Source organism: Flavobacterium sp. 120, assembly GCF_003633605.1.
Classification (GTDB): Bacteria; Bacteroidota; Bacteroidia; order Flavobacteriales; family Flavobacteriaceae; genus Flavobacterium; species Flavobacterium algoritolerans.
Map to the genome: position 1 here is coordinate 2998920 of NZ_RBKZ01000001.1, position 57671 is coordinate 3056590.

General features: G+C 34.2%; 35 protein-coding genes (2 of these 35 cut by a window edge). 7 read left to right on the forward strand and 28 right to left on the reverse strand.

The window, feature by feature from the left end:
• The 16 genes from sprA to C8C87_RS12960 all read right to left on the reverse strand — a co-directional run.
• On the reverse strand, window positions 1–4753 hold the 5' portion of the coding sequence (sprA, locus tag C8C87_RS12885) for a cell surface protein SprA (RefSeq protein WP_121342864.1). It extends 2396 nt beyond the left edge of the window; 4753 of the gene's 7149 nt are visible here — the first part of the coding sequence; it begins with the start codon at window positions 4751–4753; the stop codon falls past the left edge of the window.
• Window positions 4754–4777: 24 nt separating this feature from the next.
• Window positions 4778–5359, reverse strand: a complete 582-nt coding sequence (gene ruvA / locus C8C87_RS12890) for a Holliday junction branch migration protein RuvA (RefSeq protein ID WP_099714314.1) — start codon at window positions 5357–5359, stop codon at window positions 4778–4780.
• 95 nt (window positions 5360–5454) lie between these two features.
• Window positions 5455–7743: an NADP-dependent malic enzyme gene (locus tag C8C87_RS12895; RefSeq protein WP_099714313.1), complete on the reverse strand. Its 2289-nt coding sequence runs from the start codon at window positions 7741–7743 to the stop codon at window positions 5455–5457.
• Window positions 7744–7902: 159 nt separating this feature from the next.
• Window positions 7903–8328 (reverse strand): CBS domain-containing protein, encoded by a 426-nt coding sequence (locus C8C87_RS12900; protein ID WP_099714312.1) that lies wholly within the window; start codon window positions 8326–8328, stop codon window positions 7903–7905.
• Window positions 8329–8398: 70 nt separating this feature from the next.
• Window positions 8399–10264: a trehalase family glycosidase gene (locus C8C87_RS12905; protein WP_121342865.1), complete on the reverse strand. Its 1866-nt coding sequence runs from the start codon at window positions 10262–10264 to the stop codon at window positions 8399–8401.
• Entirely contained in the window at window positions 10261–11487 is a 1227-nt protein-coding gene (locus C8C87_RS12910; protein ID WP_121342866.1) for a sugar MFS transporter, read from the reverse strand. Before C8C87_RS12910 ends, C8C87_RS12905 begins: the two co-directional genes overlap by 4 nt.
• A gap of 42 nt (window positions 11488–11529) precedes the next feature.
• On the reverse strand, window positions 11530–12468 hold the full coding sequence (locus tag C8C87_RS12915; protein WP_121342867.1) for a carbohydrate kinase family protein: 939 nt from the start codon (window positions 12466–12468) through the stop codon (window positions 11530–11532).
• Window positions 12469–13647, reverse strand: a complete 1179-nt coding sequence (locus tag C8C87_RS12920) for a glycoside hydrolase 100 family protein (protein ID WP_121342868.1) — start codon at window positions 13645–13647, stop codon at window positions 12469–12471.
• A 1-nt stretch (window position 13648) separates the two neighbouring features.
• Window positions 13649–14950 (reverse strand): MFS transporter, encoded by a 1302-nt coding sequence (locus C8C87_RS12925; RefSeq protein ID WP_121342869.1) that lies wholly within the window; start codon window positions 14948–14950, stop codon window positions 13649–13651.
• 134 nt (window positions 14951–15084) lie between these two features.
• Window positions 15085–16002 carry a hypothetical protein gene (locus C8C87_RS12930; RefSeq protein ID WP_121342870.1) on the reverse strand — a complete coding sequence of 306 codons (918 nt, stop codon included), beginning with the start codon at window positions 16000–16002 and terminating at the stop codon, window positions 15085–15087.
• Window positions 16002–17357, reverse strand: coding sequence for a vanadium-dependent haloperoxidase (locus tag C8C87_RS12935; RefSeq protein WP_121343374.1), 1356 nt, complete (start codon window positions 17355–17357; stop codon window positions 16002–16004). The genes C8C87_RS12930 and C8C87_RS12935 overlap by 1 nt, the downstream gene beginning before the upstream one ends.
• A 34-nt stretch (window positions 17358–17391) precedes the next feature.
• Entirely contained in the window at window positions 17392–20652 is a 3261-nt protein-coding gene (locus tag C8C87_RS12940; RefSeq protein ID WP_121342871.1) for a VCBS repeat-containing protein, read from the reverse strand.
• Complete coding sequence (locus C8C87_RS12945; protein ID WP_121342872.1) at window positions 20645–23962, reverse strand: VCBS repeat-containing protein; 3318 nt, start codon at window positions 23960–23962, stop codon at window positions 20645–20647. Before C8C87_RS12945 ends, C8C87_RS12940 begins: the two co-directional genes overlap by 8 nt.
• Before the next feature lie 159 nt (window positions 23963–24121).
• Window positions 24122–25705 carry a RagB/SusD family nutrient uptake outer membrane protein gene (locus tag C8C87_RS12950; RefSeq protein ID WP_121342873.1) on the reverse strand — a complete coding sequence of 528 codons (1584 nt, stop codon included), beginning with the start codon at window positions 25703–25705 and terminating at the stop codon, window positions 24122–24124.
• An 11-nt stretch (window positions 25706–25716) separates the two neighbouring features.
• Window positions 25717–28686, reverse strand: coding sequence for a SusC/RagA family TonB-linked outer membrane protein (locus tag C8C87_RS12955; protein ID WP_233206861.1), 2970 nt, complete (start codon window positions 28684–28686; stop codon window positions 25717–25719).
• Between the two features lie 664 nt (window positions 28687–29350).
• Window positions 29351–31357: a glycoside hydrolase family 65 protein gene (locus C8C87_RS12960; protein WP_121342874.1), complete on the reverse strand. Its 2007-nt coding sequence runs from the start codon at window positions 31355–31357 to the stop codon at window positions 29351–29353.
• Between the two features lie 196 nt (window positions 31358–31553).
• Here C8C87_RS12960 and C8C87_RS12965 point away from each other — a divergent pair, with 196 nt between their 5' ends.
• The 6 genes from C8C87_RS12965 (at window position 31554) to C8C87_RS12990 (ending at window position 39664) form a co-directional block, all read left to right on the forward strand.
• Window positions 31554–33143: a glycoside hydrolase family 32 protein gene (locus C8C87_RS12965; protein ID WP_121342875.1), complete on the forward strand. Its 1590-nt coding sequence runs from the start codon at window positions 31554–31556 to the stop codon at window positions 33141–33143.
• Window positions 33144–33193: 50 nt separating this feature from the next.
• On the forward strand, window positions 33194–34525 hold the full coding sequence (locus C8C87_RS12970) for a sugar porter family MFS transporter (RefSeq protein WP_121342876.1): 1332 nt from the start codon (window positions 33194–33196) through the stop codon (window positions 34523–34525).
• On the forward strand, window positions 34518–35420 hold the full coding sequence (locus C8C87_RS12975) for a carbohydrate kinase (protein ID WP_121342877.1): 903 nt from the start codon (window positions 34518–34520) through the stop codon (window positions 35418–35420). The genes C8C87_RS12970 and C8C87_RS12975 overlap by 8 nt, the downstream gene beginning before the upstream one ends.
• Before the next feature lie 77 nt (window positions 35421–35497).
• Window positions 35498–37243, forward strand: coding sequence for an alpha-glucosidase (locus C8C87_RS12980; protein ID WP_121343375.1), 1746 nt, complete (start codon window positions 35498–35500; stop codon window positions 37241–37243).
• A gap of 127 nt (window positions 37244–37370) precedes the next feature.
• Window positions 37371–38390 carry a LacI family DNA-binding transcriptional regulator gene (locus C8C87_RS12985; protein ID WP_121342878.1) on the forward strand — a complete coding sequence of 340 codons (1020 nt, stop codon included), beginning with the start codon at window positions 37371–37373 and terminating at the stop codon, window positions 38388–38390.
• A gap of 233 nt (window positions 38391–38623) precedes the next feature.
• Window positions 38624–39664 (forward strand): LacI family DNA-binding transcriptional regulator, encoded by a 1041-nt coding sequence (locus C8C87_RS12990; protein ID WP_121342879.1) that lies wholly within the window; start codon window positions 38624–38626, stop codon window positions 39662–39664.
• 7 nt (window positions 39665–39671) lie between these two features.
• Here the strand turns inward: C8C87_RS12990 and queG are convergent, their stop codons facing one another.
• The 10 genes from queG to C8C87_RS13040 all read right to left on the reverse strand — a co-directional run bounded on the left by queG (window position 39672) and on the right by C8C87_RS13040 (window position 53346).
• Entirely contained in the window at window positions 39672–40592 is a 921-nt protein-coding gene (queG, locus tag C8C87_RS12995; RefSeq protein WP_121342880.1) for a tRNA epoxyqueuosine(34) reductase QueG, read from the reverse strand.
• Between the two features lie 142 nt (window positions 40593–40734).
• Window positions 40735–41757 (reverse strand): Holliday junction branch migration DNA helicase RuvB, encoded by a 1023-nt coding sequence (ruvB, locus tag C8C87_RS13000; RefSeq protein WP_099714294.1) that lies wholly within the window; start codon window positions 41755–41757, stop codon window positions 40735–40737.
• A gap of 155 nt (window positions 41758–41912) precedes the next feature.
• The gene (locus C8C87_RS13005) at window positions 41913–43709 is read right to left on the reverse strand and encodes a cbb3-type cytochrome c oxidase subunit I (protein ID WP_099714293.1); all 1797 of its coding nucleotides are present in this window, start codon (window positions 43707–43709) and stop codon (window positions 41913–41915) included.
• A 29-nt stretch (window positions 43710–43738) separates the two neighbouring features.
• Entirely contained in the window at window positions 43739–44893 is a 1155-nt protein-coding gene (locus C8C87_RS13010) for a cytochrome c oxidase subunit II (RefSeq protein WP_121342881.1), read from the reverse strand.
• A 19-nt stretch (window positions 44894–44912) separates the two neighbouring features.
• Window positions 44913–46388 carry a quinol:cytochrome C oxidoreductase gene (locus C8C87_RS13015; protein ID WP_121342882.1) on the reverse strand — a complete coding sequence of 492 codons (1476 nt, stop codon included), beginning with the start codon at window positions 46386–46388 and terminating at the stop codon, window positions 44913–44915.
• Window positions 46389–46415: 27 nt separating this feature from the next.
• Window positions 46416–46961 carry a cytochrome c gene (locus C8C87_RS13020; RefSeq protein ID WP_121342883.1) on the reverse strand — a complete coding sequence of 182 codons (546 nt, stop codon included), beginning with the start codon at window positions 46959–46961 and terminating at the stop codon, window positions 46416–46418.
• Between the two features lie 8 nt (window positions 46962–46969).
• The gene (locus C8C87_RS13025) at window positions 46970–47494 is read right to left on the reverse strand and encodes a DUF3341 domain-containing protein (RefSeq protein ID WP_099714289.1); all 525 of its coding nucleotides are present in this window, start codon (window positions 47492–47494) and stop codon (window positions 46970–46972) included.
• A complete protein-coding gene (gene nrfD / locus C8C87_RS13030) occupies window positions 47487–48890 on the reverse strand; it encodes an NrfD/PsrC family molybdoenzyme membrane anchor subunit (protein WP_099714288.1) in 1404 nt (467 codons plus the stop codon). The genes C8C87_RS13025 and nrfD overlap by 8 nt, the downstream gene beginning before the upstream one ends.
• A gap of 38 nt (window positions 48891–48928) precedes the next feature.
• Entirely contained in the window at window positions 48929–51985 is a 3057-nt protein-coding gene (locus C8C87_RS13035; protein WP_099714287.1) for a TAT-variant-translocated molybdopterin oxidoreductase, read from the reverse strand.
• Between the two features lie 29 nt (window positions 51986–52014).
• On the reverse strand, window positions 52015–53346 hold the full coding sequence (locus C8C87_RS13040; protein ID WP_121342884.1) for a c-type cytochrome: 1332 nt from the start codon (window positions 53344–53346) through the stop codon (window positions 52015–52017).
• Window positions 53347–53561: 215 nt separating this feature from the next.
• On the opposite strand from C8C87_RS13040, the gene C8C87_RS13045 reads away from it, so the two are divergent.
• On the forward strand, window positions 53562–53951 hold the full coding sequence (locus C8C87_RS13045; RefSeq protein ID WP_121342885.1) for an SPOR domain-containing protein: 390 nt from the start codon (window positions 53562–53564) through the stop codon (window positions 53949–53951).
• A 29-nt stretch (window positions 53952–53980) separates the two neighbouring features.
• Here C8C87_RS13045 and C8C87_RS13050 read toward each other — a convergent pair whose 3' ends face one another.
• Both C8C87_RS13050 and infB read right to left on the reverse strand, forming a co-directional pair.
• Window positions 53981–55081 (reverse strand): DUF6563 family protein, encoded by a 1101-nt coding sequence (locus tag C8C87_RS13050; RefSeq protein WP_121342886.1) that lies wholly within the window; start codon window positions 55079–55081, stop codon window positions 53981–53983.
• 77 nt (window positions 55082–55158) lie between these two features.
• Window positions 55159–57671, reverse strand: the 3' portion of a protein-coding gene (infB, locus tag C8C87_RS13055; RefSeq protein WP_121342887.1) for a translation initiation factor IF-2. 385 nt of this gene lie beyond the right edge of the window; only the last 2513 of its 2898 coding nucleotides appear in the window; its start codon lies off the right edge, out of view; its stop codon occupies window positions 55159–55161.

Sequence of the window (57671 nt, forward strand, 5' to 3'; positions counted from 1 at the left end):
GCAGATTAATTTGCCATTTTGGAGGTAATAATTTACCCAGATTCACATTAGTCACAATACTATATTGTTCTGTATCCTCACGGTTTCTTTCGTTTGGTCCTTGTTCTAAAGTTCCAAAACCAATAGTACTCTTTTTACCTGAAGCAGAAACTGTAGCAAAATCAGCTAAATTTGTATCAACATTCAATACAGCAGCCATCCCGCCTTGATTATCCATATCCGCTAAGCGCAGTTCATTAAACCAAACTTCTCCTTTGATATCATTTCGGGATTCGTTGTTTTTTAGACCAACCATCAGCGTTCGCACTAATCCAAAATTAGGATTACCTTTTATACCCAATCGCAATCTATCGCTTCCGTCACCCTCAGTATTTGCCGGATCATTATCCGGATAATAAATACCATCCAGTGGCAATGTACTAGGATTAATACTCATTGCGAGAATTTTCAATTTTGTCAATAAAGCCAGTGACAAATCAATCTCATTTTCTTCTGGCCAAACTTCCTCAGCGCTCAAAGGGGAACAATCTGTATTTGAAGCAGAAGTTGGGCTCGTCACTTTTAAAGGAATTTCAATTTGATAGAAATTTTGAGTAAAGTCATTTCCAAAACGGATGAATCCAACCATTTGATTGTCTTGCAGCACAACTTCATTTGGCAATGATTCTGCGTGTAAAAACATTTTCAGTTTCTTGAATTGACGCATGTCTATACTTACATTTTTAAAAACTGCTCTGGAATCTTCCGGTTCTAATCCGTTTCCGGATACTCTCAATGCTAACGACTGCTCATTTTGATTGATAACTGTATTGTTGTTGTATAATTGCTCCCTTTGCACTCCTGGAGGAACAATATAATTTATTGGACATCTCTCATTATTTTCTTGAACATTAACCGCTAAAACATCTAGATTAGTATCATCATCAGCAACATTAGTGTCATTAAAATCAAGCGTATTGGTATAGCGTCTCCATTCTCCTCGCACCAAATCCAACGCACCAAAACGAACGGTTACTTCTTCACTAAAACCTGTCATAAACATTCTCATGAAACGAATCGATCTAAAATCAGAAATATTTCCTATCGTGTTTTCGGGTTGTGAAACCGGTATTTTAAACTGCAGCCATCTTGCATCAGTAGTTGAGCCATCCGGTAAAGTCACTTGGGTATTTCTTATATCAGTAATATAATTTTCCCCTACATTCATGTTTGGCTGTACATCAATACTATATTCGTAATACGCATTAATTGTGTTCATGGTATTATCCCTGTTGATATCCTCTACATCAGGAACAGTTGTTGATCCTCTGTTTGGGTCACTAATATCAACCGCAGAGTTTCCATCAGTACCGTTATACATTTTATATCGGTCCAAAATTCCTCCGGAAGCATTCAAATAAAACGTATAATCATCTGCCGCCGGATCTAACTCTGAGGCAAAATTTGTATATACAGCTCCTTCATTGCCATTAGCCAAACCATCCAAACCAATATCTTGATTTGTTCTGTTTGCTACATTAGTGTCAAAAGCATAAATTAGTGATTGTGAAGCCGGAACATCTCCCCATAATGGCTGTGGATTTACCAATATCTGATCAGGTCCAAGTCCGTTTTCATATTGTTTTCTTCCATCTTTCAAAACATCTTCAGATATTTCACCTAAATTGAAATAAATTTTTCCAGTATTAGATTGTGGCACCTGACCGTTTCCTACATAAGGATCTAATACCCAAAACTGAATATATTCAACATTTCCTTGTTCGAAATTAGTCGAATTTAATGATCGCATAATTCCTCCAAAATTATCTCTTGGATTTGTAGACGAATTCAAACTGTTATTATACGGACCTCTATCAGAAGGATAATAACTTAAATCCAATGTATTTATAACCTGAGACTGCCCTTGTGCAATATCTGTCAAAGGATACAATTCCTCACTAAAAATTCTTCTGGTATTGTTGAAGGATAAATCTTGATTTGAAATTCCTGCTGGCTTTTGAGTATAAAAAATAGGATCAATAGAATACCAAGCTAGTTTGGCTCTTTTAAATCCATAACTCAAATCATTTGCATTCGCATTGAAATCATACGTGCTCATGGTATTTCTTTCCGGTGTTGATGACAGACTCCAAGCATACGGGGAACGCATATCTATAGTAGACTGCGACCCTTCGAAATCATCTACATAAATGGTAGACTCTCCCTGAAACTGATCTGCTTTTGGAGTGTCAGGTTTCAAAAAAGCAATTTCTCCTCTTACAGAAAGATTAGATGGCACATCAGTATCTACATTTGGTAATTTATTAACCAATCGAGTCAAGAAAGGAACTTCGGTTGAAAAATTAGTATTGAAACCAAAAATAGTATTGTTAACTGATTCCTGACCAAAGCTTGATTTTTGAGTAAATGGTCTTTCGGTCATCTTAAGGAAAGTTCCCCCAATCAAGAAATTATCCGAAATTTTATGTTCTACATTCACTCCCATAAACCTTCTGGTTTGTAAACCAAAAACGGAATTATTTTCCAATGACACTTCGATAGGTGTATTAGAAGCCTGAAGTGACGGATCTAAAATCTGAACTCTTCCCAATTGATAATTTACACTATAATCAATTCCTTCAACTAAAACTCTACCTGCAGCAGTAACCACAACAGAACCTTGTGGCACATTTAAAGCACCAATAGGTATTCCGTCTCCACCGGAGGATTTATATTTTCCTCTTAATAAAAATTTATTTTTATCGCTGTCCTGTAAAGCTCCAGATTGTGTGTTTCGGTACATACTACGAAACACATATTTCTTTTGGTTTTCATTATAAGAACCGGTATTGTTATAACTTTCTCCTCCAGTTGACAATTTCGAAAACAATAATTCTCCAAATGGCTCTTTCGTAGTAAAAATAATTCTTCCGTACTGGGCATCCATCGTTAAGCCAGGCATAAAATCAAAAAAACCATCACCTCCAGCTTGAGGATCATTGTTATAATTTAATTTATCCAAGTTAAATACTTTTAACAAAGGTGTTTCGGCAACTTCATTTTGAGGCAATGGATTCGGTGGAAAAGGACTTCCCGGAACTTCCGTAATATAATTTAAAGGAGATGGATCTGTGTAAAGAATATTAAATCTAAAATCTTCTTGTTTTACTTGATAAGCACCCGGAATCTGATAGATGTTTTTCATCATCAAGTTCCAAACAGGATTTTTAACATTGGTCAAATTACTTTTCAGCATTTTCAAAATCAAACTTTGAGAAATAATCGCTTGATTTGAAGGACTGTTTCCTGTAACTACTGTTGCATCAACTCCGTCATTACCAAATTCCCCCACTTGATACACTTGATCGCCAATTGTATATTGATAAGCAACTGCCAAAACCTCATCATTAGCCAATCTTTGTTGCAATGAAATATAACCTAATTGTGGGTTGTACGTATATTCATTTGGATTCAGCTTTCGAGCATTTTCTAATTTAGAATAATCCTGTCCTTCGCTTACAGTAACATTAAAACCTGAGTTTGAAGTTACAATTTCACGAATATTTGGATTCAATAAACCACCACCTGCTTGTATTAATTCAGGATTGTATGCATTGTTTTTATTATCTGTTGGAGTATCCGGTCCTGCAATAAAAAAAGGAGGACTGGAAGGAATAGGATCCAAAACAACTACTTCATTATCCGTCAGACCATTTAATTGTCCTTCCCCTAAATCCTGAAGTGCAATAATATTTCTGAGGTTATTGTTAGTAGCGACTACCCTATTTTGTTTGTTGGTTACCCAAATTTCAAGTCGGGTAATTTGAACCCTACTGTCTATAAATGGATAATTTACTAATGATTTATCGTATCTGTTTCTAAAGTATTGCGATAAGAAAAAGTGCCTGTCATTATCATAATCCAATGCAAACATGTCAAAATCTTGAATTGTCCCTCCGCCTTGAGCGATTAAACTTTTCGTTTGTGATTTTTGCTCAGAAAAGACGCCTGTAATAGTCGTTTTCCCAAATTGCAATTGTGTTTTTACACCAAATAAACTTTGCGCGCCTCGAATCAAAGAACTGTTCAAAGGCATACTCACATTTCCTACTTCAATTTTTTGGATGATATCGTCTTCTGAAGGCGCATATTCCAACTTCATTAAGTTTTGAAAAGCAAATGTTGATTGCGTATCGTAGTTAGCGTTTACATTAAGTCTTGTCCCCACTTTCCCCATCAAACTCATACTTATCCTTTGATCAAAATCAAAAGAAAGATTGGACCTATTTCTAGGTGAAAAAGAGGGATTATCTTGTTTTGTATAACGCATTCCCAAATCCATTTCTATAGATCCGGTTGGTTTTACATCAATGGTATTACTTCCAAAAATAGACTCAAAAAGCCCTGATTTCACGTAATATCTTGGCAATAAATCTTTTTTTGCTTCTTCGCTGCCTTCTTTTTTTCCTTCAATAGCATCCACCTTTTTTTTGAAGTAATCGCGCATGGATTCTTTCAAAACCAATTTTTCGTATTCCTTTGGTGTCAATATAATAGGATAATTGATAGAGAATCCATCAACAGAATTTGTGTAAATATACCTGTCTGTTATAGGGTCATAGGTATAGGCTGAGAGAATACTCTTTGGGTTTTTCATCTGGACTTTTCCAATAGAAAATCCAGTTTTAACGGTATCCTGAGCTGCTTGATTTACTTGGGCTTGCGATGCAAAACCACAGAATAATACAAGCAAAAAAGTACAAATTTTATGCATACAACTCGTGTTACTTGAATACCTCTATAGGTTTTTTAAAGCTTTCTTGATGATTGATTCCACAGAAGCCTCTGGGTCTTCTTTGACAATCTTTTCTACCACTCTTTCTGAAGATTTTCGTAAAAACCCCAAAACTTCCAAAGCTGATAACGCCTCATCTCGATTTGTATTGCTTTGCGACATAGAAACTTCATCTAAATCATACAATTTTAATACTTTGTCTTTCAAATCCAGTATTACTCTTTGCGCTGTTTTGCTCCCTATCCCTTTTATAGATTGAATGGTTACCACATCACCAGATGCAATTGCATTCGTAATTTGTTTTGGGTCTAATGAAGAAAGCATTGTTCGTGCTATACTTGCCCCTATTCCGGAGACTGATAATAACATCTTGAAAATCTCTCTTTCTGACTTTTCCACAAAACCAAAAAGTGTATGCGCATCCTCTTTTATTTGAAGATGCGTATATACTTTTATAAAATCCGTATTTGGAAGCAAAGAATATGTATGTAAAGAAATATTTACATGATAACCAACTCCTCCACAATCAATAATTATATGCGTGGGCGATTTCTCTACTAATTTTCCTTGTAAATGTGCTATCATTAATTCTTAAATATAGCACCAAATATAATAAAATTAGCACATAATTTTATCATATTCATCAATTTAACTTCGCTTATAATTTATAGCTTATTAAACTAAATTAAATTTGCTTTTTTCTTTCCTTTTTCCTGCGCATCTATCACCGCAATTGCCGCCATGTTGACCATTTCCTCAACACTTGCACCTAATTGAAATATGTGAACTGGTTTTCCCATTCCTAACATGATAGGTCCTATTGAGTCTACTTTATTCAATTCTTTCAATAATTTATAGGTGATATTAGCTGATTCTAAATTAGGAAAAATCAAAGTGTTTACTTTCTTTCCTGCCAACTTAGAAAAAGGGAATTTTTCTTTTAACATTTCAGGATTCAATGCAAAATCTGCTTGAAGTTCACCATCAATAATCATATCAGGATGATTTTTATGCAAATAAGCTACCGCTTCTCTAACTTTACCTGCACTTTCATTTGTTGATGATCCAAAATTAGAAAATGATATCATTGCAATTACTGGCTCAACACCAAACATTTTAGCTGTTTTTGCAGTCATAATAGCAATTTTAGCTAAATCATCTGCAGATGGATTAATGTTTATTGCAGTATCCGATAAAAACATTGGCCCACGAGCCGTCATCATCATATTTGTAGTAGCAACAATTGAAGCTCCATGCGCTTTTTCAATAAGCTGCAACATTGGTTTCACCACAGATGGGTAACTTCTGGAATGTCCTGTAACTAAAGCATCTGCTTCCCCTTCATTGACCATCATTGCTGCAAAATAGTTTCTTTCGCGCATTAATTTTTGTGCGTCTAAAAAGGAAATACCGCGTCTTTGTCTGGAAGACCAATAGGTATTTGCAAACTTATTTCTACGCGCTTCCTCTTCTTTAATTTTAGGATCTATAATTTGAACATCGGCATCAAAACCAATTTCTTCTTTTAATTCTAAAATAATTTCTTTGTTCCCTAATAAAATTGGAAAACCGATACCTTCTTCCAATACAATTTGAGCTGCTTTAAGAACATCTAAATGATCTGCTTCAGCAAAAACAATTTTCTTAGGATCCATCTTAGCTCTGTTTGTAATCAAACGAACCATTTTATTATCATTCCCTAAACGGTCTAATAATTCTTCTTCGTATTTTTTCCAATCCGTAATAGGATTCAACGCCACACCAGAGTCCATAGCAGCTTTTGCAACAGCAGGCGCAACAATAGTTATTAATCGCGGATCAAATGGTTTTGGGATAATATATTCTCTTCCAAAGTTTAATTTTGTAGCTCCGTAAGCAATATTTACTTGTTCAGGCACTGATTCTTTAGTCAATAAAGCCAATGCTTTAACGGCTGCCATTTTCATGGCTTCATTTATCTTGGTTGCACGAACATCTAATGCGCCTCTAAAAATATAAGGGAATCCAAGAACGTTATTCACCTGATTAGGAAAATCAGAACGTCCTGTTGCCATAATAACATCTTTACGGGTTGCAATAGCCAAATTATAATCTATTTCCGGATCTGGATTTGCCATCGCAAAAACGATAGGATTATCAGCCATTCCAAGTAACATTTGCGGAGACATAATTCCTCCTGTGGAAAGACCTAAAAAGATATCTGCACCAACTAATGCTTCTTCAAGACTCATTGGTTTAATATCTTTGGCATATTTTTGTTGTAAAAGAGACAAAGAAGGATTGTCTTTTGTCAAAACTCCTTTACTGTTAAACATTAAAATATTCTCCACTTTTACTCCTAATAAAACGTACAAATCGGCACAAGCCAAAGCAGCAGAACCTGCTCCTGAAACGACCATTTTTACATCTTCTGCATTTTTATCTGCTAATTCTAATGCGTTCAACAATGCCGCAGATGATATGATGGCAGTACCGTGCTGATCATCGTGCATTACAGGAATATTCAACTCTTCGACCAATCGTCTTTCAATTTCGAAAGATTCCGGTGCTTTAATATCTTCCAAATTAATACCACCAAAAGTTGGCGCTATATTTTTAACCGTTTGAATGAATTCTTCAATATCTTTTGTTCCAATTTCGATGTCAAATACATCAATATCAGCAAAAATCTTAAACAACAATCCTTTCCCTTCCATTACTGGTTTTGATGCTTCGGGACCAATGTCACCCAATCCTAAAACTGCAGTTCCATTTGTGATTACGGCAACTAAATTTCCTTTTGCAGTATATTTATAAACGTTGTTTACATCTTTGGCAATTTCTAAACACGGCTCAGCTACACCAGGAGAATATGCCAAAGATAAATCTCTTTGTGTTGCATATTTCTTAGTGGGAACTACTTGAATTTTACCAGGAGTAGGCTTTGCGTGGTATAATAATGCTTCTCTTCTTTTGCTATTTTTGTCCATTGTTTTTAGATTTTATTCTAGCGTACAAAGATAGGGGTCTTGATTTAAAAAAAGAGGACTTTTCCCCCATTCTTTTGTATAAAAACAAGCGTATTTTGATTCCAAAAAAAAAGCTGCACTACCGGCAGCTTTTTATAATTATAACTTTTCTGATTGTTTTTATTGTGTAATATAAGAGTTTAAATGTTGAATGGTATCTTTTTGCATCTCGATTATGGCTTTTACAACGTCACTTATAGAGATAATCCCAATTACAATTTCATTTTCCAGAACTGGCAAATGTCGAACTCTTTTTGTACTCATTAATTCCATGCAGTACTCTAAATTATCCGATGGACTTACCGTAACCACATCTGTTTCCATGATTTCATGAACAAAGGCTTTCTTTGAAGATTTTGCTTTCAAAACAATTTTTCGAGCATAATCTCTTTCAGACAAAACCCCTTTGAGAACAGTATCTTCTATAATAAGAATTGCCCCAATGTTTTTTTCGCTCATCACTGTCAATGCTTCGTATACAGTGTTAGTGGAAAGTATGGAAAAAACTTCCTTTCCTTTAGTGCTTAAAATTTGATTAACTGTCATAATTGATTCATTTAGTGAATTATAAAGTTAAAAAAAATATACATTCAAATAACAAAAATATTTTCCAGCACTAAAATATGTCATCGGGAGAAATCAGTTCTCCTAATTTCTCTTTTAATTCCGCATTCAAAATTTGCAATCCATATTGATAGGACGCATTCACCCAGCCAAAACCTTCTTTTGCGATGTAATCAAATTCAGTCCCTACGTTTCCATATTCGGCAAAAACTTTATGAGAACTTATTTCCAAATCAAATTTTTCCGGAATCGTTCCATTATAATCCACCGCATTTTTAGTAATCAACCACAACCATCGGTAGACCATTTCTTGTGCTTTATCAAGATAATTATAGTTAATCAATCCTTCCCACAACAACATTTGGTGCGGTGCCCAACCAAATGGATAATCCCATTGTCGCTGCGGCGCTTCTTCTGGAGCATTAGCAATACTCGCCTTAGTACTTCCCGTAATTCCGCCTGTTTTCACAAATTGTGGCAAGGCTACCTCGACTAATTTTTTAGCCTGATTTTCATCACACAAACCAGCCCACAAAGGAAAAAATGTTGTTGCAGCTTCAAATGGAAACTGTTCATGGTTCACAAAATCATAATCGAAATACATGCTTGCTTTTTCGTTCCAGCACAATTCATTTATTTTATCTTTGCGAAAAAGTGCTTTTTGCTCCCATTCTTCTGAAGTATGAGCTAGACCATCAACTTGAAAACTGTTCCCGAAATAGGTCGCAATTAGGTAAGCGACATCTTTTTCGTATTTATAAAGAAAACTGTTGACATCTACTGAATTCAAATTGGCGCACGTATTAATGAGTCGGTTTGTGGTGTCGTGCCCACTTTCTCTCATACTTCGGTCGTGAACAAAATAGACATCCAATTCTGCATCGACAAGTGTTCTCTGCAAATATTGTTTTTCAAATTCTCGAATAGGTAAATTATATTTTTTAGCATACAGTTCTAAAACATCATCAAAATGTCCCGGCTCCACTTCAAATGGCATTCCAATTCCATCGGCTTTGTATCGATTTAAACCCGTTGGTGTCAATCGGTTTCCTTGAACCATCCAAACCGTGTTGTATTCCAAAATAACCGTTTCCAAATGGCTTCTTAACCAGTCTAAACTTGGTATTTTCTTTTTGGCAATTTCTATTAACAATGAGGAATACAACGGAGGTTGCGTTCTTGTCAAATAATAACTCCTATTCGCATTCAGAATTTTTCCGTAATGTATAATTTGGTATTTAAAATTTTCAGCAATTGCAATTGCTTTGTTTAATTGATTGTCAATTAATAAGCCTACACCTATAAAATAACTATCCCAACCATACATTTCGTTGAATCTTCCGCCAGGAACCACAAAGGGAACGCCTTGCAGACTGTATATTTTTTGTTCCAAAGCCAAAGCCAGAATTCCTGGTTTTTCATTTAAAGTTTCCACATATTCCACCGAATAATTTTCTGGCAGAATTTCGACTTTAAAATTTGGCAATTGTTTTTCCAATTCCTGAAAATAAGTAACTCCCTGTTTGTCTTTAGCAGAAACATAGAGCGTAGCTACATCACTGGAGGTCTTTTCGTCTTCAATAATTTGTGTCAATCCTTTTTTATCAATAGTCCGAGTCAGTTCCTCCCAATAATCATCTTTGATTTTTCTTGAAATTCGTTGTACTGGATTCTCTTGAATGCGACTCAAATCAACTTCACCCATTCCTGAATTTGTGTCCTTAAGTTGGGCTAATTCCTGTAATAAATTTGACAAATGATACGTCCCGACAATCGCTTCCTGCTGATTGGTAGTTTCGTCAACCAAAACAAATTTTTTAGGGCCATTGTCATCTTTAGTAATTTTTTTGTCCTTATCTGTATCCTCTTGAAGCAATAGTTCCTGGAATACTTTGTCTATGTTCAGTAAGAATTTCATTGTTTAGCAGTAAGTTTTTTTAAAATAAAGAAAGAAACAAGCAATAACGACATTGGTATTAAAGTATAATAAAAGGCGTTTTCCGGACCTTCGTTTTTAAATAAATATCCAATAACCCTGGAGCCCAAAGTTCCGCCAAGTGCAGAGAAAACTACAATTAAACCAGTCATCGAACTGTGCAGTTTTTTAGGCAAAGCACTTAAAACCACTGAATTTAAAAGCGGATAAATAGGCGCAATAAAAAGTCCTACCAATGGAAAAGCAAATCCTATTAAAGGAATATCTCCAAGCGAATTGATTTCTTTGACATCCAATCCAACCGTTTTAGGAAGTACAAAAACCACAATAAGCATAGCTGCTAAAATACAAAAACTAAGTACCCAAATCCAATTGACTCTTTTAGTAATTACACCTGCTAAAAGACGTCCTACAGCTAATGAAATAGCCAAAATACTTGCCATCATAATGCTGATGTTCTCCGGTAGATGCAACACTTTACTATTAAAAGTAGGCAGCCAAGACATAATTCCCTGCTCAATCATTACAAATAGGAACGCACTGATTACAAAAACTATGGTTAATAGTTTTGCAAATAATTTGAACATTTGTTTGAAATCATCGGCTAAATCTACGCCCGGAATTTCGGTTTGATTTTCGAATTTGGTAAAAAATAAAAACCCAAAAGAGACTAACGAAATCGCAGCCAATAACCAATATACATTCAACCAAGCATCTGGATTCGCATCTGGATTCGCATCTGAATTAAAAGCGGGAAACAAGAAATACGCTAATGCAATTCCTATCATAAACACACCTTCAATACTACTCATCAAACTATTGTGTTCCTGCTGATTCTCTGTTATTGTTCCAATAAGGGAATACACGGATACTTTTATCAATGCAAAAGAAACACCAACGGTAGCAAAAAGTAATTTTGCCGTTCCGAAAGAATTCCCAAAATACATACTAACGCAAGCCAGAGAAACCAAAGCCAAACCAATAAGCATGGCTCTCTTGTATCCTATTCTTGGCAAAAATGAAGCGATTAAAAACGAAACTATGGCGATGGGCAAATCCTTGAAAGCTTCCAGAACGCTGGCTTGCAATTCATCTACACCATAATTTTTTTGTGCCTTTAGTATCACAATTCCTACGCTGTTCAGCAGAATCGCAAATACAAAGTAATTGAGATACATGGCAATTTTAACCGTACTTTTTTTCATCTTTTACCTATTATTTGAGTTGAATTATTATTTGAATTTGAATTATAAATCAGTATTTAAATATTCTTGAATATCTATTCCTTCTGGCAATCTGCCTACATTCTGAAGTTTCAATACTGCTAATTTTTGTGCAATGGTTATCGTTTCTTCAAAGTTTTTATCTAATAATTGTGCGTATAAAAAACCCGTCCAAAAAGCATCTCCGGCTCCAGTTGTATCTTTGATATCTTCCACAGGCAATGCCTTTTGATGAAACATTCCATAATCAACATTCGACAAAACCACGCCGTCTTTTCCTTTTGTCAAGCAAATGGTTGAAGCTCCTAAACCATGAAAATAGTCAAAAATAAAATCTTCGGTTTTTGCTTCTGCAAAAAGGCGGTAACAATCATCTTCGCTTAATTTCACTAATGGATTAGTCGACAGATACTCTTCCAAAACCTGCTTCGCCTCTTCCCGGTTTGGCCAGATTCTTTCCGAAAAATTAATATCAATACTCGTTTGTAATCCTAACACTTTCGCTCTTTTGGCACTTTCCACAATAGTTGTCCGAGCTGGATTTTTGCTTAAAGCAAAACAAGTCGTATGGAAAATTTTGGCGCTTTCCAGTAAATCATTTGGTATTTGACTTTCCTCAATTTGACAATCTGCTTCTCGATAAGGAATAAAATCAGGTGTACTGGTCGATTTTGAAACAAATATCACCGACGTCGGATGAGTTTCTGATTTTCTAATTTGCGATGTAATCACATGATTTGCCTTTAACTTCCTAACAATATATTCGCCTAAACCATCTTCCCCACAAGTGGCCACTAATACTGATTTCAGACCCAAACGCGTTGCATTTACGGCAACATTTGTTGGCGAACCTCCCAGAAAACGATGGTAATCTTTGGTTCTATTTATAGACGTATTCATTTCATGACCAATAAAATCAATCAACACTTCGCCTGCACATATTATGTCTATTGTCTTTTCCAATTAAACTAAAAATTTAAAATTTGTATGTAAACTTTGGTGTAACAGCACCGTTGCAGCACCACTCCATGCGCAAAAAGGAACGCCATTTGGGGCTTTGGTTTCACTGTTGAAATTTTCGTAGAAACTGAAATTTTCAATAGCATTAGCGTCATTTATTGCAGTTAAAAGCTCCTCTGCTTCCTTATTTTTCTCTTTCGAAAGCAAAGCCAATCCATAAAACCCATTGACCATGGACCAACTTCCTCCGTTATGAAACTCATTTGGGTAATTCCTAAACTCGTATTTGCAATTGTTTTTAAGCAAATTCCAGTCTAAATCGGTTTCTTTTATTGGTGGCCAAAAAGCAGGCAACAGCTGCAATTTCATTTCGTTTTTAAGTGCAATTGAATACTCTAAAATTGTATTTTGAAAACTTTCGGAACCAATGTTTAAATACAAAGCGAGCGAATTTGCAAAAGCATCAAACTGTGTTTTATATCCCGCCGGCGAAAATGAACACGGCATGTATTTTTGAATATTTACTTCATTATACGCTCGTTCGTGGTATTTCTCTCCAACAGAATTCGGCGTGAAATTAATTTCAAGTTGCTTTGTTATTGCAACAATTTTGGCAGCAATCAAATCGTCATGTGCAAAATGGTTGTAACTTTTTAAAGCCCAAATTCGGAGTAATTGATCATACAAAACATAACCATCAGTGATATATTCATCCGCCCAATTTCCTGATAATGGAACATATAAAAGCCCTTTATTGTTAAATTCCCAAGCTTCCAAAAGCGCAAAACACTTTTCAATTTCAGTATCATATTTTGCAACGAAAGTGATATCTTTTGTATAATAAGCATATTGGCAAATCCCTATTATAAACCAAGTCACCGCATCTACTCTTCCTGCCAATCCGCCATAACTAACCTCAACTTGATCACCATTTGTCATCACATTTGAAGGAATAGTCCCGTTTTGATGTTGATTATTAGCTAATGTTTCTAATGTTTTACGGAATGTTTCGATTAGTTTTTCATCTCCTGAAGCCAAAGCTGCCAATCCACAAATCACACCATCTCGAGCCCAAACTCTTTTATAGTTAGAAATATTTTGGGCACTGGCTAAAAACCCTTCTGACGAGGACACTTTCTCAAGCAACTCAATTGCTTTTGTATAATTTAAATCACTATTCATATTACTCTCTTGAAACTTTTTTACTTTTAATCAAAAGGGCACAAAAAGAACTGATTAGTAATAATACACCCGCAAAACTGATAGCTTGACGCGGATCGTTATCTAAGAAGTTTTTTAAAATGTAACCAAATGATAGGTTTTGGATAATCATTGGAATAACAATCATCATATTAATAATTCCCATATAAACTCCATATCTTTCTTTTGGAACTACAGCAACAACCATCAAATACGGAATGCCCATCATACTTGCCCAAGCAATTCCGTAGCCAATAATCACAGCAAAAAATACATATTGGTTTTGGACTATTGGAAAGCATAAAAAAGAAACGGCTCCTAATAATAAGCACACAAAATGAATCATTTTCGCACCATGTTTTTTAGCTAATTTCGCCAAATAAAAAGCAACAGAAAATGTAACTATAAATCCAAAAGCACCGATTAATCCGTTCCACTCAACGGCTTTTTCATAGCCCATTACATTCTTTGGAGTTACATTCCATACGGACAATGCAATACTTTTTGAATTGTTTTGCCAATAACACATCATGGCATACCACTGAAACAAATAAACCAAAAATAGTTGCCACATCACTGTTGGCATTTCTAAAACTGCTTTATAAATATCGATGAAAGGAGAAAAAATCTGTAATGGTTCAGCTTTTAAAATTGCTATTTCTTCTGCAGTTGGTGGGATTTCTTTAGTTTTACTCATACTCCACCAAATGGAAGTTACAGAAAGTACCGCTCCTAGAAAGAAGGAGGCGTAAATCCAAGTAGGTAACGATCCTGTGTAGCCAACAAAAACAATTGGAAATAGAAATAGAGAAATATAAGCTAAAAACTGTCCAAAACCAGTAAAAAAACTTTGAGCCTGAAAACCTACGGGCTGTTGTTCTTCGTCTAATGTGTCAGCAATAAATGCGCGATACGGCTCCATAGCAGTGTTATTCCCAACATCTAGAATCCAAAGCAAACCAGCAGCCATCCACAATGAACTGCTAAATGGAAATAGAAATAAAGCGATGCTACAAATTATAGCTCCAATAAAAAAGTAGGGTTTTCGTCTTCCCCATCTTGGATGCCACGTTTTATCACTCATCGCGCCAATAATAGGTTGAATCAATAAACCAGTTAAAGGTCCCGCAAGATTTAGTATGGGGATTTGATCTGGACTTGCATGTAAAAAATCATATATCGGATTTACGGCACTTTGTTGCAAGCCAAAGCTGTATTGAATACCAAAAAAACCAACATTCATATTGATTATTTGCCAAAAGCTCAATTTTACTTTTAAATTCATTCTAGGTGGTTAATTTGTTAATTTTTTCTAAAATTAATTTTAAAATTGCCAATTAAATACAGAATAAAAACAAAAACGTTTTCGGAAGACCCGAAAACGTTTTCGATAATTTAAATCACCTAAAAAAATCTTCTTTATTTTGAAGTAAAAGGAATAATTATTTTAGTTTCCCATTGTAACTCTTCTCCTCCATTAAAAGGATTCGATAAGAAATGTTCCAAAACTTTATTTTCCAATTTAAGATCGTGCTTTTTTGCATAATCCATTAAGGCAAACCAAGCTCTGTCTGAAGTCCTGAAATTGCCGTAATAAGTTGCTTTTAACCCTTTTATTACTGGTAAAGTTTTAAATTTTACAACATTATTTATAACACTATTTGTGGGCTTGTCAACTGGAAAACAATAATTAAAATCGATTGTTTCTTTATCAAGATCCCAATTTAAAATCTCTAAGTAAGGTCGCCCTTTTATTTTTATTTTATTTTCAAATAAAAAACCAGTAATGATAGCATCGTTTGCGATCATAGTTTGCCCTTTTTCCTGTAAAATACTTTTCAGATTAATGTATGCTACAAATGTCTCTTCTGAAACACCTTCACCTTCAATTTTCACTTTAAAATTTTTTAAATGTTCGCCCAATCCTTTCTTGAAATCAGTTATTTTTCTGATTTGCTCCTGTTTGAACTTCGTATTAAAAAATGGCGCCGTTAGTTTATTATACAAGCTATGCTTCAAATCCTTGATACCAACATTGATTTTTGTCACCGAATCATTTATATACGTAATGTCCCAATTATATTCCATTTGGACATCATCTTTTTTCATTTCTTGCTTGATGAAATCAAAATTTCTCTTTTCTAAAATTACATACCTTTCAGATTCCTTTAAAGCCTGAGCATTTGACCATTCCTGAATCCCTTGAAAAACAGTCCCTGTAGCTGCATTTACTTTAAACGAAATAGAATAATCTGCTTCCTTTATAAAGAGGTACCAAATTAAAAACAATGAAAATAAAACACTAAAACCAATTATAATTTTTTTTCTAACAGTCATTATTTTTTAATCATCTTTAATTTATTATTGATATAGCCTCCAATATTATTGCCTTGTGTAACACCATTTTCAATTGCGGCTCTGTAGTGAATCCCTCCGTAAAGCCTACTAATTGAAGCTTCTGCGGCAGCTTGTTTAAATGATTTAAAAGGTCTTTTAGGCAATCCAAAAGAAACTTCTGAATCATCGATATAACTAAAATTATCCCCAAAAATAGAGGTTAGAATAATTGCTGAACACGAAGAAACAACAGAATGTCCGCTTACATATTCCGGAAAAGGTGGTGTTTGTAATTGTGGTCTCCAGTTTTCATCTATATTTTGATTAATATACGTTTCAGGACGCACAACATTACTTCTGTACTTTTCTTCCCAGCAACTGATAAAACTCTCAAAAATTCCAATTGATGTTTTAGTATAAGCAAAAACCGTAGTCTCAAAATCTGATTTAGATTTTTTTAAAGCTATTTTAGTAATGTTAATCCAGTGTGCGTCTGGTGTATTTTTCTTTTTTGCAAACATCATATGACCTTGTATTACGGTAGCATACGGATTACAATCCCAAAAGGAGGCTATAGCGGATTCTTCAGGAATTGGTTTGCTTGAATTTTTCTCCACTTCAACTAATTTTTCAGAAATCAAATTTCCTACATCATAAGTTTCTTTTGCATCTTTATAAAAAGCAGAATTTTTATCCGTAGAAAAAGGATAAGGTGCAATGGGTTTAAATTGAGATGCTGAATCCATAACCAAAGTCCTTATTTCTCCCCAATGCGGTTCAACACCATCCATATAAGATGGCGGAGTTGGTTGCCATCTTCCAGCTTGATCTGCATGAACTGAAAATTTAGAAAAAGTTCGGGTTTGCTTATAATTGTCTTTTCCCATCCACATTTTGATTCTGTCCACCACTTTTAAAGCGTATTCTTTAGACAAATCAAATTCTTTTTGATTTTCGGAGCCCCATTTTTCATACAAACTATCTCTGTATTTTTCTAGAGCTTCCTCAGAAAAAATCAATTGTTTACTCACTTCAATATGGGCAATAAGTGCTGCTAAATTTTTGTTGACTCCACTTTTCGGATCAAGTTTAGGAATAGAATCTAATCCTTTTAACTGACCTTGTAAACTTTCATATTTAGTGTTGTTTTGAGCCATAATCTCATAAGCAGCAACATTTGGATAAACATAAATTCTACTGGCTACAGGAGGCGAAAATATATCATGGACCATAATTCCTGTTACCGTATCAACTGCAGCACAAAAATCATCTGTAGTCACTTTAATAGGAGTGTCTTTTTTACATGAAGTAAAAAAAAGCATTACAAGTCCTAAAAGATAAATTTTAGAGTTCATGTTATTGGGTTTAATTATTTTATTTGTCATTAAATTATTTTTTAGCTGAAGGCATTTCATACAATTCTGCTTTTTTATTATTGATAGTAATCAACATATATTTCTTTCCATTGAAATTGACAATATCCAAGTGCCTAACTGCCTTTTGCGTCAAATCAATTCCTATTTGATTGCCTAAAAAGATAGTTTTATCATTCTTAATCAAAGCTCCAGAAAATCCGTCAAACCTACTGTGATAGGGTGAAACCCCAAAGTAATTCCCTGCTGCAAAAACCTCCTCTTTCGCATCTGAATCAAAATTAGATTTCAGAAAACTTGTAATGGGTGCCACTTGCATTTTATTCGAAAAAGGAACAAAAGTAAACTTTCCTTTATCATTTCTCAAATAACCTGACTTCAGATTGTGAACTTCAAACAAAGTTCCTTTTTCCAACATTTTTGGATCAAAAATTTCAACTAATGTTTTACCCGCAAAGGATTTGTAACTGTTGAATTTCTTTTTTAGCATCCCGCTGAACTGTTCTGCAAGTTCATCCAGACCTAATGTAGTATAATATTGTCCTTTCTTTTCTATTGCCACAATCGTTTCAAAAGATCCGTTAGTATCAAAATCATCATAATACATTTTCATTGGAAAATCCTGCGAAGCTTTAAATTTAGAATTCATTCCCCAGTTTCCTACCAAGTAATCTTCATCACCATCATGATCTATATCAAAAGAAAGTACTGATTGCCATAATCCATTGCTTTTTTCTGGAAAAACTGTTGCTGTTACATCCGTGAATTTACCGTTTTTATTGGCAAAAAAAGTAGGCTTCATCCATTCGCCAACTACAATTAAATCTGTTTTTCCGTCTTTGTTAAAATCCGTAAAAACAGCATCTGTAACCATTCCGATTTTCTCAAAAGTCTTATTTTGAACAATAGTGAATGTTCCTTTATTGTTGTTCAATAAATAGCAATCCGGCATGCTTCCAAATCTATTATTGATTGAATTATTACCCACAAAAACATCTAAATCACCATCTTTATCATAATCAAAAGCCTTTACAACCGATGCATTTTGAGCCAGCTTAGGCAAAACTGCATTTAGAAACTGATTGTTTTTATTTATATACAAACGGTCTTGCAAATTAGATGCATTTTCACCTCCACCCGAAGCTACATACAAATCATTTGTTTTATCATTATTGAAATCGCCTATGACAACTGAAGCATCTTCAAAAATAGAATCTTTTTCGATTGCAGCAAATCCCTTTTTAGAAAATCCGGAAGCATTTTGAAAATAAATTGATGCTTTTTTACCTTTGGAACCACCAAAGAAAATATCCTCTTTTCCATCTCCATTTAAATCTCCAACTGCCGTTGCTGCTCCACGATCGGAACGTTGATATGGAATTAATTTTTGGGACAAAATATCAATAAAATCATTTTCCTGATGTATAAAATCAATCCCTAAACCTGTTTCCAGTTTTTTGAAAATTGGCAGAACACCCGGATGCAATTTTTTATAATCAAAAGCTTTTCTGTTCTGATTGGCTTTTATGGTAAGCGTTTGACATGTTTTAACATTCTTTACTGTTTGGTATGTTTTATCCGGCCAAATCACCACTAACGAATCTACCTTAGTTGTTTTTCCATAACCAAAATGGATAATTGGTTCTGATGAAGACTGAAATCCTCTGGTAGTCTGTAGTTCCTTAAATTGTTTTTTTCCTTTGGAATAAGAAATTACTTTGGCTCCAATCCCAAAAGTATTTTTTCCTGTAAACCGCAGTTTCAATTTTAAATAGTTTGATTTGGTATCCGTTTTATTGATATAAAGGGATGCAATTGCATTGGTATTATTGGTAATTACATCTAAATCTCCGTCATTATCAATATCTGCATAGCCACTACCATTTGAAATTATAGAATCATTTTCTATCCAATCACTTGAACGGTTTTTAAACTGTAAATCAGCTGCACCTTGAAAAACATAATTTGTCACATTTCCCTTTGGCATTCTCTTCAGCGCTTCTTTATCCAATAACTTTGTCGTACTAATTTTGTTTTTTATTTGATCATTTGAATAATATTTCACGTAATCTAAATCGTTCGGACGTTTTGGAATTCCGTTACTAACAAAAATATCTTGTTCTCCGTCTTGATCATAATCCCCAAATAAAGTACTCCAACTCCAATCAGTTGCTGCTACACCACTCAATAAAGCAGTTTCTGTAAAATGACCTCCAGCTTGATTTAATTGCAACGTATTTCTGGAGTACTGATAATGATAGCCTAGTTTTTCGGTTCTCATTTTTATCATTTGAGTATTGTCATCACCCAATGATGATTTCAACACCTTTTCGTCTTCTGGAAGCATATCTAAGCTCAGAATATCAGGAAAGCCATCATGATTAACATCGGCAACATCAACTCCCATTGAAAAACGACTTGTGTGTCCAAAATATTGTTTTAAACTTTCCGTAAAAGTTCCATCACCATTATTTATATAATAGTAATCATCTTCGTGAAAATCATTCCCCACATAAATATCTGGATAACCATCTAAGTTAAAATCAGAAACCGCCAGTCCTAAACCGTAACCATTGGCACCGCCAAAAATTCCTGCCTGCTCACTTACGTCAACAAATTTCCCACTATCATTGCGAAATAACTTATCCCCACATTCATAACTTCTTTTAGTCCTAATAGCAGCATTTCCGAAAGATAATTCAGAGTGAACGGCATGATTCAATAAATACATGTCTAAATCCCCATCCAAATCATAATCAAAAAATGCTGCTGAAGAACTGTAATTATCAAGATCTAATCCGTATTCTGCTGCACTTTCAGTAAATGTGTTGTCCTTGTTGTTGATGAATAATTCGTTTTGACCTTCAAAGCCATTAATTCCAACAACTGCACAAACATAAATATCAAGATATCCATCTCCATTTACATCAGCCATAACAGTCCCGGCATTCCAGTCACTTTGACTTTCTACACCAGCTTTTACTGAAATATCTTCAAATTTATTTTTCCCTTTATTCAAATACAATTTATTTTTTCCTTGATTGGAAGTGAAATAAATATCTACCAAACCGTCATTATTGATATCGCCGAGGGAAACGCCTCCACCATTATAATAATAGAGGTAATCTAAAATGGAAATGTTTTTGGATTCTAATAATTGGTTATTGAATGTAATATTGCTTTCCTCTGAAGACAATTTCTCAAATAATTGCCCCTCTTTTTTGGAACAACCAATAAATAGCAATGAAGCCAGTCCTAGTCTGAAAAAATTATTCATGGCGTCTAAATATTTTAGGGGTATTATCATTTACAACAGCTATAATTGAAACCGTTTTATTTTTATCTTTTATTATTTTAACCTGTTTTACTTCCCCTTTTATGAAGAAACCTGATTTATTATAAGGCAACCATGAAAAAGTTCCGTTTTTGCTTCCTAAAAGTATGCTGCCATAATTAGCATCCAATCTGGAGAATTGTGGTTTGAACTCGTATTGATTTCCACCCAAGATTAAATCCAAAATTCCATCATTATTCACATCTATAGTACTAATGGTGTTTACACAAGAAAACTGAACTTCTTTTGGAAGCGCTTTTATCTCAAACTTACCATTTCCTTTGTTGATTGCAATTACACTTTCTTGAATATTTACTGTCTTCTGAATCGAATTATCGACTACTTCTTTAGCAAATAATTCCTGAAATGTTTTCTTAGAATAATCCGCATAGCTTAAATTTTTCTTCTTAATCGAAGGAATCTGTTTGGCCAATTCCTGTTTTAGATTTATTGGTAAATCTCTACCTTCAATTGATCTGGTTGCTATTTGTTCAATGGTTCCATTATTATCAAAATCATTGGTAAACAATTTCATCGGATTTGTATTGGTTGCTTTGTAGTTTGTATTTGTTCCTTTATTACCTAAAATCAAATCTTTTTTACCGTCATTGTTCAAGTCAACACAGCTAACAGCATTCCAGAAACCAAGATACCCAGTAAGATTAGATTTATATTCCACCAATCGGCGTCCATTATTTTTGAAAATCATTGGCGCTGTCCAATCCCCGACTAAAATTAAATCTTTTTTGGAATCGTTATCAATATCTTCCCAAATTGCATCGGTTATCATTCCAACCGAGTTAATTTTGAATGCTTTTTTATCTGTTACGTTTGTAAAGTTTCCTTTTCCGTCGTTTTCCAATAACAAATGCTTAGGATCAATTCCATAAACACCTGGAACGCTTCGACTTCCTATAAATACGTCGGTATCGCCATCATTATCAAAATCATTTGAAGCGATTACCGAAACATTATTGTTAGTTGTTGGCATGTTGGTTTTGCTTTTCACAAAAACTCCTTTTCCGTTATTCAAATACAGACGGTTTTTATAATTCGCCTGATCCGCTTTTTCATTTCCACCGGAACCCACTAATAAATCGATGTCTCCATCATTATCAGCATCAAAAAAACTGGCAGCAGTATCTTCAAAAATAGCATCTGTCTCTAAGTCTTTTTGGTCTGTAACTGAATAATTACCATTCCCTTTATTTAAATATATTTTACCGGCTTGCCCTTTGGCTCCGCCAATAAAAACATCCTCATTCCCATCACCGTTAATATCAGCAACTGCTAATGACGGTCCTTCTTGAGAAAGCATTTTAGAAATTAAACCTTCATGATCAAAATCGACATAATTATTTTCTTTGTGTGTTAAAAATTGATTTTTCTTTTCAGCAAACAATGGTTTTGGCTTGTCATTTTTAGTAACATAATCTACTTTGGCATTTGTAATATTCAAATTTAAAGTACAATTATTGGCAATTTTTTTAATCGTCTCAGATTTACCATTTGGCCAAATCACTTTCAATGAATCAATTTTTTTGGTTCCAATTCCAAAAGTCATTACATAATCAATAGACGATTGAAAACCTCTGGAAGGAATTAATTCTTGTCTAAGAATTTCTTTACCAGAGAATAACTCAACAACACTCCCAACACCAAATTTGTTTTGATTATCTCCTTTTAGTTTTACTTTAACGTAATGATTTTTCTTGTTTTTCTCTGAATTATTTCGATATACGAAAGATTCCATATTGACATTATTGACAATCAAATCTAAATCTCCATCATTATCTAAATCTCCATAAGCGGCACCGTTAGAAAAACTTGGAGTATCTAATCCCCATTTCATAGCTTCATTGCTAAAGGTCAGGTTTTTATTATTCTTGAAGGCGTAATTTGGTATCGGCGTGCTTGGCATTTTACTGATAATAGTCTGAATTTCTTCTTTTTTACCTGTAACCACCATTTTTTGCATGAACTCATTGGCAAAAAAATCAACAAAATCTTGATTGGTTAAATCGTTATAAATTCCGTTACAAACATAAATATCTTTGTAACCATCATTATCCATATCAAATAATAAAGCTCCCCAACTCCAATCGGTTTTGGCAACGCCTGCATGATTTGCTATTTCAAGAAATTGATTGTCGCCATTGTTTATTTGCAACGTATTTTGCATGTATTGATAGTAGAAATCCAGATTTACTTTCCTTGTAAATAAATCATAGTTTTCAAAATTTGTAGTCGTTTTTAAGCGTTCGTCCGGTTCCGGTAACATATCCGTTACAAAAATATCGGCTTTCCCGTCATTGTTTACATCGGCCATGTCAGCTCCCATTGAAGATTGACTAATGTGTGATGTCCATCCCTGAATTTGTTCGGTAAAGGTTCCGTTTTTATTATTTATGTATAAATAATCTCTTTCATAAAAATCATTCGAAATATAAATATCCGGATACAAATCTCCATTTACATCTCCTACCGTAACTCCAAGGCCAAAGCCTATCAAACTACCATAGATTCCTGATTTCTCACTTACATCAACGAATTTTCCGTTGTCATTGCGCAACAACTTGTCACCACCTCCTTTTAAAATTTCAGCGACATCCCAATCTTTATCCCTTAAGTCTCTTTTGTTAGAATAATTAAGACTGCTTACCGGTATAAAACTGTTATTTAGAATATAAACATCTAAATCACCATCTTTATCATAATCAAAAAAAGCAGCATGCGTAGTAATTCCTGTGTCAGCTAGATTGTATTCGGCTGCTTTTTCAGTAAAAGTATTATTGCCGTTATTAATAAAAAGTTCGTTTTTTTGTTTATCACCCAAACTATTTCCTGCGTTACACACATAAATATCGAGTAAACCATCGGCATTCAAATCAACCATTACAACACCCGTAGACCAGGTTTTGGTTCCTTCAACACCCGCTTTTTTAGAAATATCCTCGAATTTAAAATTTGCTTTATTTAAGTACAGTTTGTTCGTTCCTAGATTTGAAGTAAAATATACATCGGAAAGACCATCGTTATTGATGTCTCCAATAGCTACACCGCCACCATTGTAAAAATTTCTGTATTTGAATATGTTCATGTCTGCGCCATTTTTAACTTCATTTAGAAAATTAATTCCGGTTTGTGAAGCATCTAACTTGGAGAATAAGGCGTCTTTATTTTCTGAATTTTCTTTGGAACAATTGGAAAAAAAGAGAATAATAAGTGGTAATAAGACAAAACGATTTGACATATTATATTGTAGAATTTAGTTAGGTAATTTCAGTTGATTAGAATTGCCTAATTTATATAATATTGATAATAAAAAAGAATAAAATAGATATAAAATAAAGAGGGTAATAAATACCCTCTTTATAGCTAACTCAAAAAATAATTAATTGTAAACATTTTTTTAGTAACCTGGATTTTGTTTCAAATTTGCATTGAATAAAGCATCCGCTGGAATTGGGAATAACACATATCTATTATCAGACACATAAGGTTTCAACTCTCTAGCTTCCAAGAATTTTCCAAAACGAATCATATCATTTCTTCTCCATCCTTCATACCATAATTCTTTACCTCTTTCTGTGTATATAGCATCTAAAGTAGTTGGAACTGTACCTGCTACATTAGTTCTAGATACTAATTGAGCAAATTTTGTTAAGTCATTAACTCCAGTACCACCTCTTAGAATTGCTTCTGCTTTCATCAATAACGCATCTGAATAACGCATCAACGCATAATCATTTTCAGGAGTACCAACATTAGCTTCATCCGGAATGTATTTTTGACTTCTGATCCCTGCAGTTTCAAGTGTAGCACCTCCAGTAATCAATGTCAAGGCTGCAGTAAACACTAAAGGATTACCTTTTCTATCCTTTAAATTTACAGTACCAGCTGGTATGTTAGTGTATAATGCTCCACTCGCATCTTTATCTCTACCAAATTCATCACGGTTTTTACCATTTTTCATTTGACCTACTTGAAATCCAACATTATTACCAAAAGCGTCAATAATATATTGATCTGAATTTTTAATACGTCTATCATTAGGATTAAACTTATTGTAGTATTCAGCTACAGTTGCAAAACCATTCCAACCATCAGGTGTCTGTTGGTAATGCATACCCATTCTCCATCTTGATTGAATACCTCCACCTTGACCACCTCTAATATTTTTAGAAGAGAAAAGAATTTCTGGAGATGTATTATTTGTTGGTTTGAAATTATCCCAATAATCAGTTGCTAAAGAACTATTAATTGCATCTACATGAGTAACAACTTTAGTCATATCAGCAGCTTCAAAAGTATAAGGTCCCGCAGCATCAGCAGCATTAAAAACCCCTTTGTTCAAGTATAATTTAGCCAATAAAAAGTGAGCTGCATCTACATTAACAATACTGGCATCGCCAGCAACACGAGCAGGCAAGCTTCCTATAATTGCTTCAAGTTCGCTAATAACAAAAGCTGTAGCTTCTTGTCTTGTCCAAACTTTAGGATCTGCTTCCAGAGAGCTACCAGCTTCTCTGTAAGGTGCCTGACCATATAAATCAATTACATTATAATAGTAAAACGCTCTCAAAAAACGAGCTTGAGATATTTGCGTAGCAGTACCATTTTCTATAACCAAGTTACAATTGTAAACTTGTGACAATAATGAGTTCCAAGCATTTCTAATCTCAATATTATCTGGCGCCCAAGTATGCGTATGTAATTGTCTCCATTTAGCATTATCATCCCAGTCACCACCTCTTGTAGGTCCAACTAATGCATCCGTAGACATTTCATCTAAGGCAAACATTTTATCTTGATCTTGAAAACCTCTTAATCCTTCATAAGCACTAACCAATAATGAAGCAGAATTAACTGTTGAACCTCCAGTACTGCTAATGACTACACCATCTAATACTTCCTCATCTAGATTAGTACAACTTACTCCTAGAATAATAGTACTAGTAAACAAGATGCTTTTTATAATATTTATTCTTTTCATTGTTTTTTTAATTAAAATGTTACGTTAAGTCCAACTGATACACTTTTATCTCTAGGATAAGATAAATACTCCATCCCCGCCGAAGGCACTCCGTTTAATGATTTATCAGTATCAACCTCTGGGTCAGATCCTGAATAACTAGTAATAATAAATAAATTAGATGCATTTACAAAGAAACGAGCCGATTTAATTCTAAATCTTTCTAAAGAATTTACAGTATAACCAAACGTTAGATTACCCATTCTCAAGAAATCTCCTTTTTCTAAATACTTAGTAGATGGAGAGTTCGGATCTCCTTGTGCTTGAGGAGAAGTTGCAGCTTCTAAAGTTGTATTTCTACCTCCTAGGAAAGCTCCTTTAAAGAAATAAGCATTTGTTGTGTTATTATAAATGTAGTGACCAAAAGCACCATAGAAAGAAGCACTTGCGTCAAATCCTTTGTAAGCTACATTAGTAGTAAAACCAACATTTATTTTTGGCAAAGGTTGTTTGTCCAATAATTTTTTAGCTGCAGTTCCTAAACCTGTATCATTACCTGCTGCATCAGCATAAATTGAATTACCTGTTGCATCATATCCTCTCCACTCATACAAATAATAAGTATATGCTGGTTGATTGTTTGTAATTACCTGAGCATAAGCATCTGTTAACCCTTGACCATTCAATCCACCTGTAGAGATAAAACCAGCGAAGTTTTTAACTTCATTACTTAAGAATGATGCATTCCCTGAAACATCCCAAGTTAAATCTTCAGTGTCAATTACTTTATAGTTCAAAGATACCTCAACACCTTTATTGATTAAGTTTCCAGGTAAGTTTTTAAAACGTGGAGATGGTGGTCCAGGCTGAGTTGCAGCTGCCGGTACCGGGAAAATTAAATCCTTAGTATCTCTTTGGAAATAATCTAACGAACCTGTTAATCTATTATTGATCAATTCAAAATCAGCTCCTACACCATATGATTTAGTAGTTTCCCATTTCAAATCAGCGTTAGAGTTTGTATCAACATTTAAATTACCATTGTTACCATAAGAAGCTCTAGCAATTGCAGAGTTTGGCGCAAATTCCTGGTTTCCTGTGATACCATAATTCCCTCTAATTTTGAAGCTATTCAATAAACCTTCTTTATCTTCTATAACTTTGTAAGCTATACCTGCAGAAGGAAAATAATCGTATTTGTTATTAATACCTAATTTTGTTGATCCATCAGATCTCAATGTAGCAGTAAGAATCAATTTTTTAAATAAAGTAGCATTTACTCTACCAAAATAAGATTGTAATTCCACTCTGTTTCTATAAGAAGATACTCTGTACTCATTTTGAAGACCTCCTTCAATGTTATCAATCAAATTAGTTTGGTTAACATCATATCCTTTACCACTTGCAAAATTTCCATCGGCAGTATAATCATAATAAGAATAACCAACTAACGCGTCTAAATTAAAGTTATCACCAAAATCATTATTATAATTCAACGTATGTTCAAACGTTTTATTAAACTTATTTTGATTATTGATAAAAGCTGTACCAAATTTAACTTCGCTTGAACCAGGAACTGTTGCTTGAAATGCCGCTCCAGAAATTTCCATAGTTGGCAACAACTGGCTTTTTCTGCTAGAAGTAGAACTCTCAACACCAAATAAGAATTGATATTTCAATTTACTATTGATTTTCCATGTAGTATTGATACTTCCTAATAATTTATTAGTATTCGTATAATCTGTATATGAATTTAATAATTGTACTGGATTTAAATAATCATCTCCTACTACATTGTATGAACCATTAGCATTATAAATTGGCAAAGTTGGGTTCCAATATAAAGCAGTACCAATTACGTTACCAATAAAACCTGCATTATTAGACAAAAGAGTCGCTTGATCTTTCAAAGAAGCATAAATAATTCTTGACTCTACTTTTACAGCTCCTCCAAAAAAGTCATTAGAGTTATAAAATGATGCGCTGTATTTGTCTAAACCTGTGTTTTTAACAATTCCATCTGTATTAGATGCTCCAAAAGATATTCTTGTATTTGAATTTTCTGTAGTTTTACTAAAAGATAAATCATGATTCATTGAGAATCCACTTCTTAAAACTGCATCTTTCCAGTTGTAAGATCTTGATCCTTTATCATCTCCACCTGCTTCTGCAAATTGATCACCAGTCATTACATCCAGTTTACCTGACAATTTACTAAATTGAAATGAAGTACTATATGTTAATTGTGGTTCTTTAGATTTACCTTTTTTAGTAGTAATCACAATAACACCATTAGCTCCACGAGAACCATAGATAGCCGTAGATGAAGCATCTTTCAACACAGACATACTTTCGATATCATTTTGATTGATAAAGTTTAATGGGTTTCTTGCAGATGAAGTACCTAATAAATCAGCTCCTCCACCAGAAACATTTCCACCATCCAAAGGCACACCATCAATAACGATTAATGGTCCGTTTCCTGAACGAATAGATGAGTTACCACGAACTCTAATAGCAACACCAGCACCTGGCTCACCACTAGATTGTGTAACTTGAACACCTGCAACTTTACCTCTCAATAATTGAGCAGGCGAAGGAGAAGATACATTATCAAAATCTTTTGCACCAATTTGATCAACTGCACCAGTTGCATCTTTCTTTCTAACTGAACCGTAGCCTATAACTACAACTTCTTTTAATTCAGCTGAGTCTTCTTTTAACACTACATTAACTGTGCTTTTTCCTGCTACATTTACCTCTTGAGTTTTAAGACCAATGTAACTAAAAACTAAAACTGCGTTTGAGCCAACATTCTTGATAGTAAATTTTCCATCGAAATCAGTTTGCGCTCCATTTGTTGTTCCTTTTACTAAGATAGAAGCCCCTGGAAGCGGACCGCTAGCATCAGATACAGTTCCAGACACATCTTGCGAATATGTCAAACTTGTACACAGCATCGTTAGAAACACCATCAAGCCTTTAATTAGACTATTTTTCATACGTAATAAATAAGTTGGTTAATAATTTGTTTTAATGGTTTGTTTTAAATATTAAGTTCAAACATAATTATAAATTTATGATAATATTAAGATTTTACTAAACTATAACGTTTTCGTTGTGCCGAAAACGTTTTCGATTTTAAAATTAATCCTTTAAAAAATTAATACTAAAATTATAATAAACATAAAAAAAAGGTACTAAAAAAATCATTCTTGTATTATTTTCGCTTTTACATCGAAAAATCATTGCGTTTTAATCAAAAAAAACGTCTATTAAGAAAGAACATTGCGAATTATTTAAAGCAATGTCATTTTTTGCTATAAATCAACAATCTGAATTTGGTTAAATAAATATACCTCAAAACATTTGGCTAAAAAAACCACATCTGCTTTATTTCCCATTTCATAACCCTAAAAATATAGTAATATAACAAAAACACATAAAATTTAAAGATTTAGTTACACCAACACTATATTTTACACAAAAAACATCAACCTGTTTTGCATCGCATAAAATTCATTAGATAAATACGTTTAGAGTTTAAGAACATTACTTGATTAAATCCTTAAAAAAAATAGAAATAAAAAAGCCACGAATACAGTAATTAAATCCATTACAAACAGATTGAATCATGTATTCGTGGCAAAAAAAACTTTAACTTAATTATTTAATAACAATTGTTTTATTGTCAACTCCAATACCAATAATCTTTAACGATTTCCATTGTTTGGGTAACAATCCTTTATTGTATTTCAATCCCATATCCGTTTGTTCCACTCCGCCAAAACCATAAATAACGGCTTGAAGCATTGCTCCTGCTCCCGTGGCAAAATATGGATTGTTACTATTTGCAGATTCCGAAAACACTCCAAAAGGCGGACGGCTATTTGGCAAATAGGATTTTACAAAATAACTATACGCTTTTTCTCTGTCTCCTAATCGTGCATACAAAACAGATAAAACTCCGGAAGCCATCGCTGGACCATCTTTTTTATCTATTTTCTCGGCATAGTATTCCAAATCTTTTTCAATTTGGGCTTTGTCTGTAATTATATGTAAAGGATACGCTAACAAATTCACATCGGCTTGTTTTATCATTTGTCCTTGATATCCTTTATAATTTTGAGTAATCCCATTCTCTCTGTGAATAACTAATTTCTCTGATACTGCCGCCCATTTTGGATTGATTGGCTCATTCAAAATTGTTGCCGCTTTAATCGTATTTTTCAAAGACTCAATTGCTGAAGCATTTGTAAAGGCATTATCATCTACGTGTTGCGCATATTCATCAGCACCCACTACATTTAAAATAGAATAACTTTCATCTTGATTTTTAACTACACGGCTTACCCAAAAATCTGCTGTTTCTTTCAGAACCGCCCATTCTTTTCTCAACCATGATTTATCTTGTGTATAACTGTAGTAATTCCAAAATGCAATCGAAACATCCGCCGTGATGTGTTGCTCAAAAATCCCTGTCAATGCCCAAGTTGGAGTTGCTTCTTCACCTGTATCATCAGATTCCCAAGGATACATTGCTCCTTTATATCCATAGATAAAAGCTTTTTGTTTTGCTTTTTGCAAACGGTCTGAACGATAATCTAAACATGATTTTGCCATATCAGGTTGTAAAGCCAATAGTGTTGGATACATCCAAAGTTCCGTGTCCCAAAAAATATGACCATTATATCCCTGCGATGATAATCCCATTGGAGCTACACTTTGCCTCGTTTCCGGACGTATATATGAATACAAGTTGTACAACGCAAAACGTACCCGTTGTTGCGCATCAAGATCTCCTTCAATTTGAATATCACCGGTATTCCATAATTCAGCCCAAGCTTGTTTGTGACGGTTCAATAATTTATCAATTCCTTCCTGTAAAGCATATATTGGCTGTCTTTCGGATTCATTCAAAGGATCAGTAACATCCTTTGAAGTGCAAATTCCTCCTGCAACTGCAAAACGGTATTTTTTACCCTTCATTAATTTTTTAGTAAAGCCAACTTCATTTCCGGTTTGCTTCAAAGTTTCACCTTGTCCGTCAAAAAGAAATGTTGTTGAAGCCGCAACCGTATATTTCCCCGTAAGCGTTTTAGCGACGGTACCAAAAACTGGCATTAAATATTGATTGTCTTTTAAAACACGAAACTGACTTTTAGCCCCTTTCAATTCATCTGGAACTACCATATAATTATTAGCGGTAATTTCGATATCCTTAATTGGAGTAATTTCGACGATTGCCATTGCTGAAAAAGGAACAGCTCTATTAGCCAAAATCGTATAATTGATAGTTGCTAAATCTTTAAATGAAAATGAAGTGGTACTTGTCCCTTCTTTCATAGAAACTACTTGACTCCAATTGTCAATATTATCTGATTTGATTTCTTGATTATTTATATTCAAATGCAGATTCAAAAACTCAATTCCTCGTACAATTCTGCTAATTCCATTTTCAGGACTACCATCATAAACTCCGTTCAGAATAATTTCTTTTGTTTTTAAAGGAGTATCATCCGTAACAATTCCTATTTGTCCATTTGCCATGGCTACACCAAAATAATTTTCTCTGGAATTTGCCTGTAAATGCCATTCGTCTGATTTAGTTTGTCCAAAAACAATTGGACCTGTTAAAAGCAGGAAGACTAGACTCTTAAATGTTGAAATCATATTTATATTTTTTAATAATATTTTCAAACTTATATAATTTATTTCTTAAAAAATTGAATAGTTCCATATAGTACATTGAATCCAAATCGAAAACGTTTTCGACATATCGAAAACGTTTTTAATTAGACTATTTTGAATAATTAAAAAATAGAATTCTATTTTTATGAAGATAATATAATAATAAATTCTTTTTTTAATGAAGTTCGCAAATAACATCGCATCGATTTTCTTCTTATTTGGCAGCACATTATTCTTGTTTTCTTGTAAAAAAGAAGAAAGCAATGCAATTATTGCCATTACCTCCTCTGAAAAAATAAAAATTGATTCTTCAGAGAAATACAAAGAACCGTTTAGACCACAATTTCATTTTTCTCCAGAAAAAAAATGGATGAATGACCCAAACGGCATGGTGTATTATAAAGGTATTTATCATTTATTTTATCAATATTATCCAGATGATATTGTGTGGGGACCGATGCATTGGGGACATGCCACAAGCACCGATTTAATTCATTGGACACACAAAAAAATTGCTTTATTTCCTGATAAATTAGGTATGATATTTTCAGGAAGTGCTGTGGTGGATCTAAATAATACTTCCGGTTTAGGAACTAAAGAAAACCCACCGATGATTGCGATTTTCACCTATCACGACATGGCGGGCGAAAAAGCGAGCAGAACAGATTATCAAACGCAAGGATTAGCTTATAGTCTAGATGAAGGTGAAACTTGGTTGAAATACGAAAAAAATCCTATTGTCAAAAATTCTATTTTAAAGGATTTCAGAGACCCAAAAGTTTTTTGGAACAGTGAAACTAACCTTTGGAATATGGTATTAGTAGCCGGAGATCATGCTCAATTTTACACTTCTGAAAATTTAATTAATTGGAAATTCGAAAGTGAATTTGGAAAAAAAATAGGTGCTCATGGCGGTGTTTGGGAATGCCCTGATATTTTCAAATTAAAAGTTGCCGGTTCCAAAGAAGAAAAATGGGTTTTACTCATCAGTATCAATCCTGGCGCGCCTAATGGTGGTTCCGGAACACAATATTTTGTAGGTGATTATGATGGAAAAAGTTTTAAAACTACCCAAAAAGACATTAAATGGATTGATAACGGCACCGATAATTATGCAGGAGTTACTTATAACAATACTCCAGACAACAAGAGAATATTTTTAGGATGGATGAGCAATTGGCTATATGCCAGAAATACACCTACAAAAAACTGGAGAAGCGCTATGACATTGCCTCGAGAGCTTTCTTTGGTAAAAATAAACAATAGTTATGTTCTAAAAAACAGCCCTGTTGAGCCGTTCAAAAAACAGTTGGTTTCAGAGTTTTCAAAGGATTTGATGCCTATTAAACCACAACAAAAAATCAATTTTACTTATGATAATTTCAACCAATCTGAAATAAAATTTAAAGCCGCTTCAAAAAATTTAAAACTGATTTTTTCTAACGAAGTAAATGATTCTTTGGTTTTGAATTATGATGCTGCACAAAAAACCTTTTCGATAGACAGACGCCATTCCGGAATAGTAAATTTCGAAGAAAACTTTGGAAAAGAAATCCATAAAACTGCAACGCCAAGTATCATTTCGGAAACCATTGACTACCAAATTATTTTAGATTGGTCCTCTATAGAAATTTTCCTAAATGAAGGAGTATATAGCTTTACTGAACAAATTTTCCCGAACAAACCGTATACAAAACTGAGCATCCAATCCAATGAAAAGCAAGAAATTAAAAACCTTACTGTTCATAGAATCAAAGGAATCTGGTAGCTATACAAATTATTTATAAAACCAAAACTATTAACCATAAATTATAAAAAATGAATAACGTTCGAAACTGGTCCCTTACTGTAGCTGTTGCGGGATTTTTATTTGGCTTTGATACCGTTGTAATATCTGGCGCCAATTTACCCATCAAAGAATTATGGCACACCACTCCATTATTTCACGGAATTTTCATCATGTCAATGGCTTTATGGGGAACCGTATTAGGGTCATTATTAGGAGGAATTCCATGTGATAAATGGGGTAGGAAGAAAACATTATTCTGGATTGGGATCCTATTTTTAGTATCGGCATTAGGTTCGGCATTTGCACAAGATCCTTATACGTTTTCATTTTTCCGTTTCATTGGCGGTATTGGTGTTGGAGCCTCATCCGTGGCAGCTCCTATTTACATTTCAGAAATTTCCACTCCACAAAACAGAGGTAAATTAGGAACATTATTTCAGTTTAATATTGTATTTGGTATCTTGATTGCTTTCTTTTCTAATTATTTATTAGAAGGTGTTGGAGGAGAAAATGACTGGCGTTGGATGATTGGTATTGTTGCGCTTCCTGCATTTATTTACAGTATAATCGTTTTACAAATTCCGGACAGTCCACGTTGGTTAATCTTGAAAAAAAGAGATGACGCAGCAGGGATAAAAGTCCTTGAAATGATTTACAGCAAAGAAGAGGCTTTAGAAAGTTTTCATGAAATCAAAAAAGATTTAAATGAGACTTCTGTAAAAGAATCTATCTTTTCAAAAAAATACAAACTGCCTATCATTTTAGCTTTTTTACTGGCTTTTTTCAATCAACTATCAGGAATTAATTTTATTCTGTACTATGCCCCGGAAATATTGGAAATGGCAGGATTAGGTTCAAAAGAGTCCTTAATGAACTCCATCCTAATTGGAGTAACAAATTTAATTTTTACCATTGCCGGAATGCGATTAATAGATGTTTTAGGACGAAAACAACTTATGATCATAGGCTCTTTAGGTTACATTATAAGTTTAGGCATGGTTGCTCTTGCCTTTTACAATAATCTGGGTCCTATCATTTTGATGTCATCAATCATGTTATTTATAGCTTCTCATGCTATTGGACAGGGTGCTGTAATTTGGGTATTCATTTCAGAAATATTTCCAAATAATGTTAGAGCTAACGGACAATCTTTTGGGACAGGAATTCACTGGATTTTTGCTGCATTAATTACTTTGGCCGGACCAGTAGTCATTGACTTATTCAAAATAAATCCTTGGCCAATCTTTGCATTTTTTGCTTTTATGATGGTCTTACAATTGGTTTTTGTATTGTTTATGATGCCCGAAACCAAAGGTTTATCGTTAGAAGAATTAGAACACAAAATGGTTAATAATGAATAATTTCAAAGAAAAACTCAGCATCGTTTGTTTTGGAGAAGTATTATTTGATGTTTTTCCAACACACAGAAAAATTGGCGGCGCACCATTGAATGTCGCATTAAGACTAGCATCACTTGGAGTGAATACGCATATAATTAGCCGAATTGGCAAAGATGCAATAGGCCAAGAATTAGTAGACTATGTTCGGGCAAATGGCGTGGATACTACTTCGATTCAAGTTGATGAAGTTTTTCACACTGGAGAAGTAATTGTAAAATTAAATGAAAAGGGTTCTGCTTCATACACCATAAATTACCCGGTTGCTTGGGATAAAATTGTTTGTATTCCGGAAGACGAAATCATGGTCAAAAAAGCGGACGCACTTGTTTTTGGGAGTCTTGTATGTAGAGATTCTGTCTCACAAAGTTCACTTTTAGAAATAATAAATTATGCAAAATACGCAGTTTTCGATGTTAATTTGCGTGCTCCTTTTTACACCAAGGAAATCCTGATTAATTTGATGATGCAGTCTGATTTTATAAAATTCAATGATGATGAATTGTATGAAATAAGTGCTTTTATGAATTCCCCCTATCATTCATTGGAACAAAACATACTTTTTATTGCTGAACAGACAAACACAAAACACATTTGTGTAACCAAAGGAAGTCATGGCGCAGTTTTGTATTATAATGGAAAAATGTACTACAATAGTGGCTATAAAATTGATGTTGTTGATACTGTAGGCTCAGGAGATTCCTTTTTAGCTGGATTAATTTCTAAACTATTAAATAATGTGAATCCCCAAGAAGCGATTGATTTTGCTTGTGCTTTAGGTGCGATTGTAGCAAAAAACGAAGGCGCAAATCCAAAAATTTCCAGTAAAGAAATCAATGCTTTTATGAGTCCAATATAAAATCAACAAATCACACAGTGCTGGCATCAAAATACTTACAAACAAATACAGTAAAAAAACTATTAACACAAACAGCTATGAAACCTATTCTCTCATTATGCTTGTTTTCTGCTCTTACACTATTTTCTGCTGAGAGCACATCAGCTCAAAACAAGTTTGTAAAAACAAGTCAAAAAAATGATACCAAATGGTGGAAAGAAGCTGTTGTGTACCAAGTATATCCTAGAAGCTTCAAAGACAGTGACGGCGATGGAGTTGGGGATTTAAAAGGAATCATTTCAAAATTAGATTATATAAAAAGCCTAGGAATCGATGCGGTTTGGCTTAATCCGATTTATACCTCTCCAAATGATGATAATGGGTATGACATCAGTGACTATAGACAAATCATGACAGATTTTGGGACTATGGAAGACTTTGATCTTTTGCTAAAAGGGATGCATGAACGCGGGATCAAACTCATCATGGATTTAGTGGTAAATCATAGCAGCGATGAGCACGAATGGTTCAAACAATCCAGAAATTCAAGAGACAATAAATACCGCGATTACTACCATTGGTGGCCAGCCGAAAAAGGAAAACCACCTTACCGATGGAGTTTTTTTGATGTGAATAGCGATGCCTGGAAATATGACGCACAAACTGACGCCTATTATTTGCATTATTTTTCCCAAAAGCAGCCCGATTTAAATTGGGAAAATCCAAAGCTAAGACAAGAAATATATGAAATGATGCGTTTTTGGTTAGACAAAGGGATTGATGGTTTTAGAATGGATGCTTTTCAGTTTGCTTCAAAAGATACTACATGGCCAGAATTACCAAAAGGATATGAGAAAAACATCATAAAATACTACGGAGTTGGCCCGCATCTACATGATTATTTACAGGAAATGAACCGCGAAGTTTTTAGTAAATATGATATTATGACCGTTGCCGAAGGTGCCGGAAGTACTCCAGAAGATGCAATGCTGTTTGTAGATCCTGACCGAAAAGAATTAAACATGGCCTATCATTTTGAAAGCGTTGACATTGGTAAGCACATCAATGATTTTGGTCTTGTTAAATACAAAGATATTTTTTCAAGGTATGATGAAACCTTTAAAGATAAAGGTTGGCTTTCGATTTTCCTGGCCAATCACGACCAACCCAGAATGGTAAGTAAATTTGGCAATGACACTCCTGAATTCAGAGAAATCTCTTCAAAGATGCTTTCTACATTTGTAATGACCATGCGCGGAACTCCCTATTATTATTATGGTGACGAATTAGGAATGACTAACATTCGCTTTGATTCTATAGAAGATTATCACGATGTGGATACCCGAAATAAATACATTGGATTAAAAAATAAAGGAGGCGATTTGAAAGCTTTTTTAGAAGGCCAAAAACAAACTTCAAGGGAAAATGGAAGAACACCTTTTCAATGGGACACAACTAAAAATGCAGGATTTACTACCGGAAAACCTTGGTTGAAAGTAAACCCAAATTATACGATAATAAATGCCGAAGCACAAGAAAAAGACCCAAATTCAACCTTAAACTATTTTAGAACATTAGTACAATTACGCAAAAAGGAACCTGCTTTTGTATATGGGAAATATACTCTCCTTGACAGAGAAAACCCTAATGTATTTGCATATATTAGAGAGTTAGAAGGTAAAAAAATATTGGTTTTATTGAATTTTTCCGAGAAAAAATCTGCTTTTAACATAGGGGTTTCTACTAGTAAATCTAAAATTATTTTAGACAATTATACGGGGACTAAAAATTTTAAAAAGAATGTTTTACGTCCATTTGAAGCGGTAATAATTGAACTCAAATAAAAATTAAACACTTCAAAACAGTCTATAATTAACAAACTGTTTTTTGAAAATTGATTTACAACAAATAAATTGTAAATTCGTTTTCAAGAAGCAGTTTTTTTGGCTTTTACAAATAGAGTATTGAACTATGAATAATCCCACTCTCAAAGAAATTGCCGCACAATTAGGGATTTCTATAACAACTGTTTCAAAGTCATTAAAAGGATACTCAGACGTAAGTGAAAAAACAAAAAAAGCGGTAATTGAACTTGCTCAAAAACTGCATTATACTCCAAACAGTTTTGCCGTAAACCTTAGAACAAAAGAATCAAAAACCATAGGATTGATAATCCCTACACTTGTTCATGATTTTTTTTCAAATGTAATTAAAGGAATTCTTGAAGAGGCTGAGAAGAGGGATTACTTGGTTATTATTTTACAATCCAATGAAAAATTAGAGTTTGAAAAAAAACAAATCGATCTATTATTAAATAAAAGAGTCGACGGAATTTTAATTTCCTTGTCCAATGAAACTGGGGATTTTGAACATTTAAAATCGATTATTTCTCATAATACCCCACTGGTGCTTTTTGATAAAATTGCCAAACTTGTTAATTGTTCAAAAGTAACTATTAATGATAAAAAAGCGGCTTATGATGCTGTTAGCTTTCTTATAAAAAAAGGGTACAAAAAAATAGCTCATTTTAGAGGTTCTTATTTACCCCAAAATGCTATTGATCGCTTTTTAGGATACAAAAAAGCACTCGAAGACAACGGTATTCCTTATGATTCCTCTCTTGTTTTTGTATGTGACAACAACACGGATTTTGAAGATGGTTATGAAAATGCTAAAAAAGTGATTGATGAACATCCCGAAATTGATGCAATTTTTGCCGTTACTGATTTAGTCGCCATTGGAATCATTAAATACTTCAATGAAACAGGGATTTCTATTCCGCAACGAATTGCAGTTTTAGGTTTCAGTAATTGGTTCATGTCAAGCGTTATATCACCAAAACTTTCAACAATCGACCAACCCGGTTTTGAAATTGGAAGAAAGTCTGCGTCGATTTTATTTGATGAAATCAATCTAAAAAAGAATAATTTACCAGTTCTTTTTCAGTCAATTGAATTAGAAACTAACATAATTGAAAGAGAATCTACATAAAAAAATGGAATCCTTCAATAAAAAACAAGTCCATGTTTATCTAATTTAACGAATCAATATTAATTTGTTTATTTTGATAAAAAACCCAGAAATAAGATAAAAATTAATATCTTGGTAACGAATATTTTAAGTTAGAGTCAGTTTTTATAGGCATAAACTAAACACATGGAGACTTAAAATAAAGTCATTTCTAAAAATATTTTCCTAAAATTAAATACGTAGAAATTCGATTCATGAAAGATATTACTCTTAAAGAAATTGCAACAAAACTGGGAATTTCAATAACCACTGTTTCAAAAGCGCTGAAAAACTATCCGGATGTTAGTGAAAAAACTAAGAATGCGGTAATTGAACTTGCTCAAAAACTACATTACACCCCTAATAGTTTTGCTGTAAATTTAAGAACAAAAGAATCAAAAACCATTGGTTTAATTATCCCTGAAGTAGTACATCACTTTTTTTCAAATGTGGTAAATGCCATTATTAATGAAGCCGAAAAAAATGGATATCTCGTTATCATTTTACAGTCTAATGAAACGTTGGCTTTAGAAAAAAAACAAGTAGAACTCCTTATAAACAAGAGAGTAGATGGCATTATTATGTCACTATCTAATGAATCCAACAATGACGATCACATTAAAGAAATAATGAATAGAAATATTCCTTTTGTGATGTTTGACAAGATTGCCAAGCTTTCTAAATGCTCAAAAGTGGTAATTGACGACCAAAAAGCAGCCTTTAATGCGGTCCAACACTTAATTGATAATGGCTGCAAGAAAATCGCACATATTCGTGGCCCATTGAATCCTCAAAACGCGATAGACCGATACATCGGTTACAAAAAAGCGTTAGAAAAAAACAATATTCCTTTTGACAATAAATTAGTCTATACTTGTGAAACCGTAACTTTTGAAGAAGGGAGAGATTTTGCAAAGCAAATTATTGATGAGCATCCTGACATCGATGGTATTTTTGCAATTACAGATTTGGTTGCAGTAGGTACACTAGCCTATTTCAATGAAAATAAAATCAATGTACCTGAACAAGTAGCCGTAATTGGGTTTAGTAATTGGTTTATGTCACAAGTATTGACACCAAAATTAAGCACTGTGAATCAGCCAAGTCATGAAATGGGAATTGAATCTTTTAACTTATTGCTAGAAGAAATGAATTGTCATAAAGAAGGAATTCCTTTTACACCAAGAACTGTTGAATTAGAAACTAACGTTATCGTTAGAGAATCTTCTATAAAATTCAAAAAAATTGAATTGTAAGATACTATTATTCTAAAAAATCAATATTTCTTTTTATTCCTTGAAACTTAGCTCTTTTTAGTGGCGAATTTTTAAATACAGCTTTAAATGTTTCTTCGGTAATTTCAATCCAATCCTTTTTTGACATGGAAAGTAATTCTGGATTTGGGTTAAATAGAGGTTCATTATGTGCTTTTGAAAACTTATTCCAAGGACAAACATCCTGACAAACATCACATCCAAAAGCCCAATCAGCAAACTTTCCTTTCATTTCTTGAGGAATATTCTCTTTTAATTCAATCGTGAAATAAGAAATACACTTGCTGCCGTCAACTACATAAGGCGCAACTATGGCCTCAGTAGGACAAGCGTCAATACAAGCTGTACAAGTGCCACAATGATCTGTTGTTGGATTGTCGTAGTCTAAATCTAAATCGATAATGAGTTCTGCAATAAAGTAAAAAGAACCTACTTTTTGCGTCAATAAATTACTGTTTTTGCCTATCCAACCTAAACCACTTTTGGCAGCCCAAGCTTTATCGAGTACTGGAGCCGAGTCTACAAAGGCACGACCGGAAACTTCTCCTATTGTTGATTGAATAGAAAATAAAAATTCTTTTAATTTTTCTTTAATTACAAAATGATAATCCTGCCCATACGCATATTTTGAAATTTTATAAGAATCTGGATTTTGAAGTTGCTCAGGGTAATAATTAAGCAGCAAGGAAACTACACTTTTAGCATCATCAACCAGTAAAGTTGGATTTAGACGCTTGTCAAAATGGTTTTCCATATAGGACATTTGACCATTCCTGTTGTTCTTTAACCAGTTTTCTAAACGTGGTGCTTCTTGTTCTAAAAAGCCGGCTTTGGATATTCCACAAGATAAAAAGCCGAGACGCTGTGCTTCGGATTTGATAAATTGCGTATATGTAGCCTTGTGGTTGATGCTTATAAAAATAGAAGTTAATAAATGGATTCCCTAGCCCTGATAGCAGCGGAATCTCCCGGTTTAGAAAAACAAGGCTTTTTTAGCTGTAGTTTTTGTTAATCGGGAATATAGCGGATAGCAGGAAATAGCTCCTAAAAAATTAGAATAAACCTCCTTGAATGTTTGTATTTAATTTCCCTAAATGCTTGTAAGCTTTGTCCGTAACTTCTCTACCTCGTGGTGTTCGCATGATAAATCCTTCCTGAATCAGAAACGGCTCATAGACTTCCTCGATTGTTTCGCTGCTTTCGGATACGGCTGTCGCCAAAGTAGTTAAACCAACCGGTCCACCTTTGAATTTATCGATGATTGTGGTCAAAATTTTATTGTCCATTTCATCTAAGCCATGCGCATCAACATTAAGCGCTTTTAAGGCGTATCGGGCAATTTCTATATCAATTGTACCATTTCCTTTTATCTGGGCAAAATCACGCACTCGGCGCAACAGTGCGTTAGCAATACGGGGTGTTCCCCTGCTTCTACCTGCAATTTCAATGGCAGCTTCCATTGATATAGGCATTTTAAAAATGGTAGCACTTCTTTCCACAATTGTGGTTAATAGCTCCGTTGTATAATATTGTAAACGGGAAGATATTCCAAAACGAGCTCTCATAGGAGCCGTCAATAAACCGGAACGCGTGGTGGCTCCAATCAATGTGAATGGGTTTAGATTGATTTGGACAGTTCTTGCATTTGGCCCTGATTCAATCATGATGTCAATTTTGAAATCCTCCATAGCAGAGTACAAATACTCCTCAACTATAGGGCTCAAACGATGAATTTCATCAATAAACAAAACATCTCTTTCTTCAAGATTAGTCAATAAACCAGCTAAATCCCCTGGCTTGTCTAAAACCGGACCAGATGTAATTTTGATTCCTACTTGAAGTTCATTAGCTAGAATATTAGCTAAAGTAGTTTTTCCTAAACCCGGTGGGCCATGAAACAGCGTGTGATCAAGCGCTTCATTTCGTTGGTTTGCAGCTTGCACAAAAACTTTTAGATTTTCTAATATTTGGTCTTGTCCTGCAAAATCATCAAAAGAAAGCGGTCTTAATTTTTTTTCAAGATCAAGTTCTTCGGAATTGTAACTGTTTGATGTTGGGTCTAAATTTTCATTCATGTAACAAAGATAGCAAAGCAATTTTGAATTATAAATTTTAAATTTTAAATGCTAAAAATTAAAAAGGTATCTGAACAAAAAGTACGACAAGAGAAACAAGAATAATAAACGCCACAAAAAAAGCCTCTACTTTCGCAGAGGCTTTTCTTTATATTTTAGTGATGTAAAACTTCTTCACCTTCTTTCATTGGAACGTTTTGAGGTACAAAATCCACATCGTGTGCTGGATTACTGTAGTCATAAGGCCAACGATATACGTGAGGGATTTCACCTGGCCAGTTACCGTGCATGTGTTCAACTGGTGCTGTCCATTCTAATGTATTCGATTTCCAAGGATTCATTACAGATTTTTTACCGTAGAAGATACTAACGAAAAAGTTGTATAAGAAAACCAATTGAAAAACTCCTCCAATTAATGCAAATGTTGTAATTAAAACGTTTACGTTTTGTAAATCATCAAATAATGGGAAGTTTGTGTTTGTATAGTAACGTCTTGGTAAACCAGCTAATCCGATAAAGTGCATTGGGAAGAAAACTCCATAAGCACAGATTGCAGTTACCCAAAAGTGTACATATCCAAGGTTCTTGTTTAACATTCTTCCGAACATTCTTGGGAACCAGTGGTAAATACCAGCAAACATTCCGTAAAGAGCAGAAATACCCATTACTAAGTGAAAGTGAGCTACAACAAAGTACGTATCATGAACATTAATATCAAGCGTACTGTCTCCAAGAATAATTCCCGTCAAACCACCTGTAATAAATGTAGAAACTAAACCAATTGAAAACAACATAGCCGGATTCAACTGTAAGTTACCTTTCCAAAGTGTTGTGATGTAATTAAACGCTTTTACTGCAGATGGAATCGCAATCAATAATGTCGTAAACGTAAATACAGATCCTAAAAATGGATTCATACCTGAGATAAACATGTGGTGTCCCCAAACAATTGTTGATAAGAAAGCAATTGCCAAAATTGACATAATCATTGCTCTGTAACCAAAAATTGGTTTACGTGAATTTGTTGCAATAACTTCCGAAGTAATACCCAAAGCAGGTAATAAAACGATATAAACTTCAGGGTGTCCTAAGAACCAAAATAAGTGCTCGAACAATACTGGTGAACCACCTTGATAATGCAATACTTCTCCAGCAATATAAATATCAGATAAGAAGAATGAAGTTCCAAAACTTCTATCGAAAATCAACAATAAAGCTGCAGATAAAAGAACAGGGAAAGAAACGATACCAATAATTGCTGTAACAAAGAAAGCCCAAATTGTAAGAGGCAATCTAGTCATAGTCATACCTTTAGTTCTTAAATTAATTACCGTTACAACGTAATTCAAAGAACCCATCAATGAAGATGCAATAAAGATAGCCATAGAAACCAACCATAAAGTCATCCCTAAACCTGAACCTGGGATAGCTTGTGGCAATGCGCTCAAAGGAGGATAAATTGTCCATCCTGAAGATGCTGGTCCTGCTTCAACAAAAAGCGAACTAACCATGATTATACTAGACAAGAAAAACAACCAGTATGATATCATATTCATAAAACCTGATGCCATATCTCGTGCACCAATCTGAAGCGGTATCAATAAGTTACTAAAAGTACCACTTAAAGCGGCGGTTAATACAAAGAATACCATAATAGTTCCGTGTATAGTAACCAATGCCAAATAAATATCATTTGTCATTACTCCGTTTGGAGCAAATTTATCACCAAGTAAAATATTGAAAATTTTAAATGATTCTTCTGGCCATGCTAATTGCATTCTAAATAGCATAGACATTCCTACTCCAATAATTCCCATGATGATACCCGTAATTAGGTATTGTTTGGCAATCATTTTATGGTCAATACTAAAAATATATTTAGTAATAAAAGTGTCTTTATGGTGATGTTCGTGTTCGTGATCTATTGCGTGATCGTGACCTTCTGCTGACATATATGTTTACTTTAAATTTTTCTTATTAATTATTTCATGGTTACGGCAACCGCTGCAGTATCTTTTGCTTTTATAGAATCTGTACCAGATGCTCCATCAGTAGCAGCAGGTTCAGCCATTGCAGCTTTTACTTCACTTACAATTGTAGCTTTATCTTTCAACCATGCTTTATAGTCTTCCGGTGTGTCTACAATAATTTTCATTTGCATGTTATAATGTGATGCTCCACAAATTTTATTACAAAGCAATAAGTAATCAAATGTGTAAGGATCTAAAGCAGTTTCACCTTTAGCAACTAACTCTATACTTTTCTTAGATCTTAAAGCATTTATATTAGCTACTTTTTCTACCATAAATGGCAATTCTCTATACTCTGCAGTAGTGTATATTGGCTCAAAAGCAAATTGTGTAACCATACCAGGAACACAGTTCATCTGTGCTCTAAAGTGAGGCATGTATGCTGAGTGCAAAACATCTTGAGAACGCATTTTGAAAAGAATTTTTTTACCTTTAGGGATATGCAATTCTGTTACAACAATATCATCTTGTGCATATGGATCAGCTAAATCGACACCTACAGCATTTGCACCTTCAATAAATCTAACATTAGCTTTACCTAATACATTATCATTACCTGAATATCTAGCTTTCCAGTTGAACTGTTGAGCATACAATTCAATAACTATAGTATCCTCATCTTCATCAACAAACATAATATTTGTCCAAGCGAAAAGACCATAAAGAATCAATCCTGCTAAAACTACAGCTGGAATAACACTCCAAATAGCTTCTAACTTATTATTATCAGCAAAATAAAGTGCTTTTTGATCTTTTTTTCCTCTGTATTTGAAAGCAAAATAATGCAACAATACTTGAGTAATAGCCTGAACTATAAAAATAAGAACCCATGTAATATTCATTAAATTATCTACTTCACCACCATGTGCAGAAGCTGGCGTATGAAGAACAAGAGGTCCCCATTTAAACAATCCGTAAATTGAAAAAATATAAATGAAAGCCAAGAAACCAAACATCAAATAACCTTGAACGTTATTATCGTTATCTGTAGCTATTTCTGAACTATCTGAATTAGATCCAACTTGCGTCAGGTCGAATATTTTAGTCAATTGCCATAAAGCAACAGCTAATAAAACTAAAACTATGATTACCAACAAACTTGTCATCTGTTTTTTTCTTTAAATATTAATAATGAAAATGTTTACTTTCTTCTATGAAAGGATTTCTTTTTGCTAACAAAGGAGCTTTAGTTAACGCTGTGAAAACAACATAAATAAATAATCCTAAGAAGAAAAGAACGGATGCTATTTCAGGTATACCAATAAACCATCTGTCTCCTACAGTTCCCGGCATAATCATATTAAAGAAATCAATATAATGACCTGCTAGTATTACAATTCCTGCCATAACTAGTACCCAAGTAATTCTCTTGAAATCTGTATTAATTAATATTAATAAAGGGAATAAAAAATTCATTACTACAGCACCAAAGAATGGAAGATTATACAATTCAATTCTAGTGATAAAATATGTTACCTCTTCAGGAATATTTGCATACCATATCAACATGAATTGTGAGAACCATAAATATGTCCAGAATACACTTAATCCAAACATGAATTTTGCTAAATCGTGTATATGACTTGTATTTACATGCTCTAAATATCCTCTAGATTTTAGGTATAAAGTAACTAAAGCAATTGTAGTAATTCCACTAACAAAGAAGCTAGCAAATACATACCATCCAAATAATGTACTGAACCAATGCGGGTCAATAGACATTATCCAATCCCAAGACATTATAGATTCTGATACTATAAAGAAAACTAAAAACATTGCTGATATGTTGAAGTTTTTCTTGTAAAATGAGTTGTCATTTGATTCATCTTGAGCCAAACAGTTTTTTCTTGAAAAATATTGGTATAAACTCCAACCTGTCAAAAATATAGCCGCTCTAACGATCCAAAAAGGAAAGTTTAAATAACCTGTTTTATTAGCGATTAGTTTATCATGAGCAACAACTTCAGGATCTAACCATATAAAAATGTGATTAAAGTGTAATCCACATAATATTAGAATAACAAAAAAGATAACAGAACCAACTGGTAAATAAGATGTTATACCCTGCATAACTCTAAATAATACTGGAGACCATCCAGCCTGAGCTACTTGTTGAATTGCATAAAAAACTAAAACTCCAAGAGAAACAAGCATAAAGAAAATACAAGCAACATATAAAGCAGACCAAGGTTTGTTTTGCAGTTGGTGTAACACATGATTCAAATGCTCCGTATGTTCCGCTTCTTCACTAACATCGTGACCTTCTTTTTTAACAGCTGCTTCAGCGTGAACTGGTTCAGCATGTGCTTCTTCAGCAACTTTAGTTGTATCACCTGTTGGAGCAACAGCTTCGTGAGATTCCTCGATTTTTTTCTCTTCGGTAGCTTCACTATGGGTAGCAGCAGCTTCATGGGAAGGTTCAGCAGCAGCAGCCCCTTCATGTTTAGCTTCACCATGACCACCATGACTTTCGGCCGCAAGAAGCTTTTCAACTTCTTGAATATCTTTAGGTGCAGTTAAAAAACCATATCCAATTCCTAAAAGACCTACAGCCATTAAGATGAAAGAAAAAGTTTTTAATTTACTTGAAAATGTATACATATCTATTACGATCAGTTTGTTCAACAATTATAATTCGCTTTTTAGTTTTAGAACATAGTCAGTAACTAACCAACGTTCATGGACACTCAATTGGTTGGCATGCGAACCCATTGAATTTAAACCATAAGTTATAACATGAAAAATACTTCCTTCAGTGATAACTCTATCTTTATAACTAGGAACACCCAGAAATTTTTCTCTTTCTACAAGCTTTCCTTTTCCGTTACCAGAAGCACCATGGCAACTGATACAATATATTTCAAAAAGCTCTTTTCCTTTATCAGAGTCTCTGCTTAAAGAATCCAACGGCGATTTAAGATTTGCTTTTGCTAACTCATATCCTGCAGTAGAATTTTCATATTCAAAAGGTTCAAACCCTCTGTTGATAGTTCCTGCAGCTGGAAGTTGACCTTCTTTACCGTCTTTAAATGCATTTGATTCAGAATAAGTTTCATACCCTACTGATTCATACATATTTGGAAAATACTGATAGTTTGGTTCCGCATTATTATGGCAAGATGAAACTAAAATAGTTATGCCAAATAAAAGTGTTATTTTATATACGCTTTTCATATCTATAATTAATGCTTTTCTATTACTTTAACTTCTACAGCTCCCGTGCTTTGGAAAAAAGAAACTAATTCTTCTTCATTGTCATTTACAGCAACTTCCATTAAAAAATGGTCATCTGTAGTTCTTACATCCGGATTTTCTGCTTCTTTGAAAGGCCATAATTTACTTCTCATGTAAAAAGTAATAACCATTAAGTGAGCAGCAAAAAATACAGTAAGTTCAAACATGATTGGAACAAAAGCCGGCATGTTTTCAATATAACTAAAACTTGGTTTTCCACCAATATCTTGTGGCCAATCTTGAATCATAATATAATTCATCATAGCTGTTGCTACCGAGATTCCAACACATCCATAAAGAAAAGCACAAATAGCTAATCTTGTAGGTGCAATTCCCATAGCTTTATCCAAACCGTGAACCGGGAATGGAGTAAAAACTTCTTCAATATGATGATGAGCTGCTCTGGTTTTTTTAACCGCATCCATCAATATATCATCGTCATTATAAATGGCGTATATTACTTTATTACTCATGGTGTGAATCTTTATTTGCTTCTCTTTCTCTTTTGTAATTATCTCCAGTTCCTTTCAAAATTGTTTTTACCTCTGCTTGTGCAATTACAGGGAATGTTCTTGAATACAATAAGAACAATACAAAGAAGAAACCTATCGTTCCAATGAAAATTCCAATATCAACAAATGTAGGTGAAAACATTGTCCAAGAAGATGGTAAATAATCTCTGTGTAACGAAGTTACGATAATTACAAATCTCTCAAACCACATTCCAATATTTACAACTATCGAAATTATAAATGAGAACATGATACTTGTTCTTAATTTTTTGAACCACATAAATTGTGGAGAAAAAACATTACAAGTCATCATTGACCAATATGCCCACCAGTAAGGTCCGGTAGCTCTATTCAAGAAAGCATATTGCTCATATTCTACACCAGAATACCATGCAACAAATAGTTCCGTTATATAGGCAACCCCAACAATAGAACCTGTAATCATGATAACGATATTCATCAACTCAATGTGTTGAATCGTAATGTAAGCTTCTAAATTAGATACTTTTCTCATAATGATAAGCAAAGTATTTACCATTGCAAATCCTGAGAAAACCGCTCCAGCAACAAAGTACGGAGGGAAAATTGTAGTATGCCATCCAGGAATAACGGATGTAGCAAAGTCCATCGATACAATAGTATGCACTGAAAGTACAAGTGGGGTAGCTAAACCTGCAAGTACCAAAGATACTTCTTCAAAACGTTGCCAGTCTTTTGCTCTACCGCTCCATCCAAAACTTAATATAGAATACACTCTTTTATTAAAAGGAGTAATAGCTCTATCACGTAACATAGCAAAATCAGGTAATAAACCAGTCCACCAGAATACTAATGAAACCGAAAGATACGTTGAAATTGCAAATACGTCCCAAAGTAATGGCGAGTTAAAGTTTACCCAAAGAGAACCAAATTGATTCGGAATTGGTAAAACCCAATACGCTAACCATGGACGCCCCATGTGAATGATTGGAAATAAACCTGCTTGAATAACTGAGAAAATTGTCATTGCTTCTGCAGAACGGTTAATCGCCATTCTCCAACGTTGGCGGAAAAGTAATAATACCGCCGAAATAAGTGTTCCTGCGTGACCAATACCAACCCACCAAACAAAGTTCGTGATATCCCAAGCCCATCCTACAGTTTTATTTAATCCCCATGTTCCAATACCTGTAGATACGGTGTAAATTATACAGCCAAGTCCCCAAAGGAAGGCTATTAATGCGATTGAAAATACAATCCACCAATGTTTGTTTGCTTTACCTTCAACAGGCGCAGCTACATCTACAGTTACATCGTGATAAGATTTATCACCTATAACTAAGGGTTTTCTAATGGTTGCTTCGTAGTGAGACGACATAATCCTTTATATTGATTCTTAATTAATTATTTTTTGTACTAGGTATTTCTAACTTTAACGTGGTAAATCACATTTGGTTTTGTTCCAACATGCTCCAATAAATGATACATTCTTTCGTCAGCAGCTAACTTAGTCACTTCCGCTTCTTTATCATTTACATCACCAAAAATCATTGCTCCAGTAGAACAAGCATTTGAACATGCAGTTTGGAATTCACCATCAACGATTGCTCTTCCTTCTCTTTTTGCTTTCAAAATTGTTGCTTGTGTCATTTGAATACACATTGAACATTTCTCCATAACTCCACGAGAACGAACATTAACGTCTGGATTCAATACCATACGTCCTAAATCGTCATTCATATGATAATCGAATTCACTGTTTTTGTTGTACAAGAACCAGTTAAAACGACGCACTTTATACGGACAGTTGTTTGCGCAATAACGCGTTCCAACACATCTGTTATAAGCCATATGATTTTGACCTTGACGTGAGTGTGAAGTTGCAGCAACTGGACAAACCGTTTCACAAGGTGCATGATTACAATGTTGACACATTACAGGTTGAAAAGATACTTGTGGGTTATCACCCGCTTTTTCCATTTCATTAAATGTAGACAATGAACTTGATAAACCTGCAATATTTTCTTTTCTTTCGTTATCGCCTTCAAAAGTACTTTCAGAAGAATAATATCTGTCAATACGCAACCAGTGCATATCACGACTTCTTCTAACTTCTGATTTTCCAACAACAGGAACGTTGTTTTCAGCATGACAAGCAATCACACAAGCACCACAACCGGTACAAGCATTCAAGTCAATAGAAAGATTAAAATGGTGACCTGTTGAACGATCAAATGAATCCCATAAATCTACTTTAGTTGCTTCAACTTCTTTGTGATCCAATGAAACCATTGGTTGTTCATTCCAAACGTGAGCATCTTTTGTATTGAAAATTTCTAAAGAAGTTTCTTTAATGATATCTCCTCTTCCCATTAATGTTTTCTGACCTTGAACACAAGCAAACTCATGTTCTCCTCCAGCTTTCGCCAATGTTACAGACTGTACATTATTAAAACCTTTATATAAAGAGTAGGCATTTAAACCCACCATCATTTCTTCTTTCAAAGCCGCTTTACGACCGTAACCTAATGCTAAACCGATAGTTCCAACAGCTTGTCCTGGTTGAACGATTACCGGTACATTTTCTAATTTAGCTCCATCAGCAGTAGTAATAGTAGCATAACTTCCGTTTAAACCACCATTCGCAACGATTTCATTAGAAAGTTCATATTTCTTAGCATCAGCATTCGAAACAGTAACATAATTATCCCAAGAAACTCTTGTAATTGGATCCGGAAACTCTTGCAGCCAAGGGTTATTAGCTTGCTGTCCATCTCCCATACCTGTTTTGGTATACAAAACAAGCTCTAGTCCTTGAGAAGCTTTTGATTTTGCTAAAGCATTTGCAGCTGCGCTATAATCAGCAGAACCAGCAGACGCAGTTGGAACAACTCCAACATAAACACCATCATGTAACACTTTGTTCCAAGTAGAACCAGTTATTATAGTTGATGCATTAGCTTTAATATAATCGTAGAATGTACCTGTCAATCCATTTAAAGACAACAAGACATCTTGAAATTGTTTAGTAACAAAAAGAGGACGAATAGCAGGCTGAGTAATTCCGTAAGTACCTTTTGTGATACTTACATCATTCCATGACTCTAAATAATGAGGAACAGCCGCTGCAATAGTACTTACTAAAGCAGTTTCATCTTCTTTTAAAGAAAACGCAACTGATGTTTTTACTTTTTTAAGTCCTTCAACGAAAGAAGCACTATCTGCTAAAGTATAAACCGGATTAACACCACTCATTACCAAAGTATGAACGCTTCCCGCTTTCATATCACTGATTAATTGAGCAACTTTTGCATCAGATCCTTTTCTGATTTGTCTTACTCCAGAAGTACTGAAAGCTTCACTTGCCAACACTTGGTTGATAGCTAAAACTAACAATTGAGCATTTTTATCTTGAATACCAGATACCAAAACTCCTTTTGAACCAGCAGCTTTCAATTGTTGAGCTGCTTTTGTAACTTCTGCTTTAAATTTATCTTCTAAACTTACAGCAACAGCAGAACCCGTTACAATATTATATATATGAACTAATGCTTGTTTTTGATTAGCAGTAGACATTGGTAAACGCTTATCAGCAGCAGCACCAGACAAAGTCATGTTTGCTTCTAATTGGAAATGACGAGACATCTTTCCTGCTTTAGGAATTCTACCTTTAGCATAACCTGAATCAAATCCTCCACCTTGCCAATCTCCAAGGAAATCAGCTCCTACAGAAACTATTAGCGAAGCTTTAGAAAAATCATAATCAACCAAAGCTCTTTCTCCATATACCGTTTCGAAAGCATCTAATGCTTCAGATTCAGATACAGCATCATAAACAACATGTTTAGCATTTGGATTTTTACCGATAAACTCAGCAATCAACTTTTCAGTTGACGGACTAGCCAATGTGTTTGTTAAAAGCACTACTTGACCACCTTTTGCAGCAGCATCAGCTATACTTGATTTAATTTTAGAATCAACAGCAGACCAAGTTGAATTTTTACCTTCAATTTTTGGCTCTTTCAAACGCATACTATCATATAAAGAAAGAATAGACGCATGAACTCTTGCATTAGCACTAAACTTAGCTCCAGCAATAGTATTATTATCTATTTTAATAGGACGCCCTTCACGAGTTTTTACCAAAAGATTAGCAAAATCAAATCCATCAAAAACAGAAGTTGCATAATAATCAGCTACTCCAGGAATGATTTGTTCCGGCTGAAGTACATAAGGTATTGACTTGTTCACAGGACCTTCACAAGCTGCAAGCGTAGCCGCTGCAGTACTAAAACCAACGTACTTTAAAAAATCACGACGTGATGTTGATGAAGATGACAAAGCGTCATTATTTCCTAAAAACTCGTCAGTAGGAATTTCTTCAACAAATTCGTTATTTCTAAGCGCCTCAACAATAGAACTATTTTTGTCTAGTTCTTCAACACTTTTCCAGTATTTTTTGTTTGATGACATATATAAATATTAAAATCTTAATAATTTGATTAATAGTGGCATTTACCACATTCTAAACCTCCCATTTGCGCCGCAGTCAATTTGTCTACACCGTATTTCTTAGAAAGTTCTTCATGAATTTTAGTATAATATTCATTGCCTTCCATTTTAACATCAGTTTTTCTGTGGCAATCAATACACCAACCCATTGTTAATGGAGCAAATTGTTTTTGAATTTCATACTCTTGAACCGGACCGTGACACGTTTGACATTCAATTCCGGCAACAGTTACGTGCTGAGAGTGATTGAAATAAACGAAGTCAGGTAAATTATGAATACGAACCCATTTTACAGGCTGCGTTTTTCCAGTATAACTTTGAGTTGTTTTATCCCAACCAACCGCAGTATATAATTTTTGGATTTGCTCATCATAAAATGCTTTGCTGTACTCTGGAGTAGCAGTAGTTTCAGCAACTTCCGCAATATTCTTGTGACAGTTCATACAAACATTCAAAGATGGAATTCCTGCATTTTTACTCACACGAGCCGCAGAGTGACAATACTTACAATTAATTTCATTATCACCAGCATGTATTTTGTGCGAATAATGAATTGGTTGAATTGGAGCGTAATCCTGATCAACACCAACTTGCATTAAAAATCCATACACGAAATATCCACTCGCCAAAAGCAAGAATATTGATGTAACTAAAACCAAAAATTGATTTTTAGCAAATGCTTTCCAAATAGGAGTTGTTGGAACTTTCGGAGCTACTTCAATACCGTTTGCTTTTGCTACTTTAGATAAAACTCTGTTTACCAAAAATAACATTACAACCAAAATAACCATAACAAGCGCCAAAGCACCTAATATAATATTGTTTGAAATACCGCTATCTGCAGCAGGCTTACCAGGAACTTCAACTCCAGGAGTTGGAGCAGCAGCTTCAGCTTTAGGCTCTGAAGTATAAGCAATGATATTATCAATATCCGCATCTGATAATTGAGGAAAAGCAGACATTACAGCCTTATTGTTTTCTTCAAACACTTTTACAGCTTGAGCATCGCCAGATTTAATTAAGTCTGAACTATTACGAACCCACTTATGAAGCCATGCTGCATCATATTTAGCAGACACACCTCTAAGAGCAGGACCTGTTGCTTTAGCATCAAGTTTGTGACATGCCGCACAGTTTGCATTAAAAAGCTCTTTACCCTTTACCGGGTCTGCACTTTGCGAAGTAGCTGAAGCATCTGGAGCTGCAGCATCAGCCGCAGGAGTAGCTTCTTGAGCAAATGAAGTAAAGGAAATAGATAGCATCAAAGCTATGCTAAAAAATAATTTCCTTGAGATCGAATTATGGTTACCCACCTTTTTCATATAGTATAATGATTATCTACTAAAAATTGGCACAGTTTTTTCTAATTGAATTATAGAAACTGATCCTTTATTTAAAAACTTGGACAAAAATACGACTTAAGAACTATTCTCAAAACCTTAAAATAGTCTTAATTTCAATTTATATTAATTCTAAATAACATTTAGTATTTGCTATCAGTCATTAAATATTACTTTTGCACAAAAACAATCACATTATGAGAATTTTAGCCCTTAGAAAAGCATTTTTTATCTCTCTTACCTTATTTATTTCCTATAGTAATGCATATGCCCAAGACGGAAACATCAGGGTAAATCAAGACTCTAAATTTGAACAATTATTAAATGAAAAGAGAAAAACAAATGTTTCAAACACTGTAAATGACTATTATAAAATTCAAATTTTCAGTGGAGACAGCGAAAAAGCAAAAAAAACGTTAAATGATTTTAAGCAAGAATTCAGAGACATTGATGGAACCATTATTTTCTTTACGCCAAATTACAAAGTTTGGGTTGGGAATTTCAAAACACGAATTGAAGCAGAACGAAATCTCATCGAAATTAAAAAAAGCTACGGCAATGTACATTTAATAAAGCCTAATAAATAAAAAAAGACACCTAATTAGGTGTCTTTTTTTTATTCTACCAAAGTTGCTTGGTAATATTTTTTAAGGATTTCTTTTCTTTCCAAACTACTTTTATTACTATCCTTAAACTCTTTTAACAATTCAGGATATGGCGACAGCATCACTTTCATTTCACTATCCGATAGAAAGGATGGTTGCCCCGTATAACAATCAATTAGCATTGGAGTAGACGAATCACTGGCTGCAGAAGCAATTGCAACTCCAATCAATCCAAACATCGCGCCCATTGCAATAGCATTATTAGAATTATATATAACATTTTCAATGTAATATTTACCATTAATTATTTCCGTCTTGGCATAATGTTTTGAGCTAGCATATTTTGAAACATTGATATAAAAATTTTCTGCATCACTGAATCCATAATAATTCAGTTCTTCTGAATTAGTAGCTTTATTAAACAAATAAAACTTTTCCTTTTTGTTCGTGATTTCAAAATTAGTATCATCAATCGGTTTACCATTTAAAACATCTACATAAGTCAAATAAATACCTTTAAGCGGGACATCTGTAATCGCTTTACTTTTAATACTCTGATTCGCATCAAAAACGAGAGCTGATTTATCAGTATCACTTGTTTTCATATAATTAGTCAAACAATCCTGCAAAACTTTCTTCAATCGTTCATCGTGTTTACCGGTAACATCCATACCGTTACTTTCTGTCGAAGCCGTATACGAACCCACAATATAATCGACACCTTCTTTAGACTCTATTACATCAATTGCTAAAGTTGCGTATCCTGTTTCGGACATTGCTCGAGTAAGTTCAGAAACATACAGATCATTAATTCGGATAGAAATTTTAGACTTATTTTCTTCTTTTGGACAAATAATAGCGAGGTAATCCAAAAACTCTTCTGCCAAAGGTTTTTCAAAATTAGCTAATACTTTTCTATTAAAACCTCCTTTTTGCACGGTTCCAATATTTTCTTTAAACTGCCTTCCATCATAAACATTTTCAACATAAAAATTAAAGCCAACAGCATTATCTTTTTTATCTTTTAAAGATACTTTGTGGAATTCCGTTTTATTTTGAGAAAAGGCAACCGTGCTAACTACAACAAAAAATAACGCAAGTAATTTATTCATAAATAACAATTTTAGTTTGCTATAAAAATAAAAAAATCCCGAATGAATCGGGATTTTAATTTTAATATATTGAAATTCTATTTCAATTTCTTTTTAACAGCAACTTCATGGTACGATTCAATAACATCTCTTTCTTCGATGTCGTTGTATCCTTTTACTTGAATACCACAATCGTATCCTTTAGCTACTTCTTTCACATCGTCTTTGAAACGTTTCAGTGCTAAAAGCTCTCCTGTAAAGACAACTACACCTTCTCTAATAATTCTCATTTTAGCGCTTCGGACAATTTTACCATCCATAACCATACATCCTGCAATTGAACCCACTTTCGAGATTTTGAATATCTCTCTAATTTCAGCTGTACCCAGAATTTCTTCTTTCATCTCTGGAGCTAACATTCCTTCCATTGCATCTTTCAAGTCATCGATAGCAGCGTAAATAATAGAGTAGTAACGGATATCGATTTCCTCTTTGTCAGCTAATTGTCTTGCATTTCCAGCAGGACGAACATTAAATCCGATGATAATCGCATCAGAAGCAGAAGCCAACATTACGTCAGTTTCAGTAATTGCTCCAACACCTTTATGGATAATATTAATTTGAATTTCTTCAGTAGATAATTTAGAGAACGAATCAGACAATGCTTCAACAGAACCATCCACATCTCCTTTAAGGATAATGTTCAATTCTTTAAATTGACCCAATGCAATTCTACGTCCAATTTCATCTAATGTAATATGACGTTGTGTACGTACAGATTGTTCACGCATCAATTGAGAACGTTTCGAAGCAATTTGTTTCGCTTCTTTTTCGTCTTCAAAAATATTGAACTTATCACCCGCAGTTGCTGCTCCATCAAGACCTAGAACTGAAACCGGAGTCGAAGGACCCGCAACAGTAACTATATTCCCTCTTTCATCATGCATGGCTTTAATTTTACCGTGATGCTTACCAGCTAACATATAATCTCCAATTTTCAAAGTTCCGTTTTGAACTAATATAGTAGAAACATATCCTTTTCCTTTATCAAGGAAAGCCTCAACAACAGTTCCAGAAGCCGCTTTATTTGGATTTGCTTTCAAATCTAAAAGTTCTGCTTCTAACAATACTTTTTCTAATAATTCTTTCACACCTGTTCCTACTTTCGCAGAAATATCATGTGATTGAATTTTTCCACCCCAGTCTTCAACAAGTAAATTCATACCTGCTAATCTTTCTTTTACTTTTTCAGGATTAGCATTTGGCTTATCAATTTTATTGATAGCAAATATGATAGGAACTCCAGCTGCCTGAGCATGGCTAATTGCTTCTTTAGTTTGCGGCATGATGTCATCATCAGCTGCAATTACAATAATAGCAATATCTGTAACTTGAGCACCACGCGCACGCATCGCAGTAAACGCTTCGTGACCCGGTGTATCTAAGAATGCAATTTTTTGTCCGTTATCCAACGTTACTCCGTAGGCACCAATATGCTGTGTAATTCCTCCAGACTCCCCTGCAATTACGTTTTCTTTACGAATGTAATCCAGTAAGGATGTCTTACCGTGATCGACGTGACCCATTACCGTTACAATTGGCGCTCTGAAAACTAAATCTTCTTCTCTGTCTTCAACAACCTGAATTGCTTCTTCGATGTCTACAGTGATAAATTCAACTTCATAACCAAATTCGTCAGCAACGATAGTCAACGTTTCTGCGTCAAGACGTTGGTTCATGGTAACCATGATTCCAAGTGACATACACGTACCAATAACTTTAGTAATTGGCACATCCATCATGATGGCAATTTCACCTACAGTAACAAACTCAGTAACCTTAATAGTTTTACTTCCTTCGTCAATAGCTCTTTGCTCATCATCAGATTTCTGACGGTGCGTATCTCTTTTATCTCTTCTATATTTTGCCGCTTTAGATTTACCACCTTTACCTTGTAGTTTCTCTAAAGTCTCTCTAATTTGATTTTTAACCTCTTCCTCAGTAGGCTCCACTTTTGCAACAATGGCAGGTCTGTTTCCTTTTACAAAACCAGGTCTTGCACTTCTGTTAGCATTGAATCCACCACCACCAGTATTAGGTGTAATCTTGTTAGGATTTGGCGCACCAGGAACTCCCGGTGTTGCAGGCGGTCTAGGAGCACCCGGTTTAGGAGCAATCCTTTTACGCTTGTTTTTATTTGCATTGGCTGCAGCCGAACCTGGAGCACCCGGTTTATTCGGAGTGATTTTCGGTTCTTCTTTTTTCTTTTTCGGTTTGTTGAATTGAGATAAATCAATTATCTGACCCGTTAAAGTAGTTCCCGATAGTTTTTGATATTGCGTCGTGATGGTTTCATCAACAGGAGCTTCATCAACTTTAACTGTCTCGGTTTTTGCAACCACTTTTGGTTCAGCAGGAACTTCTTTAGGAGTTTCTGTTTTAACCTCTTTTATCCCAACAATAGGTTTTACCTCTTTTTTGTCTGAAACAGGTTTCTCAGTTGACGGCTTTTCAGTTGACGGTTTCTCAGGTGAAACTTCTTTTGAGACAGCTTTTACTTCAGGTGCATTAGCTACTGGAGCTTCTGCTTTTTCAACAGCTTTTACAGGCG

Bases quoted from the DNA above. Each gene is read 5' to 3' on its own strand.
- C8C87_RS12950 (WP_121342873.1), bottom strand. From the start codon at position 25,705: ATGAAAAGAATAAATATTATAAAAAGCATCTTGTTTACTAGTACTATT.
- C8C87_RS13015 (WP_121342882.1), bottom strand. From the start codon at position 46,388: ATGTATACATTTTCAAGTAAATTAAAAACTTTTTCTTTCATCTTAATG.
- ruvB (WP_099714294.1), bottom strand. From the start codon at position 41,757: ATGAATGAAAATTTAGACCCAACATCAAACAGTTACAATTCCGAAGAA.
- C8C87_RS12980 (WP_121343375.1), top strand. From the start codon at position 35,498: ATGAAACCTATTCTCTCATTATGCTTGTTTTCTGCTCTTACACTATTT.
- C8C87_RS13035 (WP_099714287.1), bottom strand. From the start codon at position 51,985: ATGTCATCAAACAAAAAATACTGGAAAAGTGTTGAAGAACTAGACAAA.
- C8C87_RS12955 (WP_233206861.1), bottom strand. From the start codon at position 28,686: ATGAAAAATAGTCTAATTAAAGGCTTGATGGTGTTTCTAACGATGCTG.
- C8C87_RS12940 (WP_121342871.1), bottom strand. From the start codon at position 20,652: ATGAATAATTTTTTCAGACTAGGACTGGCTTCATTGCTATTTATTGGT.
- C8C87_RS12925 (WP_121342869.1), bottom strand. From the start codon at position 14,950: ATGAATTTAAAAGTAAAATTGAGCTTTTGGCAAATAATCAATATGAAT.
- C8C87_RS12935 (WP_121343374.1), bottom strand. From the start codon at position 17,357: ATGAACTCTAAAATTTATCTTTTAGGACTTGTAATGCTTTTTTTTACT.
- ruvA (WP_099714314.1), bottom strand. From the start codon at position 5,359: ATGATAGCACATTTACAAGGAAAATTAGTAGAGAAATCGCCCACGCAT.
- C8C87_RS12960 (WP_121342874.1), bottom strand. From the start codon at position 31,357: ATGATTTCAACATTTAAGAGTCTAGTCTTCCTGCTTTTAACAGGTCCA.
- C8C87_RS12985 (WP_121342878.1), top strand. From the start codon at position 37,371: ATGAATAATCCCACTCTCAAAGAAATTGCCGCACAATTAGGGATTTCT.
- C8C87_RS12910 (WP_121342866.1), bottom strand. From the start codon at position 11,487: ATGAAAAAAAGTACGGTTAAAATTGCCATGTATCTCAATTACTTTGTA.
- C8C87_RS12895 (WP_099714313.1), bottom strand. From the start codon at position 7,743: ATGGACAAAAATAGCAAAAGAAGAGAAGCATTATTATACCACGCAAAG.
- C8C87_RS13040 (WP_121342884.1), bottom strand. From the start codon at position 53,346: ATGAAAAAGGTGGGTAACCATAATTCGATCTCAAGGAAATTATTTTTT.
- C8C87_RS12920 (WP_121342868.1), bottom strand. From the start codon at position 13,647: ATGAATAGTGATTTAAATTATACAAAAGCAATTGAGTTGCTTGAGAAA.
- C8C87_RS13010 (WP_121342881.1), bottom strand. From the start codon at position 44,893: ATGACAAGTTTGTTGGTAATCATAGTTTTAGTTTTATTAGCTGTTGCT.
- C8C87_RS13025 (WP_099714289.1), bottom strand. From the start codon at position 47,494: ATGAGTAATAAAGTAATATACGCCATTTATAATGACGATGATATATTG.
- nrfD (WP_099714288.1), bottom strand. From the start codon at position 48,890: ATGTCGTCTCACTACGAAGCAACCATTAGAAAACCCTTAGTTATAGGT.
- C8C87_RS12970 (WP_121342876.1), top strand. From the start codon at position 33,194: ATGAATAACGTTCGAAACTGGTCCCTTACTGTAGCTGTTGCGGGATTT.
- C8C87_RS12965 (WP_121342875.1), top strand. From the start codon at position 31,554: ATGAAGTTCGCAAATAACATCGCATCGATTTTCTTCTTATTTGGCAGC.
- C8C87_RS12930 (WP_121342870.1), bottom strand. From the start codon at position 16,002: ATGACTGTTAGAAAAAAAATTATAATTGGTTTTAGTGTTTTATTTTCA.
- C8C87_RS12945 (WP_121342872.1), bottom strand. From the start codon at position 23,962: ATGTCAAATCGTTTTGTCTTATTACCACTTATTATTCTCTTTTTTTCC.
- C8C87_RS12975 (WP_121342877.1), top strand. From the start codon at position 34,518: ATGAATAATTTCAAAGAAAAACTCAGCATCGTTTGTTTTGGAGAAGTA.
- C8C87_RS13050 (WP_121342886.1), bottom strand. From the start codon at position 55,081: ATGAATAAATTACTTGCGTTATTTTTTGTTGTAGTTAGCACGGTTGCC.
- C8C87_RS13045 (WP_121342885.1), top strand. From the start codon at position 53,562: ATGAGAATTTTAGCCCTTAGAAAAGCATTTTTTATCTCTCTTACCTTA.
- C8C87_RS12990 (WP_121342879.1), top strand. From the start codon at position 38,624: ATGAAAGATATTACTCTTAAAGAAATTGCAACAAAACTGGGAATTTCA.
- C8C87_RS13020 (WP_121342883.1), bottom strand. From the start codon at position 46,961: ATGAAAAGCGTATATAAAATAACACTTTTATTTGGCATAACTATTTTA.
- C8C87_RS13005 (WP_099714293.1), bottom strand. From the start codon at position 43,709: ATGTCAGCAGAAGGTCACGATCACGCAATAGATCACGAACACGAACAT.
- C8C87_RS12900 (WP_099714312.1), bottom strand. From the start codon at position 8,328: ATGACAGTTAATCAAATTTTAAGCACTAAAGGAAAGGAAGTTTTTTCC.
- C8C87_RS12905 (WP_121342865.1), bottom strand. From the start codon at position 10,264: ATGAAATTCTTACTGAACATAGACAAAGTATTCCAGGAACTATTGCTT.